Origin of the sequence: Halomonas sp. Mc5H-6 (assembly GCF_024124705.1) — a bacterium.
GTDB lineage: Bacteria > Pseudomonadota > Gammaproteobacteria > Pseudomonadales > Halomonadaceae > Vreelandella > Vreelandella subterranea.
In genome coordinates this window covers 1-55,070 of the sequence record NZ_JAMXSI010000018.1, presented here as the reverse complement: position 1 = coordinate 55,070, position 55,070 = coordinate 1, and the positions used below count along the sequence as shown (strand labels likewise).

At 58.1% G+C, this 55,070-nt stretch carries 54 protein-coding genes; 26 read left to right on the top strand and 28 right to left on the bottom strand.

Features of this window, described 5'->3' with window-relative positions; all coding sequences use genetic code 11:
• The 9 genes from NH395_RS17460 to NH395_RS17420 all read right to left on the bottom strand — a co-directional run.
• Nucleotides 1–208: hypothetical protein (locus NH395_RS17460; protein WP_253026689.1), on the bottom strand; the 208-nt coding region annotated here is incomplete at its 3' end.
• Nucleotides 205–1,125: a toprim domain-containing protein gene (locus NH395_RS17455; protein WP_253026687.1), complete on the bottom strand. Its 921-nt coding sequence runs from the start codon at nt 1,123–1,125 to the stop codon at nt 205–207. The genes NH395_RS17455 and NH395_RS17460, both read right to left, overlap by 4 nt.
• A complete protein-coding gene (locus tag NH395_RS17450; RefSeq protein ID WP_253026685.1) occupies nt 1,110–1,340 on the bottom strand; it encodes a hypothetical protein in 231 nt (76 codons plus the stop codon). Before NH395_RS17450 ends, NH395_RS17455 begins: the two co-directional genes overlap by 16 nt.
• Nucleotides 1,337–1,513 (bottom strand): hypothetical protein, encoded by a 177-nt coding sequence (locus tag NH395_RS17445; RefSeq protein ID WP_253026683.1) that lies wholly within the window; start codon nt 1,511–1,513, stop codon nt 1,337–1,339. The genes NH395_RS17450 and NH395_RS17445 overlap by 4 nt, the downstream gene beginning before the upstream one ends.
• Nucleotides 1,510–1,758 carry a hypothetical protein gene (locus NH395_RS17440; RefSeq protein ID WP_253026681.1) on the bottom strand — a complete coding sequence of 83 codons (249 nt, stop codon included), beginning with the start codon at nt 1,756–1,758 and terminating at the stop codon, nt 1,510–1,512. The genes NH395_RS17445 and NH395_RS17440 overlap by 4 nt, the downstream gene beginning before the upstream one ends.
• Nucleotides 1,755–1,964, bottom strand: a complete 210-nt coding sequence (locus NH395_RS17435; RefSeq protein ID WP_253026679.1) for a hypothetical protein — start codon at nt 1,962–1,964, stop codon at nt 1,755–1,757. Before NH395_RS17435 ends, NH395_RS17440 begins: the two co-directional genes overlap by 4 nt.
• Complete coding sequence (locus tag NH395_RS17430; RefSeq protein WP_253026677.1) at nt 1,961–2,173, bottom strand: helix-turn-helix domain-containing protein; 213 nt, start codon at nt 2,171–2,173, stop codon at nt 1,961–1,963. The genes NH395_RS17435 and NH395_RS17430 overlap by 4 nt, the downstream gene beginning before the upstream one ends.
• Nucleotides 2,174–2,703: 530 nt before the next feature.
• Nucleotides 2,704–3,999 carry a site-specific integrase gene (locus NH395_RS17425; protein WP_253026675.1) on the bottom strand — a complete coding sequence of 432 codons (1,296 nt, stop codon included), beginning with the start codon at nt 3,997–3,999 and terminating at the stop codon, nt 2,704–2,706.
• Between the two features lie 343 nt (nt 4,000–4,342).
• Entirely contained in the window at nt 4,343–4,513 is a 171-nt protein-coding gene (locus NH395_RS17420; protein ID WP_253026673.1) for a hypothetical protein, read from the bottom strand.
• A 126-nt stretch (nt 4,514–4,639) separates the two neighbouring features.
• Between NH395_RS17420 and NH395_RS17415 the strand changes: the two genes are divergently transcribed.
• Entirely contained in the window at nt 4,640–5,782 is a 1,143-nt protein-coding gene (locus NH395_RS17415) for an NADH:flavin oxidoreductase (RefSeq protein ID WP_253026671.1), read from the top strand.
• The gene (locus NH395_RS17410; protein WP_253026669.1) at nt 5,751–6,398 is read left to right on the top strand and encodes a TetR/AcrR family transcriptional regulator; all 648 of its coding nucleotides are present in this window, start codon (nt 5,751–5,753) and stop codon (nt 6,396–6,398) included. Before NH395_RS17415 ends, NH395_RS17410 begins: the two co-directional genes overlap by 32 nt.
• Nucleotides 6,399–6,957: 559 nt before the next feature.
• On the opposite strand, the gene NH395_RS17405 is transcribed toward NH395_RS17410, so the two are convergent.
• The gene (locus NH395_RS17405) at nt 6,958–7,644 is read right to left on the bottom strand and encodes a GntR family transcriptional regulator (RefSeq protein ID WP_253026667.1); all 687 of its coding nucleotides are present in this window, start codon (nt 7,642–7,644) and stop codon (nt 6,958–6,960) included.
• A gap of 59 nt (nt 7,645–7,703) precedes the next feature.
• Nucleotides 7,704–9,491, bottom strand: coding sequence for an IlvD/Edd family dehydratase (locus NH395_RS17400; protein ID WP_253026665.1), 1,788 nt, complete (start codon nt 9,489–9,491; stop codon nt 7,704–7,706).
• A 207-nt stretch (nt 9,492–9,698) separates the two neighbouring features.
• Between NH395_RS17400 and NH395_RS17395 the strand changes: the two genes are divergently transcribed.
• The 8 genes from NH395_RS17395 (at nt 9,699) to NH395_RS17360 (ending at nt 17,628) form a co-directional block, all read left to right on the top strand.
• Entirely contained in the window at nt 9,699–10,670 is a 972-nt protein-coding gene (locus NH395_RS17395) for a tripartite tricarboxylate transporter substrate binding protein (protein WP_253026663.1), read from the top strand.
• 48 nt (nt 10,671–10,718) lie between these two features.
• Nucleotides 10,719–11,219 (top strand): tripartite tricarboxylate transporter TctB family protein, encoded by a 501-nt coding sequence (locus NH395_RS17390; protein ID WP_253026661.1) that lies wholly within the window; start codon nt 10,719–10,721, stop codon nt 11,217–11,219.
• 101 nt (nt 11,220–11,320) lie between these two features.
• Nucleotides 11,321–12,826, top strand: coding sequence for a tripartite tricarboxylate transporter permease (locus tag NH395_RS17385; protein ID WP_253026659.1), 1,506 nt, complete (start codon nt 11,321–11,323; stop codon nt 12,824–12,826).
• Between the two features lie 26 nt (nt 12,827–12,852).
• Nucleotides 12,853–13,974: a mandelate racemase/muconate lactonizing enzyme family protein gene (locus NH395_RS17380; protein WP_253026657.1), complete on the top strand. Its 1,122-nt coding sequence runs from the start codon at nt 12,853–12,855 to the stop codon at nt 13,972–13,974.
• Between the two features lie 24 nt (nt 13,975–13,998).
• The gene (locus NH395_RS17375) at nt 13,999–14,928 is read left to right on the top strand and encodes a dihydrodipicolinate synthase family protein (protein WP_253026655.1); all 930 of its coding nucleotides are present in this window, start codon (nt 13,999–14,001) and stop codon (nt 14,926–14,928) included.
• Nucleotides 14,921–15,937, top strand: a complete 1,017-nt coding sequence (locus NH395_RS17370) for a D-glycerate dehydrogenase (RefSeq protein ID WP_253026653.1) — start codon at nt 14,921–14,923, stop codon at nt 15,935–15,937. The genes NH395_RS17375 and NH395_RS17370 overlap by 8 nt, the downstream gene beginning before the upstream one ends.
• Complete coding sequence (locus tag NH395_RS17365; RefSeq protein WP_253026651.1) at nt 15,937–17,103, top strand: alpha-hydroxy acid oxidase; 1,167 nt, start codon at nt 15,937–15,939, stop codon at nt 17,101–17,103. The genes NH395_RS17370 and NH395_RS17365 overlap by 1 nt, the downstream gene beginning before the upstream one ends.
• A 225-nt stretch (nt 17,104–17,328) precedes the next feature.
• Complete coding sequence (locus NH395_RS17360) at nt 17,329–17,628, top strand: hypothetical protein (RefSeq protein ID WP_253026649.1); 300 nt, start codon at nt 17,329–17,331, stop codon at nt 17,626–17,628.
• Between the two features lie 98 nt (nt 17,629–17,726).
• Here NH395_RS17360 and NH395_RS17355 read toward each other — a convergent pair whose 3' ends face one another.
• The 4 genes from NH395_RS17355 to NH395_RS17340 all read right to left on the bottom strand — a co-directional run bounded on the left by NH395_RS17355 (nt 17,727) and on the right by NH395_RS17340 (nt 21,822).
• Nucleotides 17,727–18,782, bottom strand: coding sequence for an AbrB family transcriptional regulator (locus NH395_RS17355; protein WP_253026647.1), 1,056 nt, complete (start codon nt 18,780–18,782; stop codon nt 17,727–17,729).
• 95 nt (nt 18,783–18,877) lie between these two features.
• A complete protein-coding gene (locus NH395_RS17350) occupies nt 18,878–20,371 on the bottom strand; it encodes a tripartite tricarboxylate transporter permease (RefSeq protein WP_253026645.1) in 1,494 nt (497 codons plus the stop codon).
• A 12-nt stretch (nt 20,372–20,383) separates the two neighbouring features.
• Nucleotides 20,384–20,833, bottom strand: coding sequence for a tripartite tricarboxylate transporter TctB family protein (locus NH395_RS17345; protein WP_253026643.1), 450 nt, complete (start codon nt 20,831–20,833; stop codon nt 20,384–20,386).
• A complete protein-coding gene (locus tag NH395_RS17340; RefSeq protein ID WP_253026641.1) occupies nt 20,830–21,822 on the bottom strand; it encodes a tripartite tricarboxylate transporter substrate-binding protein in 993 nt (330 codons plus the stop codon). Before NH395_RS17340 ends, NH395_RS17345 begins: the two co-directional genes overlap by 4 nt.
• Nucleotides 21,823–21,961: 139 nt before the next feature.
• Between NH395_RS17340 and NH395_RS17335 the strand changes: the two genes are divergently transcribed.
• From NH395_RS17335 to NH395_RS17325, 3 genes are read left to right on the top strand one after another with little or no spacing between them, the layout of a single operon-like run.
• Complete coding sequence (locus tag NH395_RS17335; protein ID WP_253026639.1) at nt 21,962–22,630, top strand: response regulator; 669 nt, start codon at nt 21,962–21,964, stop codon at nt 22,628–22,630.
• Nucleotides 22,627–24,024, top strand: a complete 1,398-nt coding sequence (locus NH395_RS17330; RefSeq protein WP_253026637.1) for a sensor histidine kinase — start codon at nt 22,627–22,629, stop codon at nt 24,022–24,024. Before NH395_RS17335 ends, NH395_RS17330 begins: the two co-directional genes overlap by 4 nt.
• Nucleotides 24,024–25,064, top strand: coding sequence for an ABC transporter substrate-binding protein (locus NH395_RS17325; RefSeq protein WP_253026635.1), 1,041 nt, complete (start codon nt 24,024–24,026; stop codon nt 25,062–25,064). Before NH395_RS17330 ends, NH395_RS17325 begins: the two co-directional genes overlap by 1 nt.
• A gap of 2 nt (nt 25,065–25,066) precedes the next feature.
• On the opposite strand, the gene NH395_RS17320 is transcribed toward NH395_RS17325, so the two are convergent.
• The 5 genes from NH395_RS17320 to NH395_RS17300 form a co-directional block, all read right to left on the bottom strand.
• The gene (locus NH395_RS17320) at nt 25,067–25,543 is read right to left on the bottom strand and encodes an NYN domain-containing protein (protein WP_253026633.1); all 477 of its coding nucleotides are present in this window, start codon (nt 25,541–25,543) and stop codon (nt 25,067–25,069) included.
• Between the two features lie 29 nt (nt 25,544–25,572).
• The gene (locus NH395_RS17315) at nt 25,573–26,292 is read right to left on the bottom strand and encodes an LrgB family protein (RefSeq protein WP_253026631.1); all 720 of its coding nucleotides are present in this window, start codon (nt 26,290–26,292) and stop codon (nt 25,573–25,575) included.
• A gap of 3 nt (nt 26,293–26,295) precedes the next feature.
• Entirely contained in the window at nt 26,296–26,700 is a 405-nt protein-coding gene (locus NH395_RS17310; protein WP_253026629.1) for a CidA/LrgA family protein, read from the bottom strand.
• A 150-nt stretch (nt 26,701–26,850) separates the two neighbouring features.
• The gene (locus tag NH395_RS17305) at nt 26,851–28,098 is read right to left on the bottom strand and encodes a carboxylate--amine ligase (RefSeq protein WP_366066220.1); all 1,248 of its coding nucleotides are present in this window, start codon (nt 28,096–28,098) and stop codon (nt 26,851–26,853) included.
• A gap of 523 nt (nt 28,099–28,621) precedes the next feature.
• Nucleotides 28,622–29,791, bottom strand: coding sequence for an alpha-hydroxy acid oxidase (locus NH395_RS17300; RefSeq protein WP_253026625.1), 1,170 nt, complete (start codon nt 29,789–29,791; stop codon nt 28,622–28,624).
• Between the two features lie 341 nt (nt 29,792–30,132).
• Between NH395_RS17300 and NH395_RS17295 the strand changes: the two genes are divergently transcribed.
• Nucleotides 30,133–30,339: a cold-shock protein gene (locus NH395_RS17295; protein WP_066314596.1), complete on the top strand. Its 207-nt coding sequence runs from the start codon at nt 30,133–30,135 to the stop codon at nt 30,337–30,339.
• 126 nt (nt 30,340–30,465) lie between these two features.
• Here NH395_RS17295 and arfB read toward each other — a convergent pair whose 3' ends face one another.
• Nucleotides 30,466–30,879, bottom strand: a complete 414-nt coding sequence (gene arfB / locus NH395_RS17290) for an alternative ribosome rescue aminoacyl-tRNA hydrolase ArfB (protein ID WP_253026623.1) — start codon at nt 30,877–30,879, stop codon at nt 30,466–30,468.
• Nucleotides 30,880–31,046: 167 nt separating this feature from the next.
• On the opposite strand from arfB, the gene nfsA reads away from it, so the two are divergent.
• On the top strand, nt 31,047–31,778 hold the full coding sequence (gene nfsA, locus NH395_RS17285; RefSeq protein ID WP_253026621.1) for an oxygen-insensitive NADPH nitroreductase: 732 nt from the start codon (nt 31,047–31,049) through the stop codon (nt 31,776–31,778).
• Between the two features lie 23 nt (nt 31,779–31,801).
• Here the strand turns inward: nfsA and NH395_RS17280 are convergent, their stop codons facing one another.
• Nucleotides 31,802–32,365, bottom strand: a complete 564-nt coding sequence (locus NH395_RS17280; RefSeq protein ID WP_253026619.1) for a flavin reductase family protein — start codon at nt 32,363–32,365, stop codon at nt 31,802–31,804.
• A 685-nt stretch (nt 32,366–33,050) separates the two neighbouring features.
• Here NH395_RS17280 and NH395_RS17275 point away from each other — a divergent pair.
• The 5 genes from NH395_RS17275 (at nt 33,051) to katG (ending at nt 41,370) form a co-directional block, all read left to right on the top strand.
• A complete protein-coding gene (locus tag NH395_RS17275; RefSeq protein ID WP_253026617.1) occupies nt 33,051–34,622 on the top strand; it encodes a Re/Si-specific NAD(P)(+) transhydrogenase subunit alpha in 1,572 nt (523 codons plus the stop codon).
• 16 nt (nt 34,623–34,638) lie between these two features.
• Complete coding sequence (locus tag NH395_RS17270; protein WP_253026615.1) at nt 34,639–36,081, top strand: NAD(P)(+) transhydrogenase (Re/Si-specific) subunit beta; 1,443 nt, start codon at nt 34,639–34,641, stop codon at nt 36,079–36,081.
• Nucleotides 36,082–36,207: 126 nt separating this feature from the next.
• Complete coding sequence (locus NH395_RS17265) at nt 36,208–37,974, top strand: ABC transporter transmembrane domain-containing protein (protein ID WP_253026613.1); 1,767 nt, start codon at nt 36,208–36,210, stop codon at nt 37,972–37,974.
• Nucleotides 37,975–38,005: 31 nt separating this feature from the next.
• Complete coding sequence (locus tag NH395_RS17260) at nt 38,006–39,016, top strand: aldo/keto reductase (protein ID WP_253026611.1); 1,011 nt, start codon at nt 38,006–38,008, stop codon at nt 39,014–39,016.
• Between the two features lie 203 nt (nt 39,017–39,219).
• Nucleotides 39,220–41,370 carry a catalase/peroxidase HPI gene (gene katG, locus NH395_RS17255; RefSeq protein ID WP_253026609.1) on the top strand — a complete coding sequence of 717 codons (2,151 nt, stop codon included), beginning with the start codon at nt 39,220–39,222 and terminating at the stop codon, nt 41,368–41,370.
• Nucleotides 41,371–41,452: 82 nt separating this feature from the next.
• Here the strand turns inward: katG and NH395_RS17250 are convergent, their stop codons facing one another.
• Nucleotides 41,453–41,905 carry an Rrf2 family transcriptional regulator gene (locus tag NH395_RS17250; RefSeq protein ID WP_253026607.1) on the bottom strand — a complete coding sequence of 151 codons (453 nt, stop codon included), beginning with the start codon at nt 41,903–41,905 and terminating at the stop codon, nt 41,453–41,455.
• A gap of 208 nt (nt 41,906–42,113) precedes the next feature.
• Here NH395_RS17250 and hmpA point away from each other — a divergent pair, with 208 nt between their 5' ends.
• Nucleotides 42,114–43,283: an NO-inducible flavohemoprotein gene (gene hmpA / locus NH395_RS17245; RefSeq protein WP_253026605.1), complete on the top strand. Its 1,170-nt coding sequence runs from the start codon at nt 42,114–42,116 to the stop codon at nt 43,281–43,283.
• Here the strand turns inward: hmpA and NH395_RS17240 are convergent.
• Genes NH395_RS17240 through NH395_RS17230 form a run of 3 tightly spaced genes read right to left on the bottom strand, consistent with a single transcriptional unit; the run spans nt 43,280 to nt 45,665 of the window.
• Complete coding sequence (locus NH395_RS17240) at nt 43,280–44,215, bottom strand: biotin-dependent carboxyltransferase family protein (protein WP_253026603.1); 936 nt, start codon at nt 44,213–44,215, stop codon at nt 43,280–43,282. The genes hmpA and NH395_RS17240 overlap by 4 nt on opposite strands.
• A complete protein-coding gene (pxpB, locus tag NH395_RS17235; RefSeq protein WP_253026601.1) occupies nt 44,212–44,916 on the bottom strand; it encodes a 5-oxoprolinase subunit PxpB in 705 nt (234 codons plus the stop codon). Before pxpB ends, NH395_RS17240 begins: the two co-directional genes overlap by 4 nt.
• Nucleotides 44,913–45,665: a 5-oxoprolinase subunit PxpA gene (locus NH395_RS17230; RefSeq protein WP_253026599.1), complete on the bottom strand. Its 753-nt coding sequence runs from the start codon at nt 45,663–45,665 to the stop codon at nt 44,913–44,915. The genes pxpB and NH395_RS17230 overlap by 4 nt, the downstream gene beginning before the upstream one ends.
• 301 nt (nt 45,666–45,966) lie before the next feature.
• On the opposite strand from NH395_RS17230, the gene NH395_RS17225 reads away from it, so the two are divergent.
• The 3 genes from NH395_RS17225 to NH395_RS17215 are packed head-to-tail and all read left to right on the top strand — an operon-like array spanning nt 45,967 to nt 48,895.
• On the top strand, nt 45,967–46,950 hold the full coding sequence (locus tag NH395_RS17225; protein WP_253026597.1) for a TRAP transporter substrate-binding protein: 984 nt from the start codon (nt 45,967–45,969) through the stop codon (nt 46,948–46,950).
• Nucleotides 46,951–47,007: 57 nt separating this feature from the next.
• Entirely contained in the window at nt 47,008–47,571 is a 564-nt protein-coding gene (locus tag NH395_RS17220) for a TRAP transporter small permease (RefSeq protein ID WP_253026595.1), read from the top strand.
• 19 nt (nt 47,572–47,590) lie between these two features.
• Complete coding sequence (locus NH395_RS17215) at nt 47,591–48,895, top strand: TRAP transporter large permease subunit (RefSeq protein WP_253026593.1); 1,305 nt, start codon at nt 47,591–47,593, stop codon at nt 48,893–48,895.
• Nucleotides 48,896–48,904: 9 nt separating this feature from the next.
• On the opposite strand, the gene NH395_RS17210 is transcribed toward NH395_RS17215, so the two are convergent.
• A complete protein-coding gene (locus tag NH395_RS17210) occupies nt 48,905–50,434 on the bottom strand; it encodes a GGDEF domain-containing protein (RefSeq protein ID WP_253026591.1) in 1,530 nt (509 codons plus the stop codon).
• A 179-nt stretch (nt 50,435–50,613) separates the two neighbouring features.
• Here NH395_RS17210 and NH395_RS17205 point away from each other — a divergent pair, with 179 nt between their 5' ends.
• Both NH395_RS17205 and NH395_RS17200 read left to right on the top strand, forming a co-directional pair.
• Nucleotides 50,614–53,310: an EAL domain-containing protein gene (locus tag NH395_RS17205; RefSeq protein ID WP_199284147.1), complete on the top strand. Its 2,697-nt coding sequence runs from the start codon at nt 50,614–50,616 to the stop codon at nt 53,308–53,310.
• Between the two features lie 80 nt (nt 53,311–53,390).
• Complete coding sequence (locus NH395_RS17200) at nt 53,391–54,095, top strand: HAD-IB family hydrolase (protein ID WP_199284146.1); 705 nt, start codon at nt 53,391–53,393, stop codon at nt 54,093–54,095.
• On the opposite strand, the gene NH395_RS17195 is transcribed toward NH395_RS17200, so the two are convergent.
• Nucleotides 54,096–54,839, bottom strand: coding sequence for a sulfite exporter TauE/SafE family protein (locus NH395_RS17195; RefSeq protein ID WP_253026589.1), 744 nt, complete (start codon nt 54,837–54,839; stop codon nt 54,096–54,098).
• Nucleotides 54,840–55,070 lie beyond the last annotated feature (231 nt).

Genomic DNA, 55,070 nt, shown 5'->3' with positions numbered 1-55,070 from the left:
AGCCAGACAGCAGCGCCAGCGCCGATACAGCACAATACTCGGGCGGGCACTGGATACGCTGGGAAACGTCCAGCACATAGCTGCGTAGCTCCTCGGGCAGCATCTCGGGGTGAAAGCTGGGCACGGGTGGCAAGCTATTTGGCAATGTCTTTGGCGTCATAGAGTGCGTTGCTTCATCGACCTGCCGGGCAATGGCACTGATAGTCATACCGATACCTCCCCGCCAATTAGCGCCAGGTCGTTAAAATCGGCCACGCCTTCCATCGTTTCAGGCCATATACAGCGCCCGCCTATGGCTGAGGCGGCTTCCTTTCCCTTGGTCACGCCAGGATTGCCAGCGGTGCCGTGGTCGTTATCAGCGCATACGATGATGGGTTGAGTGGGGTAGCGTTCGCGTAGGCTTTTCGCCACGGGTAGCAGGTTTCCCGCATTCATAGCAGCGGCTACCGCGTAGCCTGTCGCTTCGTGGAGCGTGGCAGCGGTCGCCCATCCTTCAGCGATCAACAAAGGCTGGTGTGGCTCAATGCTGCCTATGGGTGAGTAGCAGCCTTTAACCTTGCCGCCTGTCTTGAAGTATTTAGCCGCATCCGGCGAAATGGTCTGCCAATTAACCAGGCGGTGCCCATCGGTGAGCGGGACTACCAGCAGGCCGCGCATTTGGCGCAGGTTGTGGGGCTTTACCCCCTTGGCGGCCAGGTAAGCATGGGTAGGGCTTGCAGGCGTCAGCAGCGGCCATTCTCGGCGCGTTTGGCTGGCTACCAGGGCATACCCACGCTCGCGCTCAGCCTGTCGCTCTAGGCGGCGGTTTTCGGCCTCCTGTCGCGCTTTCTCGGCGGCTATTGGGTCTGGGGTGTCGTCAGTAAATACGCTGTGCTGTTCCCCAGTAGCCCAATCACCATGTACACCAAAGTCATGGCGTAGCACGTACCAAAGGCGGTTATTACCTTTGCGGCCCTCGGGGTGGTCGTGTCGGTGAATCTCGCCATCACCAATAGGGCTGACACTGAGGCCATAGTGCGCGACAATGCTTTCAGCCAGTTTGTTCTCTATGGCGATCTGTTCAGAAACGACCTTTGATAGCGCCCATGCCCCGCCAAGGCTGGGCGTTTTTATTGCTCTGTGCATACATAGCCCTCCTCTTGCAGCCATTCGCCACGCTCCTCAAGCGTGTTGGACAGCAGCCAAAGCGTTTCTATAAGTGCCTCACGCTTCAGGCCATCAAAGTCATGGTCGTTAAGCAGCATCGCCACGCCTGCCAGGATTTGGGACGCCTGTTGCATCTGGCGAGCGTCGCCAGTAAGGGCGGCTTTCAGCAGGTAGGTTTGTTCGATAGGTTTCATTGGGCCACCTCCATGCCTAGTGCCCGGACTTCTCGCTGCAACTCCTTTAGCTCAAGGGGGGTGATTAAGCCGCTAGCAAGTGCATGTTCGGCTGTCAGGAAACGATCCGGGTTAGTGAACTGAAGGCGGATAGCACGGGTGCGCAGGTCGCACGTAATGGCTATGGGCATCATTTGGCTGCCTCCTCTGAATCTAGAAAGGCGACAGCTTCAGCCAGTGCGCGCTCTATGGTTTGAGCGCCGATTCCTTGCGGCACATCAGCATCAAACAGCACCTCTACTGGGGGCTTGCCAGTCGCGTCGCTTGTTATGTAGCAGGCATCACGGCGGCCAGTTTGGCGCACAGCGTCATGCCAGTCGGTTGCTTCAATAGAGATTTCTTGGCCAGTGCGGGCAAAAGCGATCTTGAATAGGCTCATTTGCTCACCTCCGCGTTTTCAGCGCGCAAGATGTCGTAAGCCTTCATCATGCGCTCACGAAAGCACGGCGCTTGCTCTGAGTTGTCGCTGCTAGGGCTTTTGGCAAGTGCCAGTGCAAGCTCTAAAGTCGGACGTGTCAGCGTTTCCCCACGGTAGGGGGCGAGGATTGCCGTCAGGCGGGCGAGTTGGTCGCGGGTAAGTATCATGCTGATACCTCCTTGGCCACTTGCTCGATCCAGGCGTTTAGGTCTGCAATGTCGTAACGTACGCCACGACCCAACTTGGTGTGTTTAGGTGGTTTTGCTCCGGCCAGTGTCCCCATAAAGCGGGATTGGCGAAGCGAGGCGGGGCGATAGCCAAGGTATTCGGCGGCTTCGCGTTCGGTGAGTAGCTTTCTCGGAATTGCAGTAGTCATAAGGACTTGCCTTGTTAAAGGCCAGTTTGACTAACAGGAATAGGCGGGGAACGATAACCACAGATACAAGCAATACTTGTACGTATGGTTCAGGTGTCCTAATATGGGGACACCCATTTAGCTCCACGCTAAAACGGGTCGGCTCTTTAACTCGACTACGCATCACTCCGCATGACGTTGGCGCGTCAGGCATTAAGGAGTGGTGCGTTTTCGTGTTGCTGAGCATCCGCTTTTCCATCGGTCTCTCTGGCCGTTGATGGTAGCCCCGGTTCCTTCGCCTCCTACAGCATCAGGAACCGGGGTGCTTCTAGCTGTCTAAAACAACAGCACTAGATCATTATTACCGCTCAAAATGCCCTTTGCAACGTTATACGGGGCAAACTTTCCTATATGTGGTTTATTTTTAAAGACTTCTCTCAATATATTGTTTTTTCCACTTTTGGTCTCTAGAATGCGCATCCTTCGCCTACCCGGCTCGCCTTTACGGGGTTTAAGGGGGGTGGCTACCTGCCCATATTCAGAAAATTTCATCACTCTACTTTCCTCATTGGTACCACGTTAGCTTTCTCGGCTGTCTCTGCATCAGCGATTAATTGCCCCCATGCTTGCCAAGCCAGACGTTGTTCTTTGGCGTAGTCGTGGCGCTGGTAGGTTTCAATCAAGCGATCCGTTGGCGCGTGGTTAAGCATTTGCTCGACAACGTGCGGTGCGGTGCCAAAGTGTTTTAGCAGGCCCGTTGCAAACGAACGTCTCAGGTCGTGAACACTGAAGCGTGGCATGTCGGCAAGCGGTGCTTTCATGTTCTGCTTTGCCAGTTTGCGCCCCTGTAAGCGCGCAATGGCGGTAGTAAGGCTGGCATCACCAATCGGTTGACCAATAGCACGCTGGCTTTCAAACACGTATTCCAGACTGCCCGTTACAGCTTGCTGTTCGCTCAGCAGGTCAACGGCTGCGCTTGAAAGGTAAACGGTATGCTCCCGGCGTGACTTGGTGGTTATGGCTGGAAGTGTCCACTGGCCTTCTTCTAGGTCGATATGCTGCCACTTGGCTTGTAGTAGCTCTCCCCGGCGCTGGCCGGTAAGTATCAGTAGCTTGAGGGCGGCAGCGGCGCTAGCGTCCAGGCGGGCGTTCTCTATTGCGTCCCATAGGCGCTTTATCTCTGACAAGCTCAATACGCGGTCACGCGGTGCTGACTTAGTAGCGCCTAGCTGGCTTGGCTGGATGCCTTGGGCGGGGTTGGCGTCAATCTGCCCGTGCCCCTCAGCATAAGTCAGCATTGCTCGCAGCATGGTTAGGCACTTGCTCGCCTGGTTACGGCTCTGGTGTTCGGCTATTTCTTTTACGGTGCTTTTCACCGTGCGGGCATCAACTCGCTTAACCAGCAATGAGCCTACGCGTCCTTTTAGGTAGTGGCCCCAACGCCAGCACGCTTGCTCTACAACAAGCGGTGAAGGTGTACGTCTAGTACGCACCGTTGGCGTCTTTGCGTAGCTCTGAAGCCAACGCTCGAACAGCTCGGCCATTGTCCAGGCTGACTCATTGCGTGCCTTTTCATCGCGCTGTGCGTGCTTTGGGTTAATGCCTTGAGCGTGTAGCGCTACGGCTTCACCGTGGCTTTCCCTCGCTTCCAGCAAGCCCACGCTTGGGTATCGGCCAAGGCTGTAGGTGTCTTGCTTACCATTGAAGCGGTAGCGGTAATACCACGCCTTTGATCCAGTGGGCTGCACACGAATAGCCAAGCCGCCACCATGAGGTGACTTCACGCTTTCCCAATAAACGGTGCCTTTGGGTTTTAGTGCCTGTAACTGGCGGTCGGTGGTTATCACGGCTGACTCCTCTCCAGTACCACTCTGGTAACTGCATATTGAGTCTATAACCACAGACATAAATAGACAAGTATTAACCAGTAAAATTTATAAGGTGCTTATTTAATAGGTTTTTTGGTGTCTATTGAGGTAGGTTGGGATATAAGAGTTTAGTCCTCCGAAGCCGAGGGTCGCAGGTTCGAATCCTGCCGGGCGCGCCAAATTGCTAGAAAAAGGGCCTGCGAGAAATCGTGGGCCTTTTTTTGTCTGTGACCAAATCATGGCCACATTTTCTTTATCGTATCTCTTGTTCCCATTTTGTATATGACCATGAGCTTTTGTAGTCACGGCCATGGCCACAAGTTTAATGGCGAATCCCCATCCATTCTGCCGACTGCTGATTCGCCTTTAAGCGTTGTCGTTGTAATAAAGCACTTTCAAAAATCATGTCTAATGAAACTGTCGAAGTGGCAACCGGTAGTGCGACCGGCGCCTTATCACGAAATTGCTGACGGATTGTTTTGTCGTCGTCCAAGTACTGCCACCACCGCCATTAAGGGCAGCCAGCTCGTGTAACGCATCGAGTCGATAGGCAGTTTCGATTGCTCAATAGCCGAAAAACGCTTAAATTGTACCGAACGGTACTTTTTAAGGATGACTAATGAGTCACGTTCCACATTATCCGACCCTGTTCGAACCCGGCACACTAGCTGGTCACCGTTTGGCCAACCGTCTTGTGCTGGCTCCGATGACCCGCACCAGTGCCGAGCACGATGGCCGCCCCACGGAGCGTATGCGCGACTACTACCGTGGTTTTGCCCGCGGCGGTTTTAGTTTGCTGATCACCGAAGGGATCTACACCGATGAACGCTTCAGCCAGGGCTATGACTACCAACCCGGCTTGGCGACATTGGCCCAGCAAGCCGCTTGGCAACCGATCGTTGAGGCTGTCCATGCGCAGGGGGCTAGATTTTTCGCGCAATTGATGCACGGTGGCGCCCAGACTCAAGGCAACCGTTTTGTCGAAGAAACGGTGGCGCCCTCGGCGGTGGTCTCTAAAGGTGAAATGCTTGGATTTTATGGAGGGGAAGGGCCCTACCCAACACCGCGCCCAATGAGCGAGGCGGACATTCGGGAAGCCATTGTCGGGTTTGCATCGGCTGCCAAACATGCACAGGCCGCCGGGTTCGACGGCGTCGAGCTTCATGGGGCCAACGGCTACCTGATCGATCAGTTCATTTCCGAGTACTTCAATCAGCGGGATGACGCCTGGGGCGGTAGTCTCGAACGGCGGCTGGCTTTTCCGGTGGCAGTAATACGCGCTGTGCGTGAAGCTGTAGGCAGTGATTTCCCGGTTGGCATGCGACTGTCGCAGATCAAGGTTACCGACCCTAATTATCGTTGGTCGGGGCGTGAGGAGGCTGCCACGATTGTAACCACCCTGGAAGCGGAGGGTCTCGACTTCTTGCATTTCTCCGAGTTAGATGCACGCTCGCCGTCTATTGAGGGGACCGACAAGAGCCTATCGGCACTGGCCAATGAACTGACCAAGATTCCCGTGATTGCCAATGGCGAGTTGGGCGATCCACAAGCAGCGGCGGCGATGCTAAATCAAGGTGAGGCTGACTTCGTGGCCATCGGCAAGGCGGCCTTGGCTAACCACGACTGGCCCCATCGGGTTAGGGAAAACCAGCCGCTGGAGGCCCTGGATTTCGCTATGCTGACCCCCCGTGCGAATTTGTCCAACGAGGACGCTTGGCGGGAGCAACATGATGTCTCGGCTACACTCAATGCCACGCGATAAACAGCAACGTCATACGCGCAGCACCAAGGGTGAAGCCACTCGGCTTCGCATTATCGAGTCGGCGGCTGAGCTTTTCCATGCGCGAGGCGTCGACGGTACCGGTCTGGAGCAGATTTTACGCCAAGCCGGTGCCGGCAAGAGCCAGTTCTACCAGCATTTCGCCAACAAGAATGCCCTCGTCTGCGACGTGGCAAGCTGGTGGGAGCAACACCTATGTGCCTCCCTGGATAACAATGGCCACGGGATAGCCAGTCTTGATGCGTTAGAGGGCTGGCTCCTAGAAGTGATAGACCAGTTGGAAGTGCAACACTGCCGACGTGGTTGTCCAATTGGCACTCTGGCGGCCGATATGCATGACACTGACGACACCAACCGAGCCGCCATTGGCCAGTGCTTCAAGGCGCTTGAGTCGCGTTTATATGATGTCTTGCGTCGAATCCAGCAACAGGGCGGGCTTAGCGAAAATGCCAACCTTGAGGCACTCGCCCATTTTATTCTGGCTAGCCAACAGGGAGCAGCAACGCTCACCAAAGCCTACGGCGAAAGCCGCCCCGGACGTGTGGCGATCACTCAAGCCATGCAGTATGTACGCTCTCATTCGGCGGGCACTTTGTAAAAATGCCATCTTGTACTAGGCAAAACCTATGCGCTACAGGGCATTATTGATATGGGTTTGTTGCTTCAGGCTAATATTTTCAAATAGGCCAGGTGCGGACTTTTAGTGAACACTGATATAACAGTGATTACACACCCATCTACATAATCTGAATGAACCTGTCGACGCGTTCATTGAGGTTATACAGCCCATCATTCACGATCTATCCCATTGAAATTAAATAAATAAAGTATAAATAGGCAGTAGAGCATAGATTACCTTGTCGGCTGCATAACACGGTTGAATCGGCATGCCGCTTTCGCCGGAAGGGTCGCTCAGGGTAGTTAGCTGCCATTGTATCCCCAGCTCTCTGTGCCGAATGACCTTCGACAAGCTTCTGCTACTTCAACTGACCTGAATCCAGCCTATCACAGTCTGGTTAAGCTGGCTGAGAAGACATTGGTGAGCTATCAAGGCTTATACCGCCGGGTAGGGGGCTGCTTGGGGTAAGAAAGTTTTCAATGAGCGCGCAATTTACACAGACAACACATGCAGTTGTTGCTGTAACTGTTGCGTAGGCTTAAGCGTAAAGTTCCAAGTAGCGATTTTTGGATGGGAGGAGATGCTGGCGACAAAGGTCAGCTAAACGTTCGCGGTCTTCATCACGAATCGCCTCAATCATCAATTCGTGCTCGCGGCGGGCTTGAGCGAGGGCGTCGCGGTCGGTGATCGCAATGAAGCGGATGCCGTGGGCTTTCTGGGCGAACTCGTTGATGGTGGCGTAGAGGTAAGTGTTGCCGCAGGCCCGGAAAAGCGTGCGGTGGAACGCGATGTTCATATGAAACACCTGGCGAAGGTCGTGGGCATACACGGCCTCGCTGTGCTGCTGATGAACCGCTTCCAGTTCGGCGAGCCATTCCGGCGGAGCTGGCAAGGGCAGCTTGTTGACGGCGGCCAGCTCGAGAATCTCGCGCATGGCGTAGATCTCTTCGACCTCATCCGGTGGATAGCTCCTGACGAAGGCGCCCCGGTTTTTGATGCGCTCCGTCAGGCCAATGCTATCGAGCTGGAAGAGCGCTTGGCGGACGACGTGCCGCTTGCAGTTAAAACGCTCCATCATGGTTTCTTCGACCAGCCGCTCGCGGGGGTGCAGGCGGCCGAGCACAATGTCCTCTTCTACCGCGGCCACGATGTCACTGACACCGTAGGCAGGTTGAGAGGTTTGAGTCTCGGCGCCGCTTGTAGACGGCTGGACGGTTCGGCTCATGATCGGTTTCTCAGCCTCCATGTCAGGGCATATGGTTAAGAAGTGTACCAAACTCGCCTTCACGCTTCATGCTGCCTCGGAATCCGACAGGTCGGCGTTGGCCGACAGGCGCGGAAGTCACAGCCTTGCTCGGCTTGCAGGATCTGCTCCATAAACAGGCGACGATAGCCCAGCAGCGGTGCTTCGCTTGTCTCGGTTTTGAACGCCTGCCGACGTGCATCAAGCTCTGTGTCGTCCACTTCCAGGCTTAGCCGATTGTTGCTGACATCCAGCGATATGACGTCGCCATCGCGCACCAGCCCTAGTGGGCCGCCCTCAGCAGATTCCGGGGAAACGTGGAGCACGACGGTACCTGCTGCCGTGCCGCTCATGCGTCCATCGGATATACGCACCATATCTTTAACGCCCTGGGCGGCGAGCTTCTTGGGGATCGGAATGTAGCCAGCTTCGGGCATGCCCGGCGCGCCCTTGGGGCCAATATTCTGCAGTATCAGCACGTCGTCGGCGTTTACATCCAGGTCGGGATCGTCAATGCGGTTGGCCAGGTCCTCAAGCCCGGTGAACACCACGGCGCGGCCGCGATGGGTCATCAACTCGGCCGAGGCGGCCGACTGCTTGATGATGGCACCAGAGGGGGCCAGATTGCCGCGCAACACCGCGATCCCCCCTTGGGCATAAATGGGGCTTTGCTTGGGGCGAACGATTTTCTGGTCGATGAGATGCACGGCGGCATCGATGTTTTCACCCAAGGTGTGGCCGTTGATGGTCATGGCATTCAGGTGCAAGAGCGGTTTTAGCTCGCGTAGCAGGGTAGGCAGACCACCGGCGCGGTGCAGGTCTTCCATGTAGCCCTCACCCGATGGTTTGAGGTCCACCAGTACAGGCGTTTCCTGGCTCATGCGGTCGAAGGCTTCAAGGTCGATGTCGATGCCTAGCCGTCCGGCGATGGCGGTCAGGTGAATCAAGGCGTTGGTCGAGCCGCCTAATGCGAGCAGAACCCGCAGGGCATTTTCGAATGCCTCAGGGGTCAGAATTTGGTCGGGGGTAACACCAGCCCGAGCGAGCGCGACGGCCTGGGCACCGGATTGCTCGGCGATGCGTTGCCGGTCGGCATACACCGCCGGTGCGGTGGCGCTGTTGGGCAGCATGATACCCAGCGTCTCAGCCAGGCAGGCCATGGTGCTCGCGGTACCCATTACCGAGCAGGTGCCCACAGTGGGGACCAGCTTGTCGTTGACCTCGTTGATCTCCGCCTCGTCGATGTCCTTGCCGCGATAGGCCGCCCAGTAACGGCGGCAGTCGGTGCAGGCTCCAACGCGCGTCCCGCGGTGTGAGCCGGAGAGCATGGGACCCGTGACGACCTGGACCGTTGGAACACCAGCGCTTGAAGCAGCCATCAACTGAGCGGGAACGGTCTTGTCGCAGCCGCCGATCAGTACCACGGCATCCATCGGCTGAGCGCGAATCATCTCTTCAGTATCCAACGCCATGAGGTTGCGCAGGTACATGCTGGTGGGGTTGGCGAAGGACTCATGGAGGGTGATGGTAGGAAAGTCGACCGGCAAGCCGCCCGCGAGCATCACACCGCGTTTTACGCTCTCGACTAACCCCGGCACGTTGCCGTGACAGGCGTTGTAGCCGCTATAAGTATTGGCAATGCCAACGACCGGGCGTGAAAGCGCGTCATCCGTGTAGCCCATTCCCTTGATAAAGGCCTTGCGCAGGAACAGCGAAAAGTCGGCATCGCCGTAGTTGGTTAGGCGATTGGACATGCCCAGAGTAGGGCCGTCGGCGTCAGGTTGCTGATGGTCACTGCCTTGGTGGTTGTTTCGGAAGTCCTGGCTCATCGCGGTTTCCTCTATGTTGTTCGCGGCTTTTCGGAGGTCCGTTGATTACGGTTCTTGAACGCAAGGCTAGGCGGTAAAAATCGGCTTGGCAAGATTATTAATAATATTATTGACAATATTGTTGATAGGCAACTACGTTTGATCTTGCAAGCACGCCTTGCACGACAATGTGCGATACAACGACAAACAGCACGTGAGGTAACAACGATGCAAATCCGTAGCGCTTACGCCGCAACCCTACTGTCCGCCCTGATGTTTTCAGGGGCCGCCCAAGCCGATTATTCAGCCGCTGATGAGATCAAGGTGCTGCAAGGTTTCAAAGCGGGTGGAGGCAGTGATGCCCTAGCTCAACTGACCCAACCGTTCTTGCGGGAGTCGCTGGGTGTGGAATTTATTAACGAGTACTTACCTGGGGCCACGGGCGCGATTGCCTGGACCCGTCTAGCCCACCAGTCGCCGAATGATGGCAGCGTCATCAGTATCACCAATACGCCGATGTTGATGACCAACTACATCATGAATGACGCCATCAATTATTCGATCGACGAACTGACGCCAATTGCCAACGTGGTCACCGACCCTGGCATCATCGTGGTGCCAGAGAATAGCCCCTATGAAACCGTGGAAGAGTTCCTTGCTGCCGCTGAGGAAAGACCCGGTGAGATCACTGTGGGCAACTCGGGCGTTGGGGGGGATGACTTCTTCTCGACCATCATGATCGAGAAGGCAACCGGCCTGTCCTTCCAGAAGGTGCCTTTCCAGGGCGATGGTCCATCGGCTACGGCGGCGCTGGGCGGCAAGATCGATGCCAGCTTCAACAACCTGGGTAACGTCTATGGCCACATCGAGTCGGGTAGCCTGCGGCCGCTAGCGATATTTGCCGAAGAGCGTCTGGATATCCTGCCTGATGTGCCCACCATGGTAGAGATGGATATCGACGTCGTGGCGGGTTCTTCACGCGGTTACAGCGCACCGGCGGGCATTCCGGATGAGGCTCGCGATGAGCTGATTGCTGCCTTCGAGGCCCTAAGGGAGAACGAGGAGTTTCAGCAGACCGCCCAGGAGCGGGCCATGAACCTCGACATCCAGACCGGTGACGATTACGGCCAGATGATGCAGGACATGGAAGGCCAGTTCGTAGAAATCTGGGCAGATGTCAAAGATGAGGTCAACCAGTAAGGCAACGGCGCCAAAGGCGCAATACGGCGATCGACAAGGGGGTGTGAGATGAACATAAGTCGTCTGGTGTTGGGGGTGTTTGCCATTGGCTTAGCAGCGACGTTCTATGTCACTGCGCTTGGCTACCCCGATAAGGCGGCGAACATGCCTCTTATCTACTCGGTCGTCGTGGCCTTGTTAGGCGCGGCGATGGTGGGGCAAGAGATCATCAGTACCCTGCGTCGCCGCAAGGTGTCGGTCGAGGGGGCGGCCACCGCTTCCGATGCTGACCCAGAGGAGACAGCCGTTAGCGAGCAGGAGCACCAACGCAAGCCATGGAAGGCCATGCTGATCTTCCTGCTCGCCGCCGTCTACCTCTATAGCATTTCGATACTGGGGTACCTGGGCGCCACGGCCGGCTTCATGGTCGTGGCCCTGTCGATCATCGGACATCTCTCATGGCGTTTCGCCGCAATCGGTATCGTGTTGCTGGTCACGCTGGTGTGTACGGTTTTCATCGGCTTTTTGGGTCTGCCTGTGCCGCTGCTGCCGCCATTGCTGTCCTCATAACGACATTGTGCGCACTTCTTATCCTCAGCTCGCCTTTATCGGCCCAGCCTGTCAGCGAGTTGGGGGTGGGTGCCTGACGCAGGCTTCTGGAGTCTAGTCATATGGATAACCTTGTTCTGGTGGGCCTGACCAACGTCATCTCGTTCACCAATATTGCCCTGATTCTGGGTGGCACACTGCTGGGGCTATTTGTGGGGGCCATGCCAGGGCTCTCTGCCACGATGGCGCTGGCTTTGTTGCTGCCGCTCACCTTCGGTATGGACCCGGCCTCGGGGCTCAGTATGCTGGCGTCGCTCTACGTGGGGGCCTCATACGGTGGTTCGATCGCCGCCATTTTGTTGCGGACACCCGGTACGCCGTCGGCGGCGGCGACAGTGCTTGATGGCTACCCACTATCGCAACAGGGGCAAGCCGGCAAGGCGTTGGGGGTCTCGATCTTCGCGTCTTTTATTGGTGGTCTGATGAGCGGTATTGCACTGCTGACGGCGGCACCGCTACTCGGCGTCCTAGTGCTCAAGTTCGGCCCGATCGAGCTTTTCGCCATTGCCGTACTGGGCATTACCATCATCGGCTCGCTGGCCCAGGGCTCGGTCATCAGCGGTCTGCTTTCCGGGGCCCTGGGGCTGCTGGTGAGTACTGTCGGCATGGACCTGATCACCGGTACGCCACGCATGACCTACGGCATCATTAATCTTTTCTCGGGCATTGAGTTCACGGTGGCGCTGATCGGACTGTTCTCGATCCCCCAGGCGCTGATCCTGATCGAGAATGCGCATGGTAAACAAAAGGTGGCGAGCAAGATCACCGACCGGTTGATTCCGCCACTGGCCGAGCTTCGCCGTTTGCTCCCCAATATTTTCCGCTCCGGCGGCATTGGCATCATTACCGGCCTGATTCCGGGAACCGGCGGTGATACGGCGAGCTGGTTCGCCTATAACGAGGCGAAACGTTTTGCCAAGGACAAGAGCCGCTTCGGCAAGGGTGACATCGCCGGGGTGGCCGCTCCTGAAGCCGCCAACAATGCGGTGGTCGGTGGTGCCCTGATTCCCACGATTGCCCTGGGCATTCCTGGCAGTTCCTCCACTGCGATTCTGCTGGGTGCCCTCATGGTGCAGGGCATCCTGCCCGGCCCCAATCTGCTCACAGATTATGGCGATGTTACCTACACCCTGATCTGGGCGGTCATTTTCGCCAACATTGGCTTACTGCTGGTGGGTCTTTTGTTTACCCGCCTGTGCGTGAGTGTGACGCGGATCCCTGACAGCTTTGTGGCCTGCTCGATTATAACGCTGTGTGTGATTGGTGCCTTTGCGATTAACAACAGCCTGTTCGAGGTAGGGATGATGCTCGGTTTTGGGCTGTTCGGTTACTGGATGAACAAGGCGGGCGTGTCGCCAGCGCCGATGGTGATCGGGCTGATTCTTGGGCCGGTCATGGAGACAAGCTTCCAGCAGTCAATGCTGATAGGGCAGGGCAATCTGGGCATCTTTTTGACCAGCCCCATTGCCGTTGTGTTGCTGTGCATCGCCGCTTTCTCGGTACTGCAAGCGACGCCTTTTTTCCGTTGGTTGCGGAGTTCGCTACGCAGCCGTACACAAGCGGAATGACCCCACTTTCAAGTCGAGGATTCAATATGACAACGATAACTGAAGTGCGTGCTCGGACGGTCAATGTGCCGCTTGATAATCCTACGAGCTTTTCCAATCGCCAGGTGCTCAAGCGCGATTACGTGCTGGTTGAGGTGGTGGGCGATGATGGCCATGTGGGCATTGGTTTTTGCTACGGCGGCAATAATGCCGGTGTACTGGTGGCCAACGCGGTGAGAGAGCTTTTGAAACCAGTGCTGATGGGGGCAGATGCCCATGCCACTGAAGCATTGTGGCAAGCCATGTATCAGGAGTCGCTGCTGCATGGTCGCTGCGGTTCGGTCATGCGTGCCATCAGTATTCTGGATACCGCGCTTTGGGACCGAAATGCCCGGGCCGCGCAACTGCCGCTTTATAAATTCCTGGGCGCAAGCGACACGCAAAGCGTGCCAGCGTATGCCAGCGGGGGTTACTACCTGGACGGCAAGACCCCCGCGATGCTGGGTGAAGAAATGGCCGGCTACGTGGCGAAGGGGTTCAAGGCGGTTAAGATGAAGGTCGGCCGCGAAGACTTGGCTGGTGAGGAAGCACGACTGGCGGCGGTGCGCGAGGCAGTAGGCCCCAATGTGCAGGTAATGATGGATGCCAACAATGCCTGGCGGGATCTGCCGTCGGCGCTGGCCTTTATGCGCATGGCCGAACCGTATGCCCCTTTCTGGATCGAGGAGCCATTTAGCCCCGATGATATCGACAACCATCGTCGCCTGGCAGAGCGTACGCCAGTGCCGGTTGCTACGGGTGAAATAGAGGCAGGCCGCTGGCGCTTCAAAGAGTTGCTGGATAAGGAAGCGGCCATGATTCTGCAGACCGATGCGGCGGTTTGTGGGGGCATTACCGAGTTCCGGCGCATCGCCGCCACAGCGGCCAGTTACGGTGTCGACATTTACCCGCACTGGTTCCACGACCTGCATATCCATCTGGTGGCGTCGGCACCCAACGTGACCATGGTCGAGTTCTTCGCTGACGATCAGGTGCTTAACTTCAGGCGCCTGGTGGATACTCAGTTGCAGTTTGCCGACGGTCAACTGCTGCTGCCCACCGCTCCGGGACTTGGCTTCGGCTTTGATCAGGACGCGCTTGAGCGTTATGCCATCGAACCCTGGCACTAACCGTCTTACAACAAGGAGAATGTCATGTCTCAAGTGAGTGGAGACGTCTGGTCACCGGTCATTACCCCCTTCGGCGCCGACCTGGCGCCGGACGAGCAGCGTTTTGTGGCGCATTGCCAATGGCTGGCCTCGAATGGCGTCGGCTTGGCGGTGTTCGGCACCAATTCCGAGGCCAATTCAATGACGGTGGCTGAAAAGCAGGCGTTGTTGCAGGCGCTGGTGGATGGCGGTATCGATCCTGCCCGAGTGATGCCCGGCACCGGCAATTGCGCGATTGGTGACTGCGTCTCATTGACCCGCGCGGCGGTGGAGGCGGGCTGTGCCGGTGTGCTGATGCTGCCGCCTTTCTATTACAAGGGGGTCAGCGATGAGGGCTTGTTCCGCTACTACAGTGAAGTGATCAACCGCGTTGCCGATTCACGCCTGCGGATCTACCTCTACCATATTCCGCCGGTCACTCAGGTGCCGCTTTCGCTCGAACTGATCGAACGGTTACGCGATGCTTTCCCTGGCATCATCGCCGGCATCAAGGACAGCGGCGGTGATTGGGCTCACACCCAAGCGCTGACCGAGCGCTTTGCCGGGCAGGATTTCGCCGTGTACGCGGGTAGCGAACGGTTTCTGCTGGATACCTTGCGGGCCGGTGGCGCTGGCTGCATCAGTGCCACGGCCAACGTCAACCCGGCGGCCATCGTTGAGTTGGCACGGCATTGGCAGGAGGGTGATGCCGACGAGCGTCAGCAGCGCCTTAACGTGGTACGCGACCTGTTTGAAACTTATCCGCTGATCCCTGCCATGAAAGCGGCGAAGGCGTATTTTTCGGGAATCAACGATTGGCGGCGCTTGCGCCCACCCTTGGTGGAGCTGGACGACCAGCGTACCGCTGAACTTATGTCTGCGCTCAAAGCGACGGGTTTCCAAATGCAAGGAGTGGGCGAGGCGCGCCATGGCTGAGCAAATAAAACCGTGGCGGATTGTCGCCGTACGCCGACTCAGCGAAGCCCAGCTTGAGGCGTTTTCCGGCATGGCGGAGGTTGACTACTTCGAGGATGTGGACGCCTCCAATCACGCCGACTTTATGGCAGCACTTTCCAAGGCCCATGGCCTGATCGGCGGTAAGCTGGAGCTCAGCGAGGCGATGTTGGCCAAAGCGCCAGCGCTACGGGTGGTCGCCACTATTTCGGTAGGCTATGACCATTTGCCCCTTGAAGCTCTGAGCCGGCGCGGCATTTTGCTCTGCAATACACCGGATGTGCTGACCGAGACCACCGCCGATACGGCGTTTGCGCTGATCATGGCGACTCAGCGGCGCCTGGTCGAGCTTTCCAATCTTGTCCGTGACGGTGGCTGGCAGGCTCATATCGGCCCCGAGTATTTCGGCGTGGATGTGCACGGTAAAACCCTGGGCATCGTAGGCGCAGGGCGGATTGGCGCGGCGATTGCCCGGCGCGGGGCACTGGGCTTCGGCATGCCGATCCTGTACACGGCGGCATCGCCCAAACCGGCGCTCGAGCAGGAGCTCGGCGCACAGCGGCGTGATCTTGAGGCATTGTTAGCCCAAGCAGATATCGTCTGTTTGAGCGTGCCCTACAACGCCGACACCCATCACCTGATTGACGCCGATGCCCTGTCCCTCATGAAGCCGACGGCGGCACTGGTCAATGTGGCAAGGGGAAAAGTGGTGGATGAACCGGCGTTGATCGAGGCACTACGCCGCGGTCGTATTCGTGCCGCAGGGCTCGATGTGTTCGCCGAAGAACCATTGCCTGCCGACTCACCGTTGTCCGCCATGGACAATGTGGTGGTTGCCCCGCATATTGGCTCGGCGACCCATGAAACGCGTGACGCCATGGCGCAACTGGCCGTCGATAACCTGGTGGGTGCGCTGGTTGGCAGTGGACCGCTTACCCCCGTTAATGAGGATGTCTGGCGACGGACCTTCTCTGAAGCCCAGGAGACATAATGCCCCGACGATTGGACCATATTCTGAGCCTGGATGACTTCGAGCGGGCCGCCAAGCGGCATTTACCGCGACCGCTGTTTGGCTATGTCGCGAGCGTCGCCGAAGACGGCATGACCGCACGCGCCAGTCGTGATGCTTTCGATCACTACGTGTTTCTACCGCGAGCGCTGGTCAATGTGGCCGATGTATCGACGGAAACCGAGCTCTTTGGTTGCCGCTATGCCTATCCGTTTGGCATTGCCCCAATGGGGATAAGTGCCCTGACGGCCTATCGGGGCGACCGGGTGCTGGCGCGGGCGGCGTCAAACGCTGGCATTCCCATGATCGTAAGCGGTACCTCGTTGATTCCTATGGAAAAATTGGCAGGTCCGAATGGCTCGGATTGGTTCCAGGCCTATCTGCCTGGAACGCCAGAGGAGATTGATGCCCTACTGGCGCGTGTCGAGAAGGCCGGATTTAGCAATCTGGTGATCACCGTGGACTACGCCGTGCCGCCCAATCCTGAAAATCACCGGCGAGCGGGTTTCTCTTCGCCGCTGCGCCCCAGCCTCCGGCTCGCCTTGGATGGCCTGGTACGGCCACGTTGGCTATTCGGGACCTTTTTAAAGACATTGTGGTACCACGGCGTTCCGCACTTCGAGAATAACGCGGCAACGCGAGGCGTGCCGGTGCTGGCAAAAAACGTTAACCGGGATTTCTCGGGCCGTCGGCACCTGGATTGGTCAACGCTTGATCGGGTTCGGGCGTGCTGGAAGGGTAACCTGATAGTGAAAGGTATTCTCCACCCAGACGATGCACGACGGGCCGTCAGTGCCGGTGCCGATGGGGTGATTGTTTCCAACCATGGTGGCCGTCAGCTCGATGCCACCGTGGCACCGCTGACCATGCTGCCCGAGGTGGTGGAGGCAGTTGGTGAAGCGGTGCCGGTGATGATTGATGGCAGCTTCCGGCGTGGCAGCCAGGTGCTCAAGGCGTTGTCGTTGGGCGCCAGCTTCGTGTTTCTGGGCCGTCCCTTTAATTATGCGGCCAGCATCGCGGGCGATGCCGGTGTGGAGAAAGCTGTCATGCTCTTGGGTGACGAAATAGAACGCGATATGGCGCTGCTCGGCGTAACAAGCGTCAAGGCGTTATCCGTAGATTTACTAAAGAGAAACGGGTTCTATTAGTTCTATTGCAACTAATGCGGACCCCTTTTGCAGAACCGTCTGAACGCTGAATAAAACCAGCGAGCAAGCGAAAGTGGCGAGAGCTTTAGCGTCAATACCACTTTTGGGTAAATTTTTTCGAATATAAAAGGCGAGAAAAGTACCTTTTTTGGGAATGGTCAGTACATTAGCATGCTAATCACCTAGTGGAGAGCATTTCTCCGTACCAACCCAAGGAGTCGTATCATGAAACTCAAGACAACGCTTTCAGCTCTTGTCATTGTCGCCCTTCCCATGGTCGCCCAGGCCGACCCAGCCACTGAGCGTGCCATTCAGCTGAGCGAGCCTCTAAAGACTGGCCAGGTAACGCAACAGGACGCTGATACGTCGGTATCGGTTATGGATTTATCCCAGGATATCGTGAGCGAAGGCGACAGCGCTGCCATGAAAAAAGCACGCGCTAGCCTTAGAGCGGGAAATCAGCACGAGACTGATATCCAGTTGAGCGCTGATCAACTGGAACTGGCACGCCAAGCGACCACCTAAACGCGATCGAATACCGACGTGCTATTTGGCTTATTAGCCTCCGGGGCCCTGACACATTGTCGGGGCCTTTTTAATTTACGAGCACACATATCGAATCGCTAGTCGTTGACTACCATCCGCCTGAGCAACAGCGGAAGTAGCAACATCAGTAACGTAATGCGCAGCAGGTGGTGAGTGGTAACGAAGGCGGGGTCGATCCCCAAGCTCAGTGCGACCAGGCTTAACTCCGGGGCACCGCCGGGCATGTAGGCGAGCAGCGCTGCCGCGGCGGAATACCCGGTGAGCAGGTGGCCTGCCCAGGCCGCGATAATGGCGAGAAACAACAGTACCAGGGCCTGAATGACGGCCATCAGCAGCGCCATGCCCACCGCACCAAGCTTGGCGCCAGCAAAGCGCACGCCCACGGAGATACCGATGATCACCTGGGCGAACGCAATGATTGCCGGGGGCACCGCGGCGTGGGTGAGGCCTGAGAAGTGCAGCACCCCTGAAACCAGCGCCGGGCCAAACAGCAGCGGGCTGGGCAGCCTAAGTATCTTGCCCAGCCATATACCGCTGATACCGGCCGCCAACAGCCAGCCAACATCGATTGGTGATGGCATCCATAACCACTGCGACAATGCAGGCGTGGCGCTGCCGATATCGACATGGCCGATAAACTGCAGTGCAGGCGGAATGGCCACCAGCAGCACCAGGATACGCACGGCGTGGGTAATGCCGATAATGCGTAGATCGGCCCCGGAAGAGAGCGCCATCCCCGTCACCGTGGAGACCCCGCCGGGCACGCCGGAGTAGAGCGCGGTCTCCCAGGAGTGCCCCGCCACGCGGCAGGAGAACCAAACCGAGAAGGTCATCATCACCGCCGTGGCGATCAGCATGACGGCAAGACTGATACCCCAGAGGCTGGCATCCCCGGTCATCTCCGGTGTGAACGCTGAACCGAGCATGACCCCAATGACCACCAGTACGCCTTTGCGCCCCTTGCGCGGTGACTCAAGCGGGACGCCCAATAGAGAGGCCACTGTGGTGGCGATCATGGCACCCAGCAGCCAGGGGAGCGGTACTTGTAGCCAGTAGGCCAGCCCACCGCCGACAAGCCCGAGTGCCAGCGTCGGTAGAAAACGACCCAGCGAGCCTATCCTTGCTGCCAGCATGGTTTTCAATCTCCTTTACCGTTAAAACCCCGGCAGTTGAGAACATCTGCCGGGGCGGTCGTGTTGCGTGTCGATCGGCGTTTGGCTGTCGTCAATCAGCGTCTGGCCGCAAGCATCTTCGGCACTGCCCAGGGCAGCACCAGCAGCAAGGCAGCGGCGATCCACAACCCCAGTGAAATACCGGACTGCCATAGGATGCCGACATCGCCCCCACTAATAGACAGCGCGCGGCGCAGGTTCTGCTCCATCAAGCCACCCAGCACGTAGCCAAGAATCACGGGGGCCAGGGAGAACCCCAGCTTGCGCAGCAGGTAGCCAAACACGCCGATGATCAGCATCAGGTAGATGGCAAACAGGTCGGAGTGCAACTGGTAGACGCCGACGAACGCCAGGATAGCAATGGCGGGTACCAATACCCAGCGCGGGATGGTCAGCACGCGGGCAAAGACGCCAGCCAGCGGCAGGTTCAGCATCAGCAGCACAACGTTACCGATGTAAAGCGAGGCGATCAGGCCACCGGCCACTTCCGGGCGCTCGGTGAACATCATCGGTCCTGGGGTGATGTTGTAAAGCATCAGCGCGCCCAGCAATACGGCCGTGGTGCCCGAGCCGGGAATGCCAAGCGTCAGCATGGGCACGAAGGAGCCCACCGCGGCCGCGTTGTTGGCTGACTCTGGCGCTGCCAGGCCGCGCATGTCGCCCTTGCCAAAGGTATTGTCCTTGTCGGAAAGGCGCTTCTCGGTGGTGTAGGAAACGGCGCCCGCCACCGACGCACCGGTCCCGGGGAGAACGCCGATGATAAAGCCGAGCAATCCCGACCGGCCGATAGCACCTTTACACGCGATAACTTCCTTGAGGGTGACAAAGACACGACCCAGCGGCGGGAGCTTGCCGTCGTCCTCCGAGCGGTGAGCATGCTCAAGCATCAGCAGAATTTCGCTGATGGCAAACAGCCCGATGATCATCACCACAAAGTCGATGCCGTCGTAGAGCTCGGGCAAACCGAAGGTATAGCGCAACACGCCGCTGCCGGAGTCGATACCCACGGTGGCAATCAGCACGCCGAGCACCGCGCCAATGGCGGTCTTGATAGGATCCTTGCCCATCATCACCGACATGGAGGAGAAAGCGAAGATCATGAGCGCAAAAAATTCGGCCGGGCCGAACATCACCGCGACTTCCGCCAGCAGCGGTGCAAACAGTGTCAGGCCGATAATGGCAATGGTGGCGCCAATGAAGGAGCTAACGGCCGAAAGGCCTAGCGCGGGGCCGGCAAGCCCTTTCTGTGCCAGCGGGTAGCCGTCCAGGGTGGTCATGACCGCACCGGCATCACCGGGCACATTGAGCAAGATGCTCGACATGCGTCCGCCGTATTCGGCCCCGGTGTAGACGGCGGCCAGCAGGATCAGCGATGACTCCGCCGGCAAGCCGAGGGTGTAGGCCAACGGCATCAGAATGGCGATGCCGTTGATCGGGCCAATACCCGGCAAGGCCCCGAACAGGGTGCCCAGCAGGGCGCCAAGGAAGGCCAGGCCCAGGTTGAGAGGGGTTAGCGCAACCCCGAAGCCGTCGATCAGGAAATCGAACATCTCAGCGATCCTTTAGATGAAGCTGGCGAACAAGTAGCCAGAAGGCAGACTGATGCCGAGGGCGGCGGTGAACAGAAAATAGCCGACAATCGACATGACAATGCCGGTGATCAGTGCCTTACCCCAGGTGGCATCAAACAGCCGCGCCAGGGCGGTGACGACCAGCATCGATGAGACGATGAACCCCAGCTGTCTGAACAAGACGGCATAGACCAGTAGTAAAACCAGCACCAGTAACAACCGGAGTGCCAGTGCCTTGTGCGGCCAGCTGCCGTTGTCGCCGGGCCTCAAGATCATGACCAGCGATAGCAGGGTCAGCAGAATCGACAGCCCCAAGGGGAATGCCTTGGGACCGACGGGCTCATAGCTGAAAGGCATTTCCAACTGAATGGCCTGGACGGCGATAAACGCCGCCAGACCGATCAGGGCAATACCCAGTACTCGGTCGGCGGCGATTCTCATTGCGTCAGACCCACTTCTTCAGCCAATCCTTTGAATTCGGCAACCTGCTCCTTGACGTAGCTGTCAAAGTCGTCCCCGAAGCGTGACATCGGGAACAGGCCGCGCGCTTCACGCAGTTCGGCAAAGACAGGGTCGTCTGCCAGTTCCTGCATGCGCTCGATCCAGGCCTGGTAGGCTTCATCGCTGACATCCGGACCCATGTAATAGCCGCGCCAGATCGGCCATTCCACATCGTAGCCCTGCTCGGCTGCGGTGGGGATCTCGGCGTAGGGGCCTCCCATCCGTTCTTCGGAAAGCGATGCCAGTACGCGGATCTTGCCGCTCTCAAGCTGAGACTTGAGTTCCGAGAGGTCGCCGGTGAACACCTGAATGTGGTCGCCCAGCAATGCCGCCAGGGCCTCGCCGCCGCCCTCGAAGGCCACGTAACGAAGGTCTTTTGGCGACATATCCCCGGACTTGGCGATCAACGCCGCCTTCATCCAGTCCTGGCTGCCGACCGTTCCGCCAGCGCCGAAGGCAATCTCGTTGGGATTTTCTTTCAGGTCGGCCATCAGCTCCTCGAGGTTTTCCCAAGGTGCATCGGCACTGACGACGATAGCGCCATAGTCGACGCCGAGCGCGCCAAGCCAGCGGACTTCATCAGCGTCGTACTGGCCAAACTTGCCAAGCGCCAGGTTGACGGCGGCACCGGTGCTGGCGGCAACGATCAGGCCAGGGTCATCGGTGCGTACACCGTTGACATGGTTATAAGCCACCGCGCCAATGCCCCCGGGCATGTAGCTGACCATCATCGGCTTGTTGATCAGGCCGGTATCCTGCAGGCCATTGGCAGCGAGGCGACACGTCAGGTCGTAGCCACCGCCGGGCTTGGCTGGCGCGATGCACTCGGTGGATTCCGGGATCGTCTGGGCGTGAGCCTGGCCAATCAACAAGGCACTGCCGATGATGGCAAGGCCTGAGGCGTGGCGAAGGATTGGGTTGATCTTCATGACGAACTCCTGTTCTCTTGTTGTAGTCGGGCGCGGTGAATGTCCGAGCCCGGTCATACCAGATGACAGTCGCCATGTTAGGCAGGCAACCTTTCACCAACCTGTCATCTTCCCAATACTGTTCTGAGACTTTAGTCACATGCGCCTAATCATCGTGGAAGACGATCCGATGATCGCCCGCTCGCTGGACAATGCGCTTGCTCGTCTGAGTAATACCGTTGATGTCTTCACGCTCGCAAGCAAAGCGCGTACGGCACTGCGAAATGACACCTTCGATCTTGTTTTGCTCGATCTGGGGTTACCCGATGGCGATGGCCTTGAATTGCTGAAGGAGTTACGCGAGCGCGGCGACAGGACACCGGTGCTGATTCTCACGGCCCGGGACGGCGTCGATGATCGCGTCCACGGTCTTGACCTGGGCGCGGATGACTATCTTGCCAAGCCGTTCTCGGTGGCAGAGCTTGAAGCCCGGGTGCGGGCCTTGCTAAGGCGCAGCCAGCAGCGCAGCGATAATCGACTGAAATACGGTCCTTTATGCCTGGATCCGACGGCGGGCGTCGCGACACTCGACGGCACAGTGCTCGAACTCCCACGCCGAGAGCTGCGCCTGCTTGAGGGGCTGCTTTTACACGCGGGGAATATCGCCCCGCGCGAGATGCTGGAAGGGCGGGTGTTCAGCTATGGGGACGTTGGCTCCAACGCACTGGAGGTTTACGTGAGCCGCCTGCGCAAGCGACTTCAAGGCAGCTGTCTGCGCATCCGAACCTTTCGGGGCCTGGGCTATCGCCTCGAGGAAGTGCCAAGGTGATTCACGTTCAAGGCACGCTAAAAGCGCGTCTGGCGATCTGGCTGTTCGTCATGGTCTCGGGGCTCGGTACGCTACTGCTGATGGAGGCTTATTATTCCACCCAGCGCGCGGCGGAGCGCGCTTACGACAGTCAGCTTGAAGCGGCTGCACTGACCACCGCCGAGTCGGTGCAGTGGGAAGGCAGCGAGCCTGTCGTCAGGATTCCGCCCGCCGCCCTGCAGATTCTGGCGACCTCTCATCAGGAGCGGGTCTTCTACGCCGTGCTCGACCCTGACGGACGACGAATCTCGGCCAACCTCGATATCCCCATTCCCAAGGCAGGACGTGACAAGGCGGCCATCGAACCCACCTGGCTTGATCTGACCCAGGCGGGGACTCGCTGGCGCTTGCATGGTAGGGAGTACGACTCGGCGGGATGGGACATTCAGGATCCGGTGCAGATCTGGGTGGGGCATACGGTCAGTGGGCGCGAGGCACTGGCCAAAGAGCTGTTCGACCGAGCGGTCATTCGATTTATCGCCATGGTGATGCTGGCAGGTATCCTGATGCTATTGGCGATGCGAGTGGCATTGAAACCGATGCGCCAGCTGCGCCATCAATTGCGGCAACGCACGGCGGATGACACGCGGCCCCTCAATGGCAAGGTGCCGGAAGAATTGCGTGAAACGGTCGAGGCGCTTGATACCCTGTTTACCCGCCAGCGCGAGAGCCGTGACAACCTGCTGCGCTTCACGGCAGACGCCAGCCATCAGCTCAAGACTCCGCTAGCGGGCTTGCAGAGTACCAGCGAGTTGGCTCTGCATAGCCACGACCCAGATGAGTGGTATCGAGCCTTGTCGGACGTCCACGACGGTGCGAAGCGGACCAGTCGTCTTGCCAGCCAGTTGTTGAGCCTTGCGCGCCTGCGCCATATCGAAGAGGCTGACGAGCTCAAACCGATCGACCTTAAAACGACGCTCCATGACACCGTGCTTGAGTGGGCCCAGCGCGAGGCGGCGATGCACCACGACCTGGGGCTGGCCGAGTTGCCTTCCGAACCCGTCATGATACGGGTGCAAGCGTGGGCGCTCCGTGAGCTGCTGGGCAACCTGATCGACAACGCGCTGCGCTATACCCCCGCCGGTAGTGAGATTACCCTGGGACTAGAGGCCATCGACCATCACATCATGCTCTATATCGAGGATAATGGCCCTGGGGTGGAGCCCGAGGTTCGCAATCGGATGTTTCAGCCCTTTGAGCGCGGCGGGCGTCAGGATACGCAGGGGTCAGGCCTGGGTCTGGCGATTGTGGATTCCATTGCGCAACGCCATGCGGCCGAACTTCATGTCAAAGAACGACAGCCTCACGGGCTTCGGATTGAGTTGCACTTTCTGGCGATAAGAGAGGAAACCTGATGCACCGCCTATGGCTGACGACGGCCCTGCTGGTTGTCTGTTTTTCATCTTCCCAGCGTTTGCAAGCGATGCCGTTGGTGGTAGAAGCCGCGTTGGACCGGCAGGTCGTCGCGCCTCTTTTGGCGGCTTTCGAGCAGGCCCACCCGGCTATCGAGCTCATCTACCGTGATCGTTCCACATTGGAAGTCAATGACTTGATAGCGACAGCGGACCCCCCGCCCGACGTGGTGATCAGCTCCGCCATGCCCTGGCAGATGAACCGGGTGAATCAGGGTTATGCCCAACAGCTGGATTCTGCACAGGCCAGCGAATGGCCTGACTGGGCCAAATGGCGAAATGAGCTTTTCGGCTTCACCTTCGAGCCGATCGTCATGGCTTACCGGCTTGATCTGGCGCGCCACATCCTGCCGCCGCAAACCCATGCGGACCTTCACACGCTGCTAAGCGAACAGCGTGAGACGTTACAGGGTAAGGTAACCACTTACTCCCCGTCAGAAAGCGGGATCGGCTACACCCTGTTCCAGCAGGATGCTCGCTATACCGACAGGTTCTGGGATCTGGTGACAGTCCTCGGGGACGCCGACGCCCAGCTCGAAGCCAATACCCGCTCGATGTTGAAAGGGCTGACGGAGGGGCGCTACTGGCTGGGTTACAACCTTTTGGGTTCCTACGCCATGGTGTGGGCTCAGGAAAATCCCGAGGTGATTGTGCAGGTACCTCAGGACTACGCCCTGGTAATGATGCGAACGGGGTTCATCCACCGTGATGCGCCAAACCCGCGCGCGGCGCAAGCCTTTATGAACTTTCTGCTTAGCCGCGATGGTCAGCGTGTATTGGCGGCCCAGACCCCGCTTTTCAGCGTTCGGCCCGACGTGGTCGGGCCCTATACCGCTCAACGCTTGCGCGACCAGGTCGGCGACCGCCTCTATCCCATCACGCTTAACGCCTCGGTGCTTGCCTTTGTCGATGCGCTACGCCGCGATGCCTTTATGGCACGGTGGCAGCGTGAGTTCAGTCGCTATCAGCGCGGCGGTGATTAACGCTAATTTAGTAGCAGTGCTTTATCGATATGTATAAACGCACTGGCCTCGTTTATCAGTGAGACGGCTGTAAACTGAGGGACGCCGTAAACCTCCACTGTTTTACCATGTTGTGTGCGGATTTTATTGGCGAGTAGATCAAAGTCTCCGTCGCCTGTTACCAGCACGATAGTATCGGCCTGTTCGGCGTACTCTATTGCATCGAGGGCAATGCCAACATCCCAATCGCCTTTGGCGGAGCCGTCCGAGCGTTGAATGAAGGGCTTTAGCTTCACTTCAAAACCAATGGCTCTTAGTATCGTTTGAAACTCGCGTTGTTTTTTGTCGCCTTTGTCGATGGCATAACAAACGGCTTTCACAACGTCTCTTCCTGTCGTTGCTCGAGCCCAGAACTTATTGTAATCAAAGTTCTTTCCGTATGCTGATCGCACCGTGTAATAGATGTTTTGGATATCCACGAATATGGCGACTTTTTCCATAAATATAATTAGTTTTCCGTAAGTTGTATTCAGTTCAAGCCGAACAGTTGGCTGATCAGCGGAATCAGCACGGAGCTGAATATCCCCGTCATGCCCATCGCCAGGCCAGCAAAGGCACCTGCCAGGGTGCTGCGCTGCATGGCATAGGCCGTTCCGAACCCGTGTGCGGCCAGGCCCAGGGCGAAGCCGCTTGACGTATGTGAACGCACCTTGAGGACGCGAAATACCAGTGGGGCGAGCAGGCAACCCATCACGCCGGTGGTCAACGATAAACCGGCGGATAGTGACGGGAATCCGCCTATCTGTTCCGAGATACCAATGGCGATGGGAGAGGTGACCGATTTAGGGGCCATGGATAGCAACAGCGAATCGCTGGCGCCAAAAAGCTGGCCAATCAAGACGGTGGTCACGACGGCCGTCAGGCTGCCGCTTAGGCAAACGACCAGCAACGGCAGCAGCATTCGGCGAATACGGGCACGGTGGTCATAAAGGGGCACGGCCAGCGCCACTGTGGCGGGGCCCAGCAGGAAGTGAATGAACTGCGCCCCTTCAAAGTAGGTGTCGTAGTCGGTGCTGCTAAGGGTCAACAGCAGGATGATCATCAACATGGCGACCAGCACCGGATGCAGCAGCGCAGTGCCACCCGCCTTGCGATTAAGCACGCTGGCCAACAAGTAGGCCCCCAGCGTAATCACAATCCAGAACAGAGGCCGGGCGTTGAAGTAAACCCAAAAAGTGGTGAGCTCCATCGTTTATTCCTTATGCTTGTATTGACGGGTTTCCCACGCCTGCAGCAGCCAGCCGGTCAGCGACAAGGTAATAAGGGTGCTCAGTAGCAGCGAGGCCAGAATCGTGAGCCATTGCTGGGCGAGTGTCTCTGCAAATAGCATCAGGCCGACGCCTGCCGGGACAAACAGCAGCGATAAATGCCGCACCAATCCCTCGGCAGGCAAACGCAGGCCATCCGGCACGCGGCCATGGAACATCAGCCCGATCAACAGGAGGAGCATGCCCGCTACCGGGCCCGGAATTGGCCAGCCGAACCATACCATCAGCCACTCGCCCATGAGTTGGCAAATCAGCAGAATCAAAAACCCCTGAACCATGTTGATGACCTCGCCAGTTGTTTTGGAAAGGGTTAAGCGTTGTGCATCCATGGGGCGAGTTCACCACACCATGGATATTGTCGATACATACTATGGGATGACAGGCACAAAACTTAGGGCGCGCCTATCAGCGTCAGGAATTTGAGTATTCCAGAGACGGATAGACGCGCCCATCGTTAAAAACATGGCGTTACAGGAGCGTTAGACGTAGAAGTCCAGATCCTCCTGCGCTTTCAGTAGGTCCCGCATCTTGATGGGATCGTCGCCAAAGAAGAATACCAGGCCCCAGTGAGTGCCGAAGGCCGAGCGGTCTGGCACGGTCTCTTCCGTCGGCGCGACCAGTTCGTGGGACTCGAAATAGGGATGCTCGATCGTTTCTTTTGGCATCTCCAACTTGCTGACCACACGGCGCCTTGGGTACACACCGAAGCAGCCTGCGTAGCCTTTCGCATCGACCACCTCACGTGGGAAGAAGGCAGCCACTTCCTCTTTAGTGCTTTTGGGGTCGAACACCAACATTGACGCCTGGTACGCATTAAACCCGTAGGCTTTTTCGATCAGCTCGAACGCCTTGAAGCCGGGCGGGCGATAGGCAACCTCGCCAAAGTACATCTCGCCGTCTGCGGTGACGAAGTACTCGGGATGGATCAGGCCGAACTGGATGTCGAACGTTTTAATCAGCAGTTCGATCTGCTTGGTAATCGCGTTGCGCCAGCTTTCGAGCTCTTGCGTGGCGGGCACGAAGACCGAATAGCCCAACGTCACGTATTCAGAGATGTTGAGGAACTGGATCTTGCCATCGTGTATCCAGGCTTCCACCGCAAATTCCCAGCCATCCAGGTGGCTTTCCATCAGCAGCGGATATTCTTCATCTGGAATGTGTTCAATTTCTTCCATCGTGCGGATCATGCGGTGGCCGAGGCAGCCAGCTTTATCGAATGCCTTGACGTGAATCGGGTCGTCAGGGTCACCATCAAGCTTGAGCAGTGTCTGGTTGACGCGCTTCATGAAGCGAATAACGTCTTCTTTCTCGTGAGCTTCCTCGAAAATACCCACGCGAATACCGCCAAGCTGCGCACGGCGCTTCATAAGGGCCTTGTCGCGGAACAGGATGGACTGCCCGTACATGCGTGGGCTGTCGAGAAGGACAGAATTTATCGCACCGGACCACTCAACGGTTTCTTCAAACAGTGGGATGGCAACGTCGACGCCCTCGGCTTTCAGCCTTTCGGCGATTTCCATGGACCGGTCATTCAGGCGGATAAAGTCCCAGGCGATGAAGGGGATATTGTTGGCGGTACAGAAATCTTCGGCCCATTCCGGGGCAACCACGACATAACGGCGGTCAAATTTTTGCGCCGCCTTGATCGCGTTGACACTCCAGCCGAGCAGGGCAATGTAACCCTTGTTGGGGTCCTTGGGGGTCTCGGTACCTTTAACCGAATCCATTTCCGGGTCGCGCCAAGCGGCTACCGATTCGGGTAACTGCTTTTCTGATGTTATCGACATTCGATGTTCTCCTTTGCGGGTTAACCGAGACAGACTGCGACAACATTGGGGTGAACAAGGTGAAGCAAGACGCAGCCAGTGTTGTTTAGAGATGATCGACCATGTCAGCAGTAAGACTTTTCAACATATCTACTCTCACTTTAACCTAGACGATTCCCATCTGGATGGCAATTTGATTGTAGTATTTCTGGAAAAAGCTTGTATAAGTTTTCCTGCATACTGTTAGCGTTTCACGGCGGTCATCGCGGCCGCTTTCCGGAAGGCAGGAATGGGCTTGACCCGGCACTTCAGGGCGTCAAGGTGCATACAAGTAGAGCCCTGTAAAGAAATTAAAAAACAAGGCGTTACATTTATTCGAGGGTAGCCAAGGCCAACGTCAAAAGAGCCACGATACCGAAGCCAGGCGATAACGAAACATTGGTTGGCTGGTGCCGTCGGGCGGCCGTCAAGCCGCCCGAGGGTATTAGAGTTTGACGGTGGGATCGCCAAAGCCTTGAGGCACATACAGGTTGTGCTCACCAAGGTTGCGGGTATCGGTTTCACCGCAAAGTGCCATGGTGGTGTCCAACTCCTTGTGGATGATCTCCAGCGCCCGAGTGACGCCGGCCTCGCCCGCAGCGCCCAGTCCATAGGTGTAGGCTCTACCGATGTAGGTGCCCTTGGCACCCAGCGCAAGCGCCTTGAGGACATCCTGGCCCGAGCGAATCCCCGAGTCGAGATGCACTTCCACTTTGTCGCCAACGGCATCCATGATGGCGGGCAGCATGCGGATAGAACTCATGGCCCCATCCAGCTGGCGACCGCCATGGTTGGAGACGACGATGGCATCCGCGCCGATCTCGGCGGCACGACGCGCATCTTCCGGCGCCATGATGCCCTTAACGATCAGCTTGCCGCCCCACCACTCCTTGAATTGAGCAATTCGATTCCAGTCCAGCGAGACATCAAACGCTTCCGCCGTCCAGGTTGATAATGACGAAGGGTCCGTCACCCCTTTGGCATGGCCGACGATATTGCCAAATGAGCGCCGCTTGGTTTGCAGCATTTCAAGCCCCCAGGGAATCTTGGTGGCCATGTTGGCGATTGAGCGAGGGGTCAATTTGGGGGGCGCTGACAGCCCATTCTTGATGTCTTTATGGCGTTGGCCAAGCACCTGAAGATCCACCGTCACCACAATCGCGGAACACTTCGCTGCTCTGGCGCGTTCGATCAGACGGCGCATGAAATCGTCATCTTTGAGCGTGTATACCTGGAACCAAAACGGCTTGGTGGTGTGCTCGGCAACGTCTTCAATCGAACAGATCGACATGGTCGACAGCGTATACGGCACGCCGAATTTCTCGGCTGCCCGAGCCGCCTTGATCTCACCGTCAGCGGACTGCATGCCGGTCAGCCCGACAGGCGCCAGGGCCACCGGCATGGCCACGTCTTCACCGATCATCTGGTTGCGCGTGGTGCGCCCCGACATGTCAACGGCCACCCGCTGCTTGAGGTGGATATGCTGGAAGTCGCTGGTGTTTTCGCGAAAGGTCTGCTCTGTCCAACTGCCCGACTCGGCATAGTCATAGAACATCTTGGGCGTGCGGCGGACATAACGACGACGGAGATCTTCGATATTGGTATAGACCGGCATGGGTAATCCTATGAAGTGTGAGAAAGGCAGCAGACGTCCTCGGCAGCAGACCCCCTGACCGCCACCAATGACTTTTTTAACAGAATACTGCCGTCAATACATAACCCGGACGAAAATTAAACCGCAGAGTGGTGAGGCAACATCGCACTCCAGTTTTTTGTTAATGCTGTTGACGTGTGGGTTATGAAAGCGCAAGGTGGTTCTAGTTGGATAGCAAGTTGAACGTAGTCAGTAGCATCGAAGCATCTTTAGTGTTTGAGCCTGGTGAAAGTTTCTTGTTCTACCCATCGCAACTCGGGTATTTCCCCGGCATACATTTCGCTAAATCGAGGATTTCGATCATGGCAACTGGCACAGTTAAGTGGTTTAACGACGCAAAAGGCTACGGCTTCATTTCTACTGCAGAAGGCGGTGACGACCTGTTTGCGCACTTCTCTGAAATTCAGGCTGAAGGCTTCAAATCCCTGCAAGATGGTCAAGAGGTTTCTTTTGACGTCACTCAGGGGCAAAAAGGCCTTCAGGCTTCCAACATTAAAGTACTGTCGTGATCGGCATGCTGTAACGTTGGTTACCGATTCGTCGGTAAGCTGAAAACCCCGCCAAGTGTGGGGTTTTTGCGTATCTAGCCGTGCATTTTTTGATGAAAAGTGCGCGCCCTGCCGCGAAAGCATGTATCAAAGCGTCACTTTACCCCTAAGATTTTTGGTTTTGCCTTTACGCGTTTTGGCATCCACCCGTTTGCGCTTGGCGGAACGGCTGGGTCTTGTCGGCTTGCGCGCTTTCTGCTGTTTGACCGCTTCGCGAATCAATTCGCGCAGCCGTGCCAGGGCATCCTCGCGGTTGTGCTCCTGGGTCCGGTAGCGCTGGGCCTTGATGATGATTACGCCCTCTTGGGTGATGCGCTGATCGGTCAGCGCCAGCAGTCGCTCTTTGTAGAAGGGCGGTAGGGTTGAGCGATGAATATCGAAACGCAGGTGAATGGCCGAGGCCACCTTGTTGACGTTCTGGCCGCCAGCCCCCTGCGCGCGGATAGGATTCAGCTCGATTTCCCATTCAGCCAGCTCCACATTGTTGGAAATACGTAGCATAGGGCTCCTTCATATTGGGTTGATCTTCACGTTCCATAAATGGCTGGACTGGCGAAGCGTGTCGCAATCAGTTTAGGGTCTTGTGACGTTTCATAGCGGTCATGAATGAAACGTGAACCGGTCGTATATGTTTATAATAGGACGTCTTTTATGCCATGGAGAAGCCGATGAACGACGTTATCAAGCTGCTGACCTCGCACCGTTCGATCCGCAAGTTTGAGCCGCGCGAGATGCCCGACGGCTTATTGACTGAACTGATTCGCGCGGGGCAGGCTGCCGCGACGTCCAGCCATATTCAAGCCTACAGTGTGATGCGTGTCACCGATATGGCGAAACGTGAGCAGTTGGTCGAGCTAACCGGCGGCCAGGGCTACGTGGCAAGCTGCAGTGAGTTTTTGGTCTTCTGTGCCGACATGAAGCGCCCGCTTGAAGCCGCCGAGCGCACTGGGGAAGACGTCATCAGCGGCATGACCGAACAGTTGCTGGTCGCCACAGTGGATGTATCGCTTGTCGCGCAAAACGTGGCCATAGCGGCGGAGTCAGAAGGACTCGGCATCTGCTATATCGGCGGGATACGCAATAACCCCCAGGCGGTCAGTGACCTGCTGGACCTACCGCCGCATGTCTACCCGGTATTTGGCATGTGCATCGGCTACCCTGCCCATGACCCGGACGTCAAACCGCGTCTACCGGTCGAGGCGGTGCTCAAGGAAAATCATTACAGCGATGACACTGAGCAAGTCGCGGCTTTCGACCAAACCATGCAAACCTACTATCAGGCCCGTAAAGGCGGCAACAAGGACACGGATTGGTCGCACAACCTGACGCCGTTATTTACCCAAAAGCTGCGTCCGCACATGCGTGAATTCCTGATCGAGAAAGGGTTCAAGATGCAGTGAGGAAAACCCGCGTGCCGACCTACTTAGACAAGCATCGACGGTTTGAATAATTCAGTACGGTCGATGGTGTTGCCTGACAGCATGAATTCCCCCATGCCCCGGTAGTGCAGCGATTCTTCATCATCGGCCTTGGGTGCTACGTGGGCTTTAACGACCTCAAAGATAAACAGGTTGTAGCGTTCAACCATGGCGTCATCATGTAGTCGGCACTCAAAGGATGCGTAGCACTCCTCGATCAGCGGCGCCCCCACCTTCTCTGCTTTGACTGGGGTTAGGGCAAACGTCTTGAACTTGTCGACCTCGCCCCCGGAGCAGTTGCCGATACCCACCACCTTATCGACGAGCGACGCTGAGGGAATATTGATCACGCATTCGCCGCTGTGACGCACAAGGTCGTGGGAATGATTGCCTGCAGCAATAACGCACCCAATAAGCGATGGAGAGAACGCCATGACCATGTGCCACCCCATGGTCATGATGTTGGTTTGCGCTTGCCACTGCGATGAAACCAGCACAATCGGGCCGGGCTCGAGGAAGTGTCTGATATTCGATACGGGGAAGTCTTCCTTCGTCATCGGGTGTGTCATCAACAACCTCCGATTGGGTTTGATTGAACTAGGTCAAGCGCTCGGGCGGCGCATCACCAGTAGGTCCTCTGCAGGGCCGGGGGAGGCGATCACCAAAAACGAGGCCAATACAAACGACAGCCAAAGCTCTATCGACATGGTGTTAATCTTCCTGAGATTAAATCGATGGGATAGTCCCCGGTATAGTTTTCCCTGAATGGGAGTGACACCAGAGACTCCGTCCTGACATCGTTTTGAGTGCCATGCGGCCAGCCTGACGACGCTTTTCCAACGTTGAAAGGCCGATTATATCGACGCCTATTATGCGTTCGTTGGCATCTGATGTTGCGTTATAGTTCAAGCGCTAGCAGCCTCACAAGGAGAGTGACGCTCACGGAAGCGGGCATGACGCTCCCACGTCAAATGGTCGTGCACGGACGGTTATGCTGTTACGCGGCTTTATCAGGTATTTACTGAGCTTGCTAATGGCTTTAGACGTTCGTGGGGCGATCATGCACACTGGTTCCAGTTGTAGTGAAATAACTCGGTTGAATCAAAGGTTGAATAGTATCTAGCGGCCTTGGCATTAGATCCTAGACGTCTAAAAGGCTTTATGACTAAGGTCGCAAATGGTCAGTGCCTCATGTCCAAGCGGCGGCGCTGCATGAAGGTAAAAATTGTAGGAATACAATAAAGGAGAAGTCGAGTGAAGATAGGCGCACCGAAAGAAAGTGCCCGGGGGGAGGCGCGCGTCGCGCTCACCCCCGAGAGCGCCCAACATATCCAGAAGCTGGGTCATGAGTGCCTGATTGAAGCTGGCGCCGGTGAGGCGGCGGGCTTTAGTGACGCCGCGTATCGCGACGTGGGCGTGAGCGTTGTAGACGGCGCTGATGCGCTGTGGCGCGACGCCGAGGTGGTCATTAAAGTCCGCGAGCCTTCTGATGACGAAGTCAAGCAGCTGCACGAAGGCCAAACCCTGATTACCTTCTTCTGGCCAGCGCAAAACGAGGCGCTGCTGGAAGCCTGCAAGGCCCAGGGCGCCACCGTGGTGGCGATGGACATGGTGCCGCGTATCTCCCGGGCACAGAAGATGGACGCGCTATCGTCCATGGCCAATATCGCGGGTTACCGTGCGGTCATCGAGGCAGGCAACAACTTCGGCCGCTTCTTCACCGGCCAGGTCACCGCAGCGGGCAAGGTGCCGCCTGCCAAAGTGCTGGTGGTCGGCGCTGGCGTGGCGGGTCTGGCGGCAATCGGGACGGCCACAAGCCTGGGCGCCGTGGTGCGCGCCTTCGACGTTCGCCCCGAAGTGTCCGAGCAGATTGAATCCATGGGCGCCGAGTTCCTGTTCCTCGAATTTGACGAAAGCCAGGACGGTTCCGAAAGCGGTGGTTACGCGGCGCCTTCCAGCCCCGAGTTCCGCGAAAAACAGCTTGAGTGTTTCCGCGAGCAGGCGCCGGATGTGGATATCGTGATTACCACCGCGCTGATTCCCGGCAAGCCCGCGCCTAAGCTGTGGCTTGAGGACATGGTCGCCGCGATGAAGCCCGGTTCGGTGATTATCGACCTGGCGGCCGAGAAAGGCGGTAACTGCGACCTGACTAAGCCCGACGAGCGGGTAGTGACCGATAACGGCGTCGTGGTGGTTGGCTACACCGATTTTCCCTCGCGCATGGCGACTCAGTCGTCGCTGCTGTACGCCACCAATATCCGTCATATGCTGACCGATCTCACCCCCGAGAAAGACGGTGTGATCAATCACAACATGGACGACGACGTGATTCGTGGCGCCACAGTGACGCATCAAGGCGAGATCACCTTCCCGCCGCCGCCGCCCAAAGTGAAAGCGATTGGTGCGGCGCCGCAGAAGAAGAAAGAAAAGGAACCGACGCCGGAGGAGAAAAAGGCCGCCGAGCATGAGGCGTTCAAGGCCCAGACCAAGCGTCAGGTGAGCCTTTTGGCGATTGGCGGTGCTCTCATGCTGCTGCTCGGCCAGGTGGCGCCGGTCTCGTTCATGCAGCACTTCATTGTGTTTGTACTGGCCTGCTTTATCGGCTTCCAGGTGATCTGGAACGTTAGCCACTCGCTGCACACGCCACTCATGGCGGTGACCAACGCAATCTCGGGCATCATCATCCTCGGCGCCATCTTGCAGATCGGCACGAGTAGCGTGATCGTCGGCATATTGGCCGCCATCTCGGTGCTGATTGCGACCATTAATATCGTGGGTGGCTTCCTGGTGACACGCCGGATGCTCGCCATGTTCCAGAAATCCTAAGCAGCGGAGAAACGATATGTTAGGTCAAGGATTCGTATCTGCTGCGGCGATCGCGGCAAGTGTTTTGTTTATCCTCTCATTGGGGGGGTTGAGTAACCAGGAGAAAGCCAAGCGAGCGGTGTGGTACGGCATCGTTGGCATGGCGGTAGCGGTATTTTTCACCGCCTTCGGTCCCGGTATCGGTGGCTACTGGTGGTTGATCCCGATGATGATCATCGGTGCTGGCATCGGGGTATACCTGGCTAAAAAGGTCGAGATGACCGAAATGCCCCAACTGGTGGCCGCACTGCATAGTTTTGTCGGTCTGGCCGCGGTGTTTGTTGCCTGGAGCGCGGATCTTGAGCGCCGCCGGGTGATGGCTGCACAGGCCGCCGATGGCGCGATGCAGGAGTTTTCCGCCTTTGCCGCGCTGGTGGCGACCAAAGCCCCCGATGAGCTGATGTTCCTACAGGTCGAGGTGGTGCTGGGGATCTTCATCGGCGCGGTGACATTTACCGGCTCGGTAATCGCCTTTGGCAAGCTGGCTGGCAAGGTCGACGGTAAGCCGAAGCAGCTGCCGGGTGGGCATATGCTAAACGCCGGGGCAGCGGCGCTGTCGCTTCTGCTGGCGATCATGTACCTCAACGGCGCGGGCTTCTGGACGCTGATCCTGCTGGCAGCGCTGGCGTTCTTTATCGGCTATCACCTGATCATGGGCATCGGCGGGGCGGACATGCCGGTCGTGGTCTCCATGCTCAACAGCTACTCGGGCTGGGCGGCGGCTGCCATCGGTTTCACGCTATCCAACGACCTGCTGATCGTCACCGGCGCCCTGGTGGGCTCATCGGGTGCCATTCTCTCGTATATCATGTGCAAGGCGATGAACCGTAACTTCATCAGTGTGATCCTGGGCGGCTTTGGCGGCACCCAAGGGCCGGCCGCCGAGATCGAAGGCGAGCAGGTGGCGATTGATGCAAACGGAGTAGCCAGTGCCTTGAACGACGCCGACAGCGTCATTATCGTGCCGGGTTACGGCATGGCAGTGGCCCAGGCGCAAACCGCGGTGAGCGACCTGGTACGTAAGCTGCGTGCGGCGGGTAAGGAAGTCCGCTTCGGTATTCACCCCGTGGCGGGTCGCCTGCCGGGGCACATGAACGTGCTGCTGGCCGAGGCCAAGGTGCCGTACGATATCGTGCTGGAAATGGATGAAATCAACGACGATTTCGCCTCGACCGACGTTGTCATCGTCATCGGCTCCAACGACATCGTCAATCCGGCCGCCGAGGAAGACCCCAACAGCCCGATCGCTGGCATGCCCGTGTTGAAGGTCTGGGAAGCCAAGCAGGTGTTCATCTGCAAGCGCGGCCAGGGCACCGGCTACTCGGGGATCGAGAACCCGCTGTTCTTCAAGGAAAACAGTCGCATGTTCTACGGCGACGCCCGCGACAGCATCGAATCGCTACTGCCGATGGTCGAATAGGTCAGCCCACGCAGATAACGATCCAGAACTAAGCCCGCGAGTCATCGCGGGTTTTTTTATGCTGTGCAGGCCCTCGATACCCCTGCTATGGTCATTGACCGCCTTCTTTTTCGAGCACTCGCTACCATGAACCAACGCCCTGACCCCCGCGTGCTTCTGCGCCTGCTGGGACTGCTTCGTCCCTATAGACTGCGGCTGGCCCTGGCGGGGCTGGCGTTATTATTGGCGTCGGGCAGTGTGCTGCTGCTGGGGAATGGACTGCGCCTGGTCATTGATCGGGGCTTTCTGGCGGCGGATGAACAAGCGCTGGCCCAGACGCTGGGTTTGATGCTGGCCGTGGTGTCGCTGCTGGCGATGGCGTCGGCATTGCGTTATTACCAGGTGACCTGGATTGGCGAGCGTCTGGCGGCCGACCTGCGCCAGCGCGTGTTCGACCATTTGCTGACCCTGGAGCCGAGCTTTTTCGAGAGCGCAAGCGACGGCCGCGCCGCCGGTGAGATCGCCTCGCGGCTGACGGCGGATACGAGTGTGCTGCAGAGCCTGTTTGGTTCGTCGGTCTCGCTGGCGCTACGTAACCTGGTCATGCTGGTAGGCGCCGTGGTGCTCATGCTGGTGACCCAGCCGTGGCTGTCGGCAATGGTGCTGGTGGGTATCCCGGCGACGTTGCTGCCGATTGTTTGGTATGGTCGTCGAGTCAGGCGGCTTTCACGCACCAGCCAGGACCATGTGGCTGAGCTTGGCCGCTACGCGGAAGAGTCATTGAGCGGTATCCAGACCCTCCAGGCATTCACCCACGAGGGAGAAGATAAAAAGCGTTATGGTGAAAGGGTCGAGCAGGCATTTGGCAGCGCTGTGGAACGCACTCAGCAGCGCGCCTGGCTGACCGGCATCGCCATGCTGGTGGTATTCACCGCCGTAGGCTTGATGCTCTGGCAGGGCGGTCAGGCGGTACTGGCTGGCACCATGAGTGCGGGCGAACTATCGGCGTTTATCTTCTACGCGGTACTGGCGGCAGGGGCCATCGCCACGCTGGCAGAAGTCGCCGGGGATGTGCAACGCGCAGCGGGGGCCGCAGAGCGGCTGCTGGAGCTGCTCGATACCCAGCCCACCATTCAGTCGCCCGCGCAGCCGCAAACCCTGCCTAGGCCATCGCAGGGCGATATTGCGTTGGAAAACTTAAGTTTCACCTACCCCGGCCGGGAAACCCCGGCGCTGATTGACGTTGATCTGCATATTCAGGCGGGCGAACGGGTCGCCGTGGTGGGGCCTTCGGGGGCGGGCAAAAGTACCTTGCTGGCGTTGTTGCTGCGTTTTTACGATCCAAGTCAGGGGCAAGTCACCCTGGATGGCTACGATATCCGCACCCTGGATCTGGTGACCTTGCGCCGCGTCATGGGGCTGGTGGCGCAGGCGCCGTTACTGTTCAGCGGAACGGTGGCCGAGAATCTGCGCTATGGGGACGCTGAAGCGAGTAATGAAAGGCTACGCATGGCAGCTCAGGATGCCAGCGCTCTGGACTTTATCGATGCGCTTCCGCAAGGTTTCGATACGCCCCTCGGCCCCGGGGGAGTGCAGCTTTCCGGCGGTCAACGTCAGCGCCTTGCCATCGCCCGGGCGCTGCTCAAAGACCCTGCCGTGCTGTTGCTGGATGAAGCCACCAGCGCGCTGGATGCGGAAAGCGAGCGTCTTGTCCAGCAGGCGCTGGATCGACTGATGGTCGGGCGCACCAGTATCGTCATCGCCCACCGGCTGGCCACGGTGATCGCCGCGGATCGCCTGCTGGTGTTTGACGGCGGGCGGTTGGTGGCGGCGGGAACGCACCGCGAGCTGATCGCGACCAGTGCGCTCTATCGCCATTTGGTCGCGTTGCAGTTTGGTGGCGAAACGTTATAAAAACAGTAGCGGGATAAATACGGGAATTGCCATGTCGAGTTTTCTTCAACGCCTCCGCGCCGTCCACGCCCCCTCGATCGGGCTTGGCTGCATGAACCTTTCCCACGGCTACGGTCAGCAAGTACCCGAGCCGGATGCGCTGCGGGCCCTGGATGCAGCGTTTGATATGGGCTATCGCCACTTTGATACTGCCACCCTCTACGGCGCCACGGCCAACGAAACGCTGCTCGGCCGTGCGCTGAAGGGGAAGCGTGAGCAGGTGCTACTGGCCAGCAAGTGTGGCATGGCGATTGACCCGGCCTCAGCCAAGCGGGTGATCGATGGGCACCCCGATACGCTACGTCGCCAGTGCGAGGCCAGCCTGAAACGTCTGCAAACCGATAACATCGACATCTATTACCTGCACCGCCTCGACCGCCAGGTGCCGATCGAGGAAAGTGTCGGGGCGCTGGGGCGTCTGGTGGACGCGGGCAAGATCGGCGGGGTGGGGCTTTCCGAAATTTCCGCGGCGACGCTGCGCCGCGCGGTGACGGAATACCCCATCGCAGCCGTGCAGTCCGAATACTCGCTGTGGACGCGCAATCCCGAGATTGCCCTGCTTGAGGCCTGCCGGGAGACGAACACGGCCCTGGTGGCGTTCAGCCCGCTTGGGCGCGGGTTTTTAGCGGAGGCAATCAGTGACCCGGCGCGCTTGCCCGAGGGGGACATGCGCCGCCAGATGCCGCGCTTCAGCCCGGATAACTTTGCTCATAACCGGCAGTTGCTCGATGACGTCACACGGCTTGCCAAGCGTCTAGGTGTTACCTCTGCCCAGCTAGCGCTGGCGTGGGTCAATGCCCAGGGAGCCGACGTCATTCCGATCCCCGGCTCCACCTCAATGGCCCATATGCGCGACAACCTCTCGGCCGAGACGCTCTATCTGGATGTCGCCACCTGTCAGCAGCTCAGCGCGATGCTGACGCCCGAGCAGGTCGCTGGCGGTCGCTACAGCGACGCCCAGCAGGCCGACATCGACACCGAAGAGTTTACCGTCAACCGCTAGACGAGCGTGTTTGATTGGCGAGCAACACTGATTATAGGCCCAAGCTATTAAATCAGTGGTTAAATGCAAATTGAGACTATGGTGATAGTGGTCTAAAACTGTATCAGGACAAATTTGGTGTTGGCGGGGTCATTTGAGACTAGCGAGCACCACTGATGGTTGTGCTGGTACTTGCCAGCGACAAAAGCAATGAGGGGAGAGATATGAGCGGCAAATGTCCGGTAATGCATGGGGGTAACACCTCCACTGGTACGTCCAACAAGGATTGGTGGCCGGAAGGCATCAACCTGGAGATCCTGCATCAGCAAGATCGCAAATCCAATCCGATGGGCCCTGATTTCAACTATCGGGAACAAGTCAGAAAGCTCGACTTCGATGCGCTCAAGCAGGACGTTCACGCGCTGATGACCGATAGCCAATCATGGTGGCCGGCAGACTGGGGCCATTACGGCGGCTTGATGATCCGTATGGCATGGCACTCCGCGGGCACCTACCGCATTGCCGATGGTCGTGGCGGCGGCGGTACCGGCAGCCAGCGCTTTGCCCCGCTCAACTCCTGGCCCGACAACACCAGCCTTGATAAGGCGCGTCGTCTGCTGTGGCCGATCAAGAAAAAATACGGCAACAAGATCAGCTGGGCCGATCTGATGATCCTGGCTGGCACCGTTGCCTACGAATCCATGGGGCTGCCGTCCTACGGGTTCTCCTTCGGCCGGGAAGATATCTGGGAACCAGAAAAAGATATCTACTGGGGCGATGAGAAAGAGTGGTTGGCGCCTTCTGATGAGCGCTATGAAGATGTCGACAAGCCTGAAACCATGGAAAATCCGCTGGCAGCTGTCCAGATGGGGCTTATCTACGTTAACCCTGAAGGTGTTAACGGCCAGTCGGATCCTTTGAAGACCGGTCAGCAGATACGTGAAACCTTCGCCCGTATGGCGATGAACGACGAAGAAACCGCGGCGCTGACCGCCGGTGGCCACACTGTGGGCAAGTGCCACGGTAATGGCGATGCCTCTGTGCTGGATGCCGAGCCTGAAGCCTCAGACGTCGAAAACCAAGGCTTCGGTTGGGGCAATCCCAACATGGACGGTAAGGCGAGCAATGCTGTCACCTCGGGTATCGAAGGCGCATGGACGACGAACCCTACCCAGTTCGACATGGGTTACTTTGACCTGCTGTTCGGCTACGAATGGGAACTCCGCAAGAGCCCTGCAGGTGCTAATCAATGGGAGCCGGTGAACATCAAGGAAGAAGACAAACCGGTCGATGCCAGCGACCCGTCGATTCGTCATAACCCGATCATGACCGATGCGGATATGGCGATGAAGATGGACCCGACTTACCGGGCGTACTGCGAAAAATTCATGGCTGACCCGGAGTACTTCAAGACGACGTTCGCCAAGGCGTGGTTCAAGCTCACCCACCGCGACCTGGGGCCGAAAGCACGCTACATTGGCCCTGAAGTACCCGACGAAGACCTGATCTGGCAGGACCCCATTCCGGCGGGTAATACCCACTACTCCGTCGAGAAGGTCAAAAAGCAGATCGCTGAAAGTGGCCTCAGCCAGAGCGACATGATCACCACCGCCTGGGATAGCGCACGGACCTATCGTGGTTCTGACATGCGCGGCGGTGCCAACGGCGCCCGTATTCGTCTTGCCCCGCAGAAAGACTGGGCGGGCAACGAGCCCGAGCGGCTGGCCAAGGTGCTGTCAGTGTACGAAAAAATCTCTGCCGAATCGGGTGCCAGCATTGCCGATGTGATCGTGCTGGGCGGCAGCGTAGGTATCGAGAAAGCGGCTAAAGCGGCGGGTTACGAGGTGCTTGTACCCTTCACGCCGGGTCGCGGTGATGCCACCGACGAGATGACCGACGCTGATTCCTTCGCGCCGCTCGAACCGCTGGCCGATGGTTTCCGTAACTGGCAGAAGAAAGACTACGTGGTCAAGCCGGAAGAAATGCTCCTCGACCGCGCCCAGTTGATGGGCCTGACCGGGCCGGAATTAACGGTTCTGCTCGGGGGTATGCGTGTCCTGGGCACCAACTTCGGTGGCACCAAGCATGGCGTATTCACTGAACGCGAAGGCCAGTTGACCAATGACTTCTTCGTTAACCTGACCGACATGGGTTACGCCTGGAAATCAGCGGGTAACAACACTTACGAAATCCGTGACCGGAAAACGGATGCCGTCAAGTGGACCGCCACGCGCGTCGACCTCGTGTTTGGCTCCAACTCCCTGCTGCGTTCCTACGCGGAAGTTTATGCCCAGGATGACAACGACGAGAAGTTTGTGAACGACTTCATCGCCGCCTGGACGAAAGTGATGAACGCGGATCGCTTCGACGTCTAAGCGACGCCGCCATCGAAAAGGCGCTGCCCCATGGGCAGCGCCTTTTTTTTGCCTCGATAACCAACCTGCTCTTTTCTGCGCTCTAGGTCGCCACGTTCAGCGCTGGGATGCGCAGTAGCTGGCGCAGCTGTGGCAAACGCTCCTCCAGCAGATCTGCCAGGGTGTAGCGATCCAGCACGGCAAAAAACGCCTCCAATGCCTCATTCAGTACAGGGGGCAGACGACAGGCGGGGGTGATCACGCAGGCGTTTTTGTCGCGAAAGCACTCCACCAAGCCAAATTCAGACTCGGTATCGCGCACCAGGGCGCCGAGCTTGATGGTGGCCGGGTCGCGCTTCAGCCACAGGCCGCCGTGCTTGCCGCGTATGGCGGTGAGGTACCCTTTCTGGTTGAGCTCTTGGACGATCTTCATCACATGATGGCGCGATACCTTATAGGTCGAGGCAATTTCGTCGATCGTCGCGCGTTCCTCGCCTTTCACTGCCAGATAGAGCAGCACACGGATGGAGTAATCGGTAAAGCTGGTCAGGTGCATAAGCGGTCCGCGGCAGGTCGAATGGCTCAAACTTCCATTGTACGGTGAATCGGGGCCCAGGCGAAGCGCGCCCAGAACGTACTGAAACGCTGGTGAGCCGCGCGATGTGGCAGATTGTCGCTGTGGATTGGCGGCCATGCTTAAAGATGTATTATAGATGCTACTTTAATAAAAAACACGTCGTATCATTCAATCCGCGAGGCTCACCATGCTGACTCAAGATCAAGAAGCGTTAATTGCCGCCACCGCTCCCGTCGTGGCTGAACACTTGAATACCATCACTCAGCGTTTTTACCCGCTGATGTTCGAGCGCTATCCCAGCGTAAAGCCGCTGTTCAATCAGGTTCACCAGCAAAATGGTGCCCAGCCGCGAGCGCTGGCGGGGGCAGTGCTGGCCTACGTGGGGTTGCGCCAAGACCAGGCCAAGGCACGTCAAACGCTCGAAACGGTAGTCAACAAACACGTATCGCTGGGCATTCTGCCCGAGCAATATCCGATTGTGGGCGAGTGTCTGATGATGGCGATTGGCGAGGTGCTGGGGGATGCCCTGACGCCGGAAATTGCCGACGCCTGGGGCGCGTTATATCAGGAACTGGCCGACCTGCTGATCGACCTGGAAGAAAACCGCTACCAGGAATTCGAGCAGCGTGTCGGCGGCTGGCGCGGTACGCGGCGTTTCCGCGTGGCGGATAGCCAGCAGGAAAGTGCGGTGATTCGCTCCTTTATTCTCGAACCCGAGGATGGTGGCCCCGTCGCGGCACATGCGCCTGGGCAATATATCGGCGTCAAGGTGACCATCGACGGCGAGCCGGTGCACCGCCACTACAGCCTGTCGGCAACGCCCAATGGGCGTGCTTATCGGGTGTCCATCAAGCGCGAGAACGACGGTCGCGTCAGCCGGTATTTCCACGACCAGCTGGCCAATGGCGGGGTGGTCGAGTTGCTACCCCCGGCGGGTGAGATGACGCTGGTTCCCGGTGACGCTCCGCTGATGTTGATCAGCGGTGGTGTGGGGCAGACCCCGCTGCTGCCTATCGCCAAACAGGCACTTGGCCAGGGCCGCCAGGTGGTGTATCTGCACGCCGCACAAACCTCTGAGCACTGGGCCTTTGCCGATGAGCTGCGCGCCCTTGAAAAAGCTTACCCAGCACAGTTCAAGCTGGTGACCGTGTTTGAGCAAGGCGACGACGGTGACCATCAAGGACGTCTCCACCAGGCGCTGCTGGCCGACTACTTGCCCGAAGGCGCCCACTGCTACTTCGTTGGCCCCCATGGCATGATGGAAGCTGTTGAGCAGGCGCTGAAGCAACTGGGCGTGGCGGATTCGCATCGCCACTATGAGCACTTCGGCCCAGCCATGCCGCTTAACGCGGCCTAATCGGAGATCCAGCAGGCGAACTGCCGACGGTAATCGGCCTGGGCCTGGCTGACGCTGACCGGCGTCAGCCATACCTGGGTGCCCGGCAGGCACTGGGCAAGCGTGGCACAGGCGGTTGGTGTCAACGCCCCCAGGCGTGGGTAGCCGCCAATGGTCTGGCGGTCGTTCATCAGCACAATGGGCTGGCCGTCGGGGGGGACCTGTACGGCGCCCAGCGGTATCCCCTCCGAAACGATGCCCTTCAAGGTGCCGCCAAGCACCGGCCCGGTCAGGCGAACGCCCATGCGGTCGGCGCGGTTATCGACCTGCCAGGGCATATTAAATGCCTGATACAGGCTGTTGCCGGAAAAGCTGGCGACCTGGGAGCCAAGCACGATGGGCAGGCGGCAGCCGGACGTTGGCATGCGCGGGGCCAGGTTGTCAGGCAGCGTGCGCGGCTGATGAGTGCTTCCCCGCCAGGTCAGGCGCTCGCCCGCCTTGAGCGGCTGACCGTTCTCCTGCAGGCCGCCTAGTTGCTCGCGGACCGTGCACGCACGGCTGCCGAGCACCTCGGGCGCATCCAGGCCCCCGGGAAAAGCCAGGTAAGCGCGTAACCCCTGACGTGGCTGCTGAAAGGCCAACTCCTGCCCTGAGCGCAAGCTGAAGCTGGCGTTGGGTGCGAGCGGTTCGCCATCAAGGGTGGCAGCCAGGTCGGCGCCGGTCAGCACCAAGGTTACCTCGCCCTCGGCTTCCAGTGTCAGGCCACCTCCCATGACAATTTCAAGGGCAGCGCTGTTGAGCGGATTGCCCAGCAGCCAGTTGGCCCAATGAAATGCAATCCAGTCGGCAGCCCCGCCCTGGGTGACACCCAGATGCCCCACGCCAAAGCGTCCTGCGTCTTGAACCAATGCCAGCGGCCCTGCCTTTTTAACCACTAATGCTGCCTGGCTCACGAGCGTTCCTCCATTGGCGTGGTATCGCCACCCTCGGCCTCAAACTCGGCCCGGGAAATCGACCGAAAGCGGACGCTGTCGCCAGGGCGCAATAGCGGCTCGCCGCGTTTGGCGTGCTCGAATAGCGGCACCGCCGTGCGGCCCAGCACGTTCCACCCGCCGGGTGAGGGCAGTGGATAAATGGCCGTTTGGCGATCGGCGATGCCGACGCTACCGGCGGCAACGTGACGCCTGGGGGTGGTCAGGCGCGGCGTGGCAATGGTGTCATCCACCAAGCCCATGAAGCCGTACCCCGGCGCAAAGCCCAGCGCGAACACGCAGTAGTCGTCTTGGCAATGCTGCTTGATCAGTTCGGCAATGCTGATGCCTGCGCGCTTGGCCACCCGCTCAAGATCCGGCCCGACGCTCTCGTCGTACCAAACGGGAATGTCATGGTGCTGACCTTGCTGGGTATCGGCGGGCGTCAGGCCCGTTAGGGCACCTTGAACGCGTGCCTGGGCGTCGAGGTGGCTGAGCGTTCGGCAATCATAATGCAGCAACAGCGTGGTGTAGGACGGCAGCAAATCGACCAGCGCCTCGCCGAAAGCTTCGCGTAGCGCCTGGTCAGCCGCCAGAATCCAGGCCATGTTGGTGACGTCGATGGTATCGAAAAGGCGTACCATCAAGGCTTCCATCCCGGCGGTTTCGATACGCAGCTTCACGTTGATCCCAGATGACTGAACGCATCGCGAATGGCGCGCACGGCGGCGACGGACTCTGGGTTGTCGCCGTGAACGCAAAGCGTATCGCAGGGTAGCGACAGCGAGGTGCCGTCGCGGGCGGTGAGGGGTTCGCCTTTGGCCAGCATGACGGCCTGGTCGACGATCGTGGCCTGGTCATGGTGGACCGCATCGGGCAGCCGCCGCGAGGCCAGATGGCCGTTGGCCTCATAGGCCCGGTCGGCAAAGGTCTCAAACCACAGGTTAATCCTCAGCTTGGCGGCTAACTCGCGGTGCGGTTCGGGGTTGGCAGTGGCCATGATCATGAGCGGCAGGCCGGGATCATAGGCATGCACGGCGCGCATCACGCCTTCAAGCAGTTCAGGGTTGGCCGCCATATCGTTATAAAGCGCGCCGTGAGGTTTGACGTAGCTCAACTGGGTGCCCTCCGCCTGGCAGATACCCGCCAGGGCGCCAATCTGGTAGAGCACCATATCCTCGGCCTCGCTGGGCGAGCAGGCCATGGAGCGGCGACCAAAGCCCATCAGGTCAGGGTAGCCAGGGTGCGCACCAACTCGCACACCGTAGCGAGCCGCGAGTTTGACCGTACGGCGCATCACGTGGGGGTCGGAGGCATGATAGCCGCAGGCAATGTTAGCGCAGTCAACAAAGGGCATCACTTCGTCGTCCAGGCCAAGCGACCAGTTGCCAAAGCTTTCACCCATGTCGCAGTTGAGAAGCGGGAGGGGCATATGGCCTCCTGAGTTATCAAAGAACCATGTTCATCAAAGAGCTATAGTCATTACAAAAACGTGATCAAGCGTTTATTCAATATATGAAGTCGCTGGCGGCACTGCCAAGCTTTTTTACCGACGTTACGCTTTGAGACGCAACCTATCGTGCTGTTATTTCGTGGAAAAAAGGTTGACGAAGAAATCTCATAAGATTATCAACGACACTAGGCTAAAGACTTGAAGGTGATGAAAAGCACCGCCTACGTCAAGCGTGCAGTAACACCAAACGGTAATAACCTATCAATACGAGGGCTTTATCATGCGTACCCGCATTGCAACGCCGCTGCTTCTGGTCACGGCATGTAGCATCGCCGCGACCGCTCAGGCCGCCGAGTGGACCATGGCGACGCCATATGGCGATGCCAGTTTTCATACTCAAAACACCAAGCAGTTTGCCGAAGACGTTGCCGAGGCAACGGATGGAGACCTGACCATCAATGTGCAAAGCGGTGGTGCCCTTGTGTCTCACGGCGAGATCAAGCCGTCGGTACGCCGTGGCACCATTGCTGCGGGGGAAATATTCCTCTCGGTACTCTCCAATGAAAACCCGATTTTCGAGGTGGATACACTGCCCGGTGTGGCGGGAGGCTATGAAGAGGCCTATGCGCTTTGGGAAGCCACCAAGCCAATCATCAGTGACCTCTTTGAGGAAGAAGGCCTGATCCCGCTTTACGCCGTTCCCTGGCCGGCTCAGGGTATTTACACCGCTGAAGAACTGACCGACCCGGATCAGTTTGACGGCTTGCGCGTGCGGGCGCCCAATATCAATACCCAGCGGTTTATCGAAAATCTGGGCGGCAGCCCGACGGAAACGGAAGAGTCCGATATCCCCACGGCGTTCAGCACCGGCCGCGTGGATGCCATGATCACCTCGAGTTCCACGGGCAATTCGATGGCTGCCTGGGATTACGTCTCGCATTACACCGATGCCAACCTCTGGTTGCCCAAGAATATCGTCTTTATCAATCAGCGCAGCTTTGACCAGCTGGACGCAGACACCCAGGACGCGTTGATGGAAGCGGCCGCAGAAGCCGAAGAGCGCGGCTGGGAAATGAGCCGTGAAGATAACCAGGAAAGCCTGGCGATACTCAAAGAAAACGGCATCACCGTTTCCGAACCCAACGAGGAAGTGGGTGAGGCGTTGCAACAAGCGGGTGATGAGCTGTTTGCCGATTGGGAATCCCGGGCTGATGAACAGGCCAAGGAAGCGCTGCAGGCTTACCGTGACCAGCTTGAGGATTGATGACCCGTCTTAGCGGCGCAGATGCTGTGCCGCTTTGCGCGTCAAGAGGCCAAACCCATGACGTTCAAATTCGATAAGCTCTATCGCCTGGGGGCCTGGGGCGCTGCGCTTTGCATGATCGCGATTTGCGCGCTGGTCGCGACGCAGGTGTTTTCTCGATTGGTCGATGCGCTACTGGTCATGGTCGGTAGCGCGCGGCTGAACATCAATATCACCGGCGTTTCTGAGATGGCGTCTTACCTGCTGGTAGGTGCCACCTTTCTGGGCTTGGCGTATACCTTCGTCCACCACGCCCATATCCGGGTAACCTTGCTGATTACCCGGCTTCCCTCGACGCTTCGGGTGTGGTTCGAAGTGTTTGGCTTGATAGTGGCGCTGACGCTGAGTCTTCTGCTCTGCTACGGGTTGGTGGCGCTGATCCGCGAAAGCATCGCCTATAACGATGTTTCCTCAGGCTTTTTGTCGATTCCGCTGTGGATCCCCCAGGCCGTGCTGGTGACCGGCGTTGCCCTGCTGTGCCTGGCGCTGGGCGAGGCGCTGGTGATGGCGTTGCGCCTGGCGGTCAAGGACCCCTCACGTTTTCGCGAGGTCATGGCCAGCGAAGAAAACAACGACCCCTGAACCTTGAGGGAGATACCCTGTGCTGCTACTGAGTGTCGTGACCATTCTGACCCTGCTTGTGCTGTTGGGCAGCGGCGTTTGGATTGCCTTTGCGTTGATTGGCACCGCCTGGATAGCGCTCTCCATGTTCAGCTCGTTTGAACCAGGCCCGGTACTGGCGTCTGATTTCTGGGGGGCGAGTTACGGGTGGGATCTCACCGCGCTGCCGATGTTCATCTGGATGGGCGAGATCCTGTTTCGCTCGGGGCTGGCCGACAACATGTTTCGTGGGCTTTCGCCCTGGTTAAACCGATTCCCCGGGCGTTTGCTGCACACCAATATCATCGGCAGTGGCATGTTCGCGGCGGTGTGTGGCTCGTCGGCGGCCACCTGTGCCACGGTGGGCAAGATGACCTTGCCGGAGCTTGAGCGCCGGGGTTACGACCCGCAGATGGCGATCGGCACCCTGGCCAGCGCCTCGACACTGGGGTTGTTGATTCCCCCCTCAATCGTACTGATCATCTATGGCGTCGTGACCGAGCAATCCATCTCGCGGCTGTTCATGGCAGGCATTGGCCCTGGCCTGATGATTCTGGCGATGTTCATGGGTTACCTGGTGCTGTGGTCGCTGCTCAAGGGTAACCGTGCCGGGCTGACCGGCAAGGACGAATCGGGAATGCGCTTTGCCGAGAAGCTGCGTAATACCTGGTCGCTGATCCCTATCCTTTTGTTGATTGGCGGGATTATCGTGTCGATCTATGGGGGCTTGGCGTCGCCCACGGAGGCGGCGGCGGTCGGGGTAGTGCTATCGATGCTGATTGCTCGCTCGAATGGCCATTTCAACCGAGAGATATTTCAATCCTCGCTCTTCGCCGCGGTGCGCACGGCCTGCATGATCGCTTTCATCATTGCCGGGGCCTCGTTTCTGACCTCGGCCATGGGCTTCACCCAGGTGCCCATGAAACTGGCGCAAGCGATTGGGGAAATGGGGCTGTCGCCCACCATGCTGCTGTTGGCGCTAACGGTGCTGTTGCTGGTGATGGGCTGCTTCCTGGACGGCATTTCGTTGATTCTGCTGGTCACCTCGATCATCATGCCGTTGGTGAGTGCTGCCGGGTTTGATCTTATCTGGTTTGGCATTTACCTGGTGATTGTGGTCGAGATGTCCCAAATCACGCCGCCCGTGGGCTTTAACCTCTTCGTGATACAAGGTCTCACCGGGAAGGATATTCTGACCATCACCAAAGCAACGCTACCGTTCTTTCTCTTGATGCTCGTGGCGGTTGCCTTGCTGCACCTTTTCCCGAACATTGCGCTGTACTTACCCTACGCGATGAACCGCTAATCCCGGGCCCTAGTGACCATAAAGGGAAATGCCGCCGCGCCCATTGCGTTTGATGTAGTACATACTCTGGTCGGCGGCATCGATAAGCTCTCTGCCGTTGCCAAAGCCGCCGTCGCTGAGACAGGCAATGCCGATGGACACCGATACGAAAAGTGGCTTGCCATCAACCGTTTCCATGGGTGTTTCGGCAAGGCGCTTGGCAATCCGTTTGGCGAAACGTTGCGCTCCCTTGGCCGACTCATCGGGCAGGATAATCAAGAATTCTTCGCCCCCGTAGCGGCCTGCCAGGTCCCCCTCGCGAACCAGCGAGCCGAGCACGCGGCCAAAGCGCTCCAGTATGCGGTCGCCGGTCTGGTGACCGAAGCGGTCATTGAGTTTCTTGAAATGGTCCAGGTCGATAAACACCACTGACATGGTGTGACCGTACGTTTGGCAATATTCAAAACGTTTGTGAAGCTGTTCTTCCAGCCAGGCGCGATTTGCAAGGCCGGTGAGCGGATCCCGTCGGCTGCGTTCCTCCAGTTCTGTCTGGCGTTTCTGGAGATCATCAAGTTCCTGCTGTTGGGCGTTCAACCGGGCGTTGAGCGCCAATGTCTGTTGAAAGAGTAACTGCTGCGCCTGAATGATCAACGACTCGGTATCATGCGAAAAGGGGACGGTAAGTTCGAATAGATTGGTTAAAAGGGGCAGTTGAGACTGGACGTTTTTCAGCAAATCGCTCAGTGAAATAGCCGGCGTGGTCACCACCGGGCTTAGCTGGCGCAATAGGGTGGCCAACGCCTGGCTGGGGTTGGGCGACAGCCAGGTATCGGCGATAGGGCCTGAGAGACGCAGGCACAGTAGGTACATCTCTTTCTGAGTGCCGATCTCATCGTGGCTGGTGCTGATCGCTTGGGCCAGCGAAACCGGTGCCCCCCATTTAGCGGCGAGCCAGCTGCCGATCGATGAGTGATCACTGCCGAAGCGCAGGTGTTCGCCACGACTGAGTTGTGCATGGGAGAAGGTAGTGTTTGCATACAGGTCATGGGCGTCTTTGGGGTAAGCCGCGAGCAATGCCAGCATACCGATGTCCTGGAGCAGTGCTGCGGTAAATACAAAGCTTGCCTCCTCGGGGCACAGCTGTTCTGCAAAGGAACGGGCTGCCAGTGCCGATACAATGGAGCGCCCCCAGATACGCTGAATCAGATCTTCTGACTGGCGGTCACGCCATAAACTAAAACTCAGCACCGCTGCCAGCGTGGCGTCCAACCCGAGCCGTGATGTAGCTTCCCGACATGAATGCGTTTCTGTTTGTTGACGGGCATAAAAAGCGCTATTGGCCAACGAAATCAACCGCAAGGTCAGCGCCGGATCCTGCTCGATGGCATTGGCATAATCATTAAGGGTCGCATCGGGGTAGCCTGCAACTTCCAGGACGCGGATCGCCACCGTTGGCAGCGATGGCAGCCTGGCGCATTGGTCTAGGTCGTTCTGCAGAAAACCCGGCAGGGCCGGTATGGCGAGATGATGTGTGTTGTCGCTATTAATAATGCCCGTCATATCGGCTCCTTTTCTCACGCTAGCTTAAAGGGCCAATTGCTTTTTTTCATCTTATATTGTGGGAAAGCAAGCTAATACCTTCGGCGGCCACAATCTATATCAGCCAGCGTTTAGTGTCAGGGCTTCACCGTCAAGGCGGTTCACTATAAGCTGGTTCAAACAGAGCAGCGAGACAACCAATGCAGACGGGTATTGAAGCGGCCGATATTTTTCGGCAGTTGGCTGAAGGGATGGGACAAACGGGGACCCCTCAGTTTTACCCAGCGCTAGTGGAGCGACTGGCAACCTTGCTGGGCGTGGATCATGCATTGGTGGCCCACGTTAATGCCGAAAATGACACTGCGGGCAGTGTCGTCGAAACCCTGGCGGTTTGGTCCAACGGGATGCATATGCCCAATGTTACCTACCCATTGGCCGGCACGCCCTGTGAAACCGTTGTGGGGCGCGACCCATGCTTATACCCCTGCGACGTGCAACAGCGCTTTCCTGATGATCATCTGCTGGCGGAACTGGGGGCCGATAGTTACATGGGCCTGCCGCTGTTGGCAGCGGACGGCAGAACGATCGGGCTACTGGCGCTGTTAAAAAACGCTCACATGGAGCTGGATGATCTTGCCAGGGAAGTGCTGCGGATTGCAGCGGCGCAAGCTGGTGCCGAGCTTGGACGCCAGCAGGCCGAGGAGGCACTCAAAGCCAGCGAGGCGGTTGCAAGGGAAAGCGAACGACGTCTGGATACGCTGCTCAATCACCTGCCGGGAATGGCCTACCGCTGCCTTAACGATGAGCACTGGACCATGGAGCTGGTCAGCCAGGGTGCACAAGAGCTAACCGGTTATCAGCCCCACGAACTGGTGGGCAACCACCTCATAAGCTTTGCTGAACTGATCAATGACCAAGATGCATCGCGAATGTTTGACGAGGTGCAGGCAGCCATTCGCGACAGACGTCCTTATCAAGTGGTTTATCGCCTGCATCATCGCGATGGACGAATCCGCTGGATGTGGGAGCAAGGACAAGCGGTGCTGGATGAGACGGGCAAGGTTGTCTGCCTGGAAGGGTTTATCACAGATGTGACCGATAACCAGGAAGCCCAGCGCGTTCAGCAGGCGGTAATGCAGGTGGCCTCAACGGTCACGTCACATGTGGGCGACGATTACTTTCAGCAGTTGATCAGCACGCTGGTGGAATTGCTGGAGGCTGACGGCGGCTTTATCGCGCTGCTCAATCGGTCACCCCATGAGGCGGGTGACCGTGATCGTTCGGCGGGCACCGTCACAACGGTAAGTCTTGTCGCAGACGGTACGCCATTGAATAATCAAACCTTCGTGTTGAGTGATTCACCCTGCGAACAGGTGGTCATTGAACGCGAGGCGGTTTCGCATAGTGGCGGCTACACGCCGATACCCGGAAATGCCATACAGGCCCAGGCCTGGATAGGCCGACGTCTCGATAATGCCCACGGCGAAGCCATTGGCGTGATGATGGTGTTCTATCGTGAGCCGCTTACCACCAACGCCTTCGCGACCTCAGTGCTACGCATTTTGTCGACCGGCGCCGCCGCGGAACTGGAGCGCCGTCGTGATCAGCGCCGTATGCACCAATTGGCGTATACGGACGGCACCACGGGGCTTGCGAACCGTGTTCACTTCCTGGAGGTTCAGACCCGGATGCTGCGCCGGGCGGCCCATCTCCATCAATCGCTCGGCTTGATCCTGCTCGATATCCGCCGCTTCAAGGAGATCAACGATACCCATGGCCATCAGGTAGGCGACCAGCTCTTGGCGATGGTCGCAGGGCGTCTGCAGGATGCCATACCTGACAGCAGTACCCTGGCGCGGTTATCCGGCGATGAGTTCGCGATACTGATGGATAACCCTGACGAGGCCGAACTGGCCGAAACGCTGGACCGTCTTCGCGAGACGGTCGCTGAAACCATCCGGCTGGGTCATAACGCGTTCAATCTGGAAGTGAGCGTGGGGTTCTCCCGTTACCCTGCGGATGCGACAGTGGCAAGCGAGCTGTTCAAGGCGGCCAGTATTGCCTTGCACCACGCCAAGCGCGATGGCAGCGTCTGTCCGTTCAGCTACGACATGATGCGTCAACAACGCCGCCGTCAAAAGATGACCGAGCGGCTCCACCAAGCCCTGATGGAAAATCGCCTGGCGCTTTATTACCAACCCCAGGTCAATATAAAGACCGGCCAACTGGCGGGCGCTGAGGCGTTGTGCCGGTGGTACGAGCCCGACTGGGGATGGATCAGCCCGGGGGAGTTCATTCCCCTGGCGGAGGAGCGTGGGCTGATTAGCGCGCTGGGTGACTGGGTGCTGGTGGAGGCCGCCAGACAGATCCTTGAATGGCAATCACAAGGAATGGCGGCGCTGCCTGGGCGCCTGTCGATTAATATTGCCGCACAGCAGTTTGCCGATCCGCAGTTGGCTCAGCATATTGCTGAACTGACACAAGGCGTGCCCGCGTCGGTATTGGCCCTGGAACTCACCGAGAGCGACTTCATGCGCGACCCCGACCAGGCGGTCGAGATTACCCAGAGGATGCGCGACGCTGGGTATGCCCTGTTTATCGATGATTTTGGCACCGGGTATTCATCGCTTTCCTATCTAAGGCGCTTTGCCGCCGATGCGCTGAAAATCGATATCTCCTTTGTACGCGATATGCTCGACAATCAGCATGACCGCGCCATTGTGAAAACCATCATTGCGATGGCCGATGCCTTGGGAATGAAAACCCTGGCGGAAGGCGTGGAGCATAAAGAACAGGCCACCCTGCTTGCCCAAATGGGATGCCTTGAGGCGCAAGGGTTTCTGTATGGTCGGCCCAAACCGGCCGATGAGTTTGCAGCGGCGTGGTTAAAACCCTAGCTTGTTAACCCGCGTCATCGCCCTGTCATCATCGTTGGCATACCCTACGCGCCGCCAACTCGTGATGAAAGGAGTGCCCCATGCGCCTGGCCCTGTTTGATCTTGACGACACCCTCCTGGATGGAGACTGCAGCGACCGCTGGAATTTATGGATGATAGAGCAAGGCTGGATCCGCGATGTCGACGCCTTTATGGTGCGAGCGGCGCAAATGCAGCAGGCCTATCACGCCGGAAAGCTGAAGCTTGAAGAGTACTTGGGCATGACCCTGGCGCCGCTACGCGGGCGTCGGGTGAGCGATGTGCAAAAAGAGGTAGAGCGCTTCGTCGCCACCCATCTGGAGCCACGCATTTTCGATCAGGCCTGGGCCTGTCTGGATGCCCACCGCCAGGCGGGCGATACCCTGCTGCTGATTTCTGCCTCGTCGCGCCACCTGGTCGAGCCGATTGCGACCACTTTAGGCATTGAACACGTGCTAGCGGTAGAGCCCAGCGTGGAGCACGGCATCAATGAAGACGCGCGCTATACTGGCGGCAGCGAAGGGGTTTTTTCCTATCGTGGCGGCAAAGTGATGCGCCTGAAACAGTGGCTGGCCGAGCAGCAGATTACCCCCAGCCACACCACCTTCTACTCAGACTCCCGCAACGACCTTCCGCTGCTTCAGTACGTAGATTGTCCCGTCGCTGTCAACCCCGATCCGGTCCTGGCCGAGGTCGCTAGCCTCGAAGGTTGGCGGCGCTTGGACTGGCGAACCACAAACCCTGCGGTTGCCTTTCGCCAACGTTAATCAGTTTAGCGCCTGATAGATCAGATTAAAGCCGACTAAAAACATGGCCAGAATCACCAACCGGTAAAACAGCACTTCGTTGACGCGGCTTTGCAGCCACAGGCCATTGCGCACGCCGATCCAGGCGATGGGTACCAGCACGAACGAGGCCCAGGCGCTGGTAACGTTAATCTCGCCAAGCCACATATAGGGCGCCAGTTTGATCACGTTGACCACGGCAAATGTCACGGCGCAGGTGGCGATAAAGGTCTCTTTGGACAGCTTGCGTGGCAGCAGGTACACGTTGAGCGGCGGTGCGCCCGCATGGGCCATGAAGCTGGTAAATCCGCAGACACTTGCGGCTGGCAATGCCCAGCGGGAGGAAATGGGCTTCTTGGCAACGGGTTTCAGCAGCATATAGGTGGCGAACAGCAGGGTGATCACGCCGAGCGTCAGGCGTAATCCCTGCTCGCTCAGGCTGTCGAACAGCAGCGTTCCTACCGCCACGCCTATGAATAGCCCCGGCACAAAACGCCATACCTCGGCCACCGCGTGCCTGCCCCACCACGCCTTCACCGCAAACACGTCCATCACCAGCAATAACGGCAGTAAGAGACCAGCTGCCTGGGCCGGGCTGATGGCCAGCGCCATCAACGGTACCGACAGCGTGCCAAAGCCCCCCGCAAAACCGCCTTTGGAAACGCCGGTCAGGTACACGGAAAATACGATCAACAGCCAAGCGATCACGGAGTAGTCGGGGAGCATACGCCTCTCTCGGTTATCAGTTCTCGGGTATCAGTTATTGGATATCCGTGGTCAATAAAAAGCCCCGCAGAAGCGGGGCACCACAGCATAGCATTAGATGAACGTTAGGGAAGGTCTGAATAACTGCCGATTATCGCCAATCGCGGTTTGAGTCGACAAAAAATCAAAGATTCAGACACGCTTCTCCCGTTATGTGTGTGTTTTTTGCCCGTTTCCCGCCTTTTAGGCGGA

Coding starts and splice junctions, on each gene's coding strand:
- nfsA (WP_253026621.1), top strand. CDS start 31,047: ATGAACGACGTTATCAAGCTGCTGACCTCGCACCGTTCGATCCGCAAG.
- NH395_RS17320 (WP_253026633.1), bottom strand. CDS start 25,543: ATGGAAAAAGTCGCCATATTCGTGGATATCCAAAACATCTATTACACG.
- NH395_RS17385 (WP_253026659.1), top strand. CDS start 11,321: ATGGATAACCTTGTTCTGGTGGGCCTGACCAACGTCATCTCGTTCACC.
- NH395_RS17430 (WP_253026677.1), bottom strand. CDS start 2,173: ATGACTACTGCAATTCCGAGAAAGCTACTCACCGAACGCGAAGCCGCC.
- NH395_RS17350 (WP_253026645.1), bottom strand. CDS start 20,371: ATGTTCGATTTCCTGATCGACGGCTTCGGGGTTGCGCTAACCCCTCTC.
- NH395_RS17440 (WP_253026681.1), bottom strand. CDS start 1,758: ATGAGCCTATTCAAGATCGCTTTTGCCCGCACTGGCCAAGAAATCTCT.
- NH395_RS17270 (WP_253026615.1), top strand. CDS start 34,639: ATGTTAGGTCAAGGATTCGTATCTGCTGCGGCGATCGCGGCAAGTGTT.
- NH395_RS17360 (WP_253026649.1), top strand. CDS start 17,329: ATGAAACTCAAGACAACGCTTTCAGCTCTTGTCATTGTCGCCCTTCCC.
- NH395_RS17295 (WP_066314596.1), top strand. CDS start 30,133: ATGGCAACTGGCACAGTTAAGTGGTTTAACGACGCAAAAGGCTACGGC.
- NH395_RS17195 (WP_253026589.1), bottom strand. CDS start 54,839: ATGCTCCCCGACTACTCCGTGATCGCTTGGCTGTTGATCGTATTTTCC.
- NH395_RS17410 (WP_253026669.1), top strand. CDS start 5,751: ATGTCTCGGCTACACTCAATGCCACGCGATAAACAGCAACGTCATACG.
- NH395_RS17340 (WP_253026641.1), bottom strand. CDS start 21,822: ATGAAGATCAACCCAATCCTTCGCCACGCCTCAGGCCTTGCCATCATC.
- NH395_RS17310 (WP_253026629.1), bottom strand. CDS start 26,700: ATGGATGCACAACGCTTAACCCTTTCCAAAACAACTGGCGAGGTCATC.
- NH395_RS17400 (WP_253026665.1), bottom strand. CDS start 9,491: ATGAGCCAGGACTTCCGAAACAACCACCAAGGCAGTGACCATCAGCAA.
- NH395_RS17250 (WP_253026607.1), bottom strand. CDS start 41,905: ATGCACCTGACCAGCTTTACCGATTACTCCATCCGTGTGCTGCTCTAT.
- NH395_RS17265 (WP_253026613.1), top strand. CDS start 36,208: ATGAACCAACGCCCTGACCCCCGCGTGCTTCTGCGCCTGCTGGGACTG.
- NH395_RS17390 (WP_253026661.1), top strand. CDS start 10,719: ATGAACATAAGTCGTCTGGTGTTGGGGGTGTTTGCCATTGGCTTAGCA.
- NH395_RS17380 (WP_253026657.1), top strand. CDS start 12,853: ATGACAACGATAACTGAAGTGCGTGCTCGGACGGTCAATGTGCCGCTT.
- NH395_RS17225 (WP_253026597.1), top strand. CDS start 45,967: ATGCGTACCCGCATTGCAACGCCGCTGCTTCTGGTCACGGCATGTAGC.
- NH395_RS17220 (WP_253026595.1), top strand. CDS start 47,008: ATGACGTTCAAATTCGATAAGCTCTATCGCCTGGGGGCCTGGGGCGCT.
- NH395_RS17315 (WP_253026631.1), bottom strand. CDS start 26,292: ATGGAGCTCACCACTTTTTGGGTTTACTTCAACGCCCGGCCTCTGTTC.
- NH395_RS17355 (WP_253026647.1), bottom strand. CDS start 18,782: ATGCTGGCAGCAAGGATAGGCTCGCTGGGTCGTTTTCTACCGACGCTG.
- hmpA (WP_253026605.1), top strand. CDS start 42,114: ATGCTGACTCAAGATCAAGAAGCGTTAATTGCCGCCACCGCTCCCGTC.
- NH395_RS17365 (WP_253026651.1), top strand. CDS start 15,937: ATGCCCCGACGATTGGACCATATTCTGAGCCTGGATGACTTCGAGCGG.
- NH395_RS17200 (WP_199284146.1), top strand. CDS start 53,391: ATGCGCCTGGCCCTGTTTGATCTTGACGACACCCTCCTGGATGGAGAC.
- NH395_RS17435 (WP_253026679.1), bottom strand. CDS start 1,964: ATGATACTTACCCGCGACCAACTCGCCCGCCTGACGGCAATCCTCGCC.
- NH395_RS17280 (WP_253026619.1), bottom strand. CDS start 32,365: ATGACACACCCGATGACGAAGGAAGACTTCCCCGTATCGAATATCAGA.
- NH395_RS17325 (WP_253026635.1), top strand. CDS start 24,024: ATGCACCGCCTATGGCTGACGACGGCCCTGCTGGTTGTCTGTTTTTCA.
- NH395_RS17450 (WP_253026685.1), bottom strand. CDS start 1,340: ATGAAACCTATCGAACAAACCTACCTGCTGAAAGCCGCCCTTACTGGC.
- NH395_RS17305 (WP_366066220.1), bottom strand. CDS start 28,098: ATGGATTCGGTTAAAGGTACCGAGACCCCCAAGGACCCCAACAAGGGT.
- NH395_RS17375 (WP_253026655.1), top strand. CDS start 13,999: ATGTCTCAAGTGAGTGGAGACGTCTGGTCACCGGTCATTACCCCCTTC.
- NH395_RS17205 (WP_199284147.1), top strand. CDS start 50,614: ATGCAGACGGGTATTGAAGCGGCCGATATTTTTCGGCAGTTGGCTGAA.
- NH395_RS17345 (WP_253026643.1), bottom strand. CDS start 20,833: ATGAGAATCGCCGCCGACCGAGTACTGGGTATTGCCCTGATCGGTCTG.
- NH395_RS17395 (WP_253026663.1), top strand. CDS start 9,699: ATGCAAATCCGTAGCGCTTACGCCGCAACCCTACTGTCCGCCCTGATG.
- NH395_RS17370 (WP_253026653.1), top strand. CDS start 14,921: ATGGCTGAGCAAATAAAACCGTGGCGGATTGTCGCCGTACGCCGACTC.
- NH395_RS17405 (WP_253026667.1), bottom strand. CDS start 7,644: ATGAGCCGAACCGTCCAGCCGTCTACAAGCGGCGCCGAGACTCAAACC.
- NH395_RS17230 (WP_253026599.1), bottom strand. CDS start 45,665: ATGCCCCTCCCGCTTCTCAACTGCGACATGGGTGAAAGCTTTGGCAAC.
- NH395_RS17260 (WP_253026611.1), top strand. CDS start 38,006: ATGTCGAGTTTTCTTCAACGCCTCCGCGCCGTCCACGCCCCCTCGATC.
- NH395_RS17445 (WP_253026683.1), bottom strand. CDS start 1,513: ATGATGCCCATAGCCATTACGTGCGACCTGCGCACCCGTGCTATCCGC.
- katG (WP_253026609.1), top strand. CDS start 39,220: ATGAGCGGCAAATGTCCGGTAATGCATGGGGGTAACACCTCCACTGGT.
- NH395_RS17415 (WP_253026671.1), top strand. CDS start 4,640: ATGAGTCACGTTCCACATTATCCGACCCTGTTCGAACCCGGCACACTA.
- NH395_RS17455 (WP_253026687.1), bottom strand. CDS start 1,125: ATGCACAGAGCAATAAAAACGCCCAGCCTTGGCGGGGCATGGGCGCTA.
- NH395_RS17335 (WP_253026639.1), top strand. CDS start 21,962: ATGCGCCTAATCATCGTGGAAGACGATCCGATGATCGCCCGCTCGCTG.
- NH395_RS17210 (WP_253026591.1), bottom strand. CDS start 50,434: ATGACGGGCATTATTAATAGCGACAACACACATCATCTCGCCATACCG.
- NH395_RS17300 (WP_253026625.1), bottom strand. CDS start 29,791: ATGCCGGTCTATACCAATATCGAAGATCTCCGTCGTCGTTATGTCCGC.
- arfB (WP_253026623.1), bottom strand. CDS start 30,879: ATGCTACGTATTTCCAACAATGTGGAGCTGGCTGAATGGGAAATCGAG.